The 55,845-nt window shown below is 66.1% G+C and carries 50 protein-coding genes, 2 tRNA genes and 1 pseudogene (1 of these 53 cut by a window edge); 21 read left to right on the top strand and 32 right to left on the bottom strand.

What is annotated here, in order from left to right; genetic code table 11:
* Positions 1–989 precede the first annotated feature (989 nt).
* Genes LDO54_RS00545 through LDO54_RS00530 form a run of 4 tightly spaced genes read left to right on the top strand, consistent with a single transcriptional unit; the run spans position 990 to position 4,643 of the window.
* Positions 990–1,940, top strand: a complete 951-nt coding sequence (locus LDO54_RS00545) for a branched-chain amino acid ABC transporter permease (RefSeq protein WP_224004487.1) — start codon at positions 990–992, stop codon at positions 1,938–1,940.
* Positions 1,941–1,956: 16 nt separating this feature from the next.
* Complete coding sequence (locus LDO54_RS00540; protein WP_224004484.1) at positions 1,957–3,126, top strand: ABC transporter permease subunit; 1,170 nt, start codon at positions 1,957–1,959, stop codon at positions 3,124–3,126.
* A gap of 24 nt (positions 3,127–3,150) precedes the next feature.
* Entirely contained in the window at positions 3,151–3,927 is a 777-nt protein-coding gene (locus tag LDO54_RS00535; RefSeq protein ID WP_224004482.1) for an ABC transporter ATP-binding protein, read from the top strand.
* Entirely contained in the window at positions 3,927–4,643 is a 717-nt protein-coding gene (locus LDO54_RS00530; protein ID WP_224004481.1) for an ABC transporter ATP-binding protein, read from the top strand. The genes LDO54_RS00535 and LDO54_RS00530 overlap by 1 nt, the downstream gene beginning before the upstream one ends.
* Before the next feature lie 110 nt (positions 4,644–4,753).
* Here the strand turns inward: LDO54_RS00530 and LDO54_RS00525 are convergent, their stop codons facing one another.
* The 3 genes from LDO54_RS00525 to LDO54_RS00515 all read right to left on the bottom strand — a co-directional run bounded on the left by LDO54_RS00525 (position 4,754) and on the right by LDO54_RS00515 (position 7,858).
* Positions 4,754–5,224 carry a GNAT family acetyltransferase gene (locus LDO54_RS00525; protein WP_224004479.1) on the bottom strand — a complete coding sequence of 157 codons (471 nt, stop codon included), beginning with the start codon at positions 5,222–5,224 and terminating at the stop codon, positions 4,754–4,756.
* 28 nt (positions 5,225–5,252) lie between these two features.
* On the bottom strand, positions 5,253–6,437 hold the full coding sequence (locus tag LDO54_RS00520) for an acetylornithine transaminase (protein WP_224004475.1): 1,185 nt from the start codon (positions 6,435–6,437) through the stop codon (positions 5,253–5,255).
* A gap of 389 nt (positions 6,438–6,826) precedes the next feature.
* On the bottom strand, positions 6,827–7,858 hold the full coding sequence (locus LDO54_RS00515; protein ID WP_224004471.1) for a CDP-6-deoxy-delta-3,4-glucoseen reductase: 1,032 nt from the start codon (positions 7,856–7,858) through the stop codon (positions 6,827–6,829).
* A gap of 91 nt (positions 7,859–7,949) precedes the next feature.
* Between LDO54_RS00515 and LDO54_RS00510 the strand changes: the two genes are divergently transcribed.
* Positions 7,950–8,939, top strand: a complete 990-nt coding sequence (locus LDO54_RS00510; protein ID WP_224004468.1) for an NAD-dependent epimerase/dehydratase family protein — start codon at positions 7,950–7,952, stop codon at positions 8,937–8,939.
* A gap of 31 nt (positions 8,940–8,970) precedes the next feature.
* Here LDO54_RS00510 and LDO54_RS00505 read toward each other — a convergent pair whose 3' ends face one another.
* Positions 8,971–9,159: a hypothetical protein gene (locus LDO54_RS00505; RefSeq protein WP_224004465.1), complete on the bottom strand. Its 189-nt coding sequence runs from the start codon at positions 9,157–9,159 to the stop codon at positions 8,971–8,973.
* A 155-nt stretch (positions 9,160–9,314) separates the two neighbouring features.
* Positions 9,315–10,022, bottom strand: coding sequence for a pseudouridine synthase (locus tag LDO54_RS00500; protein WP_224004463.1), 708 nt, complete (start codon positions 10,020–10,022; stop codon positions 9,315–9,317).
* Positions 10,023–10,318: 296 nt separating this feature from the next.
* On the opposite strand from LDO54_RS00500, the gene poxB reads away from it, so the two are divergent.
* Positions 10,319–12,037, top strand: coding sequence for a ubiquinone-dependent pyruvate dehydrogenase (gene poxB, locus LDO54_RS00495; protein WP_224004460.1), 1,719 nt, complete (start codon positions 10,319–10,321; stop codon positions 12,035–12,037).
* Positions 12,038–12,111: 74 nt separating this feature from the next.
* Here the strand turns inward: poxB and LDO54_RS00490 are convergent.
* Together LDO54_RS00490 and hemN are read right to left on the bottom strand one after the other, a co-directional pair.
* A tRNA-Leu gene (locus tag LDO54_RS00490) sits at positions 12,112–12,196 on the bottom strand.
* A 134-nt stretch (positions 12,197–12,330) separates the two neighbouring features.
* Positions 12,331–13,716 carry an oxygen-independent coproporphyrinogen III oxidase gene (hemN, locus tag LDO54_RS00485; protein ID WP_224004457.1) on the bottom strand — a complete coding sequence of 462 codons (1,386 nt, stop codon included), beginning with the start codon at positions 13,714–13,716 and terminating at the stop codon, positions 12,331–12,333.
* A 202-nt stretch (positions 13,717–13,918) separates the two neighbouring features.
* On the opposite strand from hemN, the gene LDO54_RS00480 reads away from it, so the two are divergent.
* The 3 genes from LDO54_RS00480 to LDO54_RS00470 all read left to right on the top strand — a co-directional run bounded on the left by LDO54_RS00480 (position 13,919) and on the right by LDO54_RS00470 (position 15,899).
* The gene (locus LDO54_RS00480) at positions 13,919–14,215 is read left to right on the top strand and encodes a YkgJ family cysteine cluster protein (protein WP_224004454.1); all 297 of its coding nucleotides are present in this window, start codon (positions 13,919–13,921) and stop codon (positions 14,213–14,215) included.
* Positions 14,216–14,282: 67 nt separating this feature from the next.
* Complete coding sequence (locus tag LDO54_RS00475) at positions 14,283–14,891, top strand: DUF1439 domain-containing protein (RefSeq protein ID WP_436975456.1); 609 nt, start codon at positions 14,283–14,285, stop codon at positions 14,889–14,891.
* Between the two features lie 93 nt (positions 14,892–14,984).
* The gene (locus tag LDO54_RS00470) at positions 14,985–15,899 is read left to right on the top strand and encodes an undecaprenyl-diphosphate phosphatase (RefSeq protein WP_224004452.1); all 915 of its coding nucleotides are present in this window, start codon (positions 14,985–14,987) and stop codon (positions 15,897–15,899) included.
* A gap of 110 nt (positions 15,900–16,009) precedes the next feature.
* Here the strand turns inward: LDO54_RS00470 and trmB are convergent, their stop codons facing one another.
* The 5 genes from trmB to LDO54_RS00445 all read right to left on the bottom strand — a co-directional run bounded on the left by trmB (position 16,010) and on the right by LDO54_RS00445 (position 18,943).
* On the bottom strand, positions 16,010–16,876 hold the full coding sequence (gene trmB / locus LDO54_RS00465) for a tRNA (guanosine(46)-N7)-methyltransferase TrmB (protein WP_436975457.1): 867 nt from the start codon (positions 16,874–16,876) through the stop codon (positions 16,010–16,012).
* A gap of 344 nt (positions 16,877–17,220) precedes the next feature.
* Complete coding sequence (locus LDO54_RS00460) at positions 17,221–17,427, bottom strand: hypothetical protein (protein ID WP_224004446.1); 207 nt, start codon at positions 17,425–17,427, stop codon at positions 17,221–17,223.
* Between the two features lie 384 nt (positions 17,428–17,811).
* A tRNA-Gly gene (locus LDO54_RS00455) sits at positions 17,812–17,886 on the bottom strand.
* A 78-nt stretch (positions 17,887–17,964) separates the two neighbouring features.
* Positions 17,965–18,528, bottom strand: coding sequence for a YggT family protein (locus LDO54_RS00450; RefSeq protein WP_224004443.1), 564 nt, complete (start codon positions 18,526–18,528; stop codon positions 17,965–17,967).
* A 94-nt stretch (positions 18,529–18,622) separates the two neighbouring features.
* Complete coding sequence (locus tag LDO54_RS00445; RefSeq protein WP_224004440.1) at positions 18,623–18,943, bottom strand: EthD family reductase; 321 nt, start codon at positions 18,941–18,943, stop codon at positions 18,623–18,625.
* Between the two features lie 599 nt (positions 18,944–19,542).
* Here LDO54_RS00445 and LDO54_RS00440 point away from each other — a divergent pair.
* Both LDO54_RS00440 and LDO54_RS00435 read left to right on the top strand, forming a co-directional pair.
* Entirely contained in the window at positions 19,543–19,704 is a 162-nt protein-coding gene (locus LDO54_RS00440; protein WP_224004437.1) for a hypothetical protein, read from the top strand.
* 397 nt (positions 19,705–20,101) lie between these two features.
* Entirely contained in the window at positions 20,102–20,416 is a 315-nt protein-coding gene (locus tag LDO54_RS00435; RefSeq protein ID WP_224004434.1) for a hypothetical protein, read from the top strand.
* A gap of 144 nt (positions 20,417–20,560) precedes the next feature.
* Here LDO54_RS00435 and LDO54_RS00430 read toward each other — a convergent pair whose 3' ends face one another.
* The 3 genes from LDO54_RS00430 to LDO54_RS00420 all read right to left on the bottom strand — a co-directional run bounded on the left by LDO54_RS00430 (position 20,561) and on the right by LDO54_RS00420 (position 24,679).
* Complete coding sequence (locus LDO54_RS00430; protein ID WP_224004432.1) at positions 20,561–21,229, bottom strand: LysE family translocator; 669 nt, start codon at positions 21,227–21,229, stop codon at positions 20,561–20,563.
* 138 nt (positions 21,230–21,367) lie between these two features.
* Positions 21,368–22,840 carry an NAD-dependent succinate-semialdehyde dehydrogenase gene (locus LDO54_RS00425; RefSeq protein WP_224004430.1) on the bottom strand — a complete coding sequence of 491 codons (1,473 nt, stop codon included), beginning with the start codon at positions 22,838–22,840 and terminating at the stop codon, positions 21,368–21,370.
* Between the two features lie 261 nt (positions 22,841–23,101).
* The gene (locus tag LDO54_RS00420; RefSeq protein WP_224004429.1) at positions 23,102–24,679 is read right to left on the bottom strand and encodes a UbiD family decarboxylase; all 1,578 of its coding nucleotides are present in this window, start codon (positions 24,677–24,679) and stop codon (positions 23,102–23,104) included.
* A gap of 557 nt (positions 24,680–25,236) precedes the next feature.
* Between LDO54_RS00420 and LDO54_RS00415 the strand changes: the two genes are divergently transcribed.
* Positions 25,237–26,487: a transglycosylase SLT domain-containing protein gene (locus LDO54_RS00415; protein WP_224004427.1), complete on the top strand. Its 1,251-nt coding sequence runs from the start codon at positions 25,237–25,239 to the stop codon at positions 26,485–26,487.
* A 125-nt stretch (positions 26,488–26,612) separates the two neighbouring features.
* Here LDO54_RS00415 and LDO54_RS00410 read toward each other — a convergent pair whose 3' ends face one another.
* The 4 genes from LDO54_RS00410 to ribBA all read right to left on the bottom strand — a co-directional run bounded on the left by LDO54_RS00410 (position 26,613) and on the right by ribBA (position 30,064).
* Entirely contained in the window at positions 26,613–27,806 is a 1,194-nt protein-coding gene (locus LDO54_RS00410) for a pyridoxal phosphate-dependent aminotransferase (RefSeq protein WP_224004425.1), read from the bottom strand.
* A gap of 97 nt (positions 27,807–27,903) precedes the next feature.
* The gene (gene nusB, locus LDO54_RS00405; RefSeq protein WP_224004423.1) at positions 27,904–28,338 is read right to left on the bottom strand and encodes a transcription antitermination factor NusB; all 435 of its coding nucleotides are present in this window, start codon (positions 28,336–28,338) and stop codon (positions 27,904–27,906) included.
* Complete coding sequence (gene ribH, locus LDO54_RS00400) at positions 28,335–28,847, bottom strand: 6,7-dimethyl-8-ribityllumazine synthase (protein ID WP_224004421.1); 513 nt, start codon at positions 28,845–28,847, stop codon at positions 28,335–28,337. The genes nusB and ribH overlap by 4 nt, the downstream gene beginning before the upstream one ends.
* 56 nt (positions 28,848–28,903) lie before the next feature.
* Positions 28,904–30,064: a bifunctional 3,4-dihydroxy-2-butanone-4-phosphate synthase/GTP cyclohydrolase II gene (ribBA, locus tag LDO54_RS00395; RefSeq protein WP_224004419.1), complete on the bottom strand. Its 1,161-nt coding sequence runs from the start codon at positions 30,062–30,064 to the stop codon at positions 28,904–28,906.
* 215 nt (positions 30,065–30,279) lie between these two features.
* On the opposite strand from ribBA, the gene LDO54_RS00390 reads away from it, so the two are divergent.
* Together LDO54_RS00390 and LDO54_RS00385 are read left to right on the top strand one after the other, a co-directional pair.
* Positions 30,280–30,585 carry a type II toxin-antitoxin system RelE/ParE family toxin gene (locus LDO54_RS00390; protein WP_436975455.1) on the top strand — a complete coding sequence of 102 codons (306 nt, stop codon included), beginning with the start codon at positions 30,280–30,282 and terminating at the stop codon, positions 30,583–30,585.
* Positions 30,586–30,595: 10 nt separating this feature from the next.
* On the top strand, positions 30,596–30,922 hold the full coding sequence (locus LDO54_RS00385; RefSeq protein ID WP_224004417.1) for a HigA family addiction module antitoxin: 327 nt from the start codon (positions 30,596–30,598) through the stop codon (positions 30,920–30,922).
* 24 nt (positions 30,923–30,946) lie between these two features.
* On the opposite strand, the gene LDO54_RS00380 is transcribed toward LDO54_RS00385, so the two are convergent.
* The 5 genes and pseudogenes from LDO54_RS00380 to LDO54_RS38980 all read right to left on the bottom strand — a co-directional run.
* On the bottom strand, positions 30,947–32,776 hold the full coding sequence (locus tag LDO54_RS00380) for an ABC transporter ATP-binding protein (protein WP_224004415.1): 1,830 nt from the start codon (positions 32,774–32,776) through the stop codon (positions 30,947–30,949).
* A gap of 476 nt (positions 32,777–33,252) precedes the next feature.
* Positions 33,253–33,885, bottom strand: coding sequence for a riboflavin synthase (locus LDO54_RS00375; RefSeq protein WP_224004653.1), 633 nt, complete (start codon positions 33,883–33,885; stop codon positions 33,253–33,255).
* Positions 33,886–33,926: 41 nt separating this feature from the next.
* The gene (gene ribD, locus LDO54_RS00370; RefSeq protein ID WP_224004405.1) at positions 33,927–35,087 is read right to left on the bottom strand and encodes a bifunctional diaminohydroxyphosphoribosylaminopyrimidine deaminase/5-amino-6-(5-phosphoribosylamino)uracil reductase RibD; all 1,161 of its coding nucleotides are present in this window, start codon (positions 35,085–35,087) and stop codon (positions 33,927–33,929) included.
* Between the two features lie 91 nt (positions 35,088–35,178).
* Positions 35,179–36,474: a glutamate-1-semialdehyde 2,1-aminomutase gene (hemL, locus tag LDO54_RS00365; RefSeq protein ID WP_224004402.1), complete on the bottom strand. Its 1,296-nt coding sequence runs from the start codon at positions 36,472–36,474 to the stop codon at positions 35,179–35,181.
* Between the two features lie 496 nt (positions 36,475–36,970).
* A pseudogene (locus LDO54_RS38980) lies at positions 36,971–37,417 on the bottom strand (hypothetical protein); the annotation flags it as partial.
* A 398-nt stretch (positions 37,418–37,815) separates the two neighbouring features.
* Between LDO54_RS38980 and LDO54_RS00355 the strand changes: the two are divergent.
* The gene (locus tag LDO54_RS00355) at positions 37,816–39,027 is read left to right on the top strand and encodes a Bcr/CflA family multidrug efflux MFS transporter (RefSeq protein WP_224004396.1); all 1,212 of its coding nucleotides are present in this window, start codon (positions 37,816–37,818) and stop codon (positions 39,025–39,027) included.
* Between the two features lie 268 nt (positions 39,028–39,295).
* Here the strand turns inward: LDO54_RS00355 and LDO54_RS00350 are convergent, their stop codons facing one another.
* From LDO54_RS00350 to zwf, 3 genes are all read right to left on the bottom strand, one after another.
* Positions 39,296–41,212 carry a bifunctional transcriptional regulator/glucokinase gene (locus tag LDO54_RS00350; protein ID WP_224004393.1) on the bottom strand — a complete coding sequence of 639 codons (1,917 nt, stop codon included), beginning with the start codon at positions 41,210–41,212 and terminating at the stop codon, positions 39,296–39,298.
* A complete protein-coding gene (gene pgl, locus LDO54_RS00345) occupies positions 41,193–41,894 on the bottom strand; it encodes a 6-phosphogluconolactonase (RefSeq protein WP_224004390.1) in 702 nt (233 codons plus the stop codon). The genes LDO54_RS00350 and pgl overlap by 20 nt, the downstream gene beginning before the upstream one ends.
* 120 nt (positions 41,895–42,014) lie before the next feature.
* Positions 42,015–43,481, bottom strand: coding sequence for a glucose-6-phosphate dehydrogenase (gene zwf / locus LDO54_RS00340; RefSeq protein WP_224004387.1), 1,467 nt, complete (start codon positions 43,479–43,481; stop codon positions 42,015–42,017).
* Between the two features lie 623 nt (positions 43,482–44,104).
* Between zwf and LDO54_RS00335 the strand changes: the two genes are divergently transcribed.
* The 4 genes from LDO54_RS00335 (at position 44,105) to LDO54_RS00320 (ending at position 48,480) form a co-directional block, all read left to right on the top strand.
* The gene (locus LDO54_RS00335; protein ID WP_224004384.1) at positions 44,105–45,352 is read left to right on the top strand and encodes an ABC transporter substrate-binding protein; all 1,248 of its coding nucleotides are present in this window, start codon (positions 44,105–44,107) and stop codon (positions 45,350–45,352) included.
* 141 nt (positions 45,353–45,493) lie between these two features.
* Positions 45,494–46,435, top strand: coding sequence for a carbohydrate ABC transporter permease (locus LDO54_RS00330; protein WP_224004381.1), 942 nt, complete (start codon positions 45,494–45,496; stop codon positions 46,433–46,435).
* Positions 46,425–47,282, top strand: coding sequence for a carbohydrate ABC transporter permease (locus tag LDO54_RS00325; RefSeq protein WP_224004378.1), 858 nt, complete (start codon positions 46,425–46,427; stop codon positions 47,280–47,282). The genes LDO54_RS00330 and LDO54_RS00325 overlap by 11 nt, the downstream gene beginning before the upstream one ends.
* A gap of 79 nt (positions 47,283–47,361) precedes the next feature.
* Positions 47,362–48,480: an ABC transporter ATP-binding protein gene (locus LDO54_RS00320; RefSeq protein ID WP_224004375.1), complete on the top strand. Its 1,119-nt coding sequence runs from the start codon at positions 47,362–47,364 to the stop codon at positions 48,478–48,480.
* A gap of 135 nt (positions 48,481–48,615) precedes the next feature.
* Here LDO54_RS00320 and LDO54_RS00315 read toward each other — a convergent pair whose 3' ends face one another.
* From LDO54_RS00315 to trxB, 4 genes are all read right to left on the bottom strand, one after another.
* Complete coding sequence (locus tag LDO54_RS00315; RefSeq protein ID WP_224004373.1) at positions 48,616–48,972, bottom strand: hypothetical protein; 357 nt, start codon at positions 48,970–48,972, stop codon at positions 48,616–48,618.
* Positions 48,969–49,415: a hypothetical protein gene (locus tag LDO54_RS00310; protein ID WP_224004368.1), complete on the bottom strand. Its 447-nt coding sequence runs from the start codon at positions 49,413–49,415 to the stop codon at positions 48,969–48,971. The genes LDO54_RS00315 and LDO54_RS00310 overlap by 4 nt, the downstream gene beginning before the upstream one ends.
* A gap of 132 nt (positions 49,416–49,547) precedes the next feature.
* A complete protein-coding gene (locus tag LDO54_RS00305) occupies positions 49,548–50,330 on the bottom strand; it encodes a Smr/MutS family protein (RefSeq protein WP_224004365.1) in 783 nt (260 codons plus the stop codon).
* A gap of 231 nt (positions 50,331–50,561) precedes the next feature.
* Positions 50,562–51,557: a thioredoxin-disulfide reductase gene (trxB, locus tag LDO54_RS00300; RefSeq protein ID WP_224004362.1), complete on the bottom strand. Its 996-nt coding sequence runs from the start codon at positions 51,555–51,557 to the stop codon at positions 50,562–50,564.
* Between the two features lie 355 nt (positions 51,558–51,912).
* On the opposite strand from trxB, the gene LDO54_RS00295 reads away from it, so the two are divergent.
* Positions 51,913–54,228: a DNA translocase FtsK gene (locus LDO54_RS00295; RefSeq protein WP_224004359.1), complete on the top strand. Its 2,316-nt coding sequence runs from the start codon at positions 51,913–51,915 to the stop codon at positions 54,226–54,228.
* Positions 54,229–54,334: 106 nt separating this feature from the next.
* Positions 54,335–55,015, top strand: a complete 681-nt coding sequence (gene lolA / locus LDO54_RS00290; protein ID WP_224004650.1) for an outer membrane lipoprotein chaperone LolA — start codon at positions 54,335–54,337, stop codon at positions 55,013–55,015.
* Between the two features lie 112 nt (positions 55,016–55,127).
* On the opposite strand, the gene LDO54_RS00285 is transcribed toward lolA, so the two are convergent.
* A protein-coding gene (locus LDO54_RS00285) for an MBL fold metallo-hydrolase (protein ID WP_224004356.1) crosses the window boundary here: on the bottom strand, positions 55,128–55,845 show its 3' portion. Its footprint extends 353 nt past the window's final position; 718 of the gene's 1,071 nt are visible here — the last part of the coding sequence; its start codon lies beyond the right edge, outside the window — the gene reads right to left on this strand; the stop codon is at positions 55,128–55,130.

Genomic DNA, 55,845 nt, shown 5'->3' with positions numbered 1-55,845 from the left:
GCGACGGTTATCTGACCCCGTTAAATCGATGTCTCGATAAGTGTTTTTCAGCGTCCGCACCAAATCCGGGCGCAAATTCCATCACCATTTAATTGTTCAACGTGGTGCAGCCGATGCCCGCCCGATAAGGCCCCGCGGCCGGCCTTCACAACACTTGATGTTAGGTCTGCCGATTTTTGGTGCAACTGATGCACGAAAATACGGCGCAACCTACGGTGCAACCGTGCTTGGGGTGCTTTCTCGAAAAAGGTTGCAATGCAGGAAAACCCTGCCGATTCAACAATATTGCCGCCTGCATAATAGGAGTTACAATGCGCGCGTTCTGAGGGCCGGACGTCAGCGCGAGGCCCATCAGGCAAGCATTTCGGAAGGCGCAGGAGACCTGTTTAATGCAAATCGAGTTTGCTGTTGCCGCAACTGCAACTGCTGCGGCTGCGGTTGCGCCGCGCCAAGCGCGGCACATTCGCGGTGCACGGCAGGGCAGGAGCGCGACATCGATGACCGTTGCACTCCCGGAGAAAGCTTGTCCGCGCGTTGCTGAGCCGTGCGGATCGACGGGCGCTCGCGTGGCCGTTCGAACTGGCACACATGTTGCATGTGCTAGCCGCGGCGCGAGAGCGGTTTTTGTCGCGGTCCGAAAGATCCTGGCCGATGCTGCCGTAAACGGTAGCGAGGCGGGGATTCCCGGCCCGATCCAGGGAGTCATGGCGTTGGGCGTTTGCGCAGTTGGCCGCGAGGCCGGCCGCGCACGCGTCGCAGCGAATGTGACAGGTAGTTGAACCCGACGGCACCGAACCATCCGACGGTGCCGTTTTTGCATCCGCTTCCGGCGAGCCTGCCGCTGCAACACAGCGTCAACGCGAACCGGGGGTGGCCAACCGTTACCGGTCTTTTACTTCAGTACCCGAAAGTGTCGTTGCGGTTCCGTAAAACATCGCCCACCGGCCGATGACAGCGCGAATCCGGTCGCACGGGCTAAGGAGCATTAAATGGATATTTTCGTCCAGCAGATCCTGAATGGGCTGGTGCTTGGCAGCATCTACGCCATCATTGCACTGGGCTACACGATGGTGTACGGGATTTTGGGCATCATCAACTTCGCGCACGGCGACGTGCTGATGGTCGGCGCGATGGTGGCGCTCTCCGCGATCACGGTGCTGCAGAATCACTTCCCCGGCCTCGGGAACATCCCCACGCTGTGTATCGCGCTCGTGATCGCCGCCGTGGTTTGCGCGTTCGTCGGGTACACCATCGAACGGATCGCCTACCGGCCGCTGCGCCGCGCGCCGCGTCTCGCGCCGCTGATCACCGCGATCGGCGTCTCGATCCTGCTGCAGACGCTCGCGATGATCATCTGGGGCCGCAATCCGCTGGCCTTCCCGCAGCTCATCTCGACCGACCCGATCAACGTGATCAAGCCGACTGAAACCGGCGTGGGCGCGGTGATCTCGCCGACCGAAATCGTGATCATCGTGGTCGCGTTCCTCGTGATGGCGGGTCTGCTGATCCTCGTTCACCGCACCAAGCTCGGCCGCGCCATGCGCGCGATCGCCGAAAATCCGGCCAACGCGAGCCTGATGGGCGTGAACCCGAACTTCGTGATTTCCGCGACCTTCATGATCGGCTCGGCGCTCGCCGCGCTGGCCGGCGTGATGATCGCCTCGGAATACGGCAACGCGCACTTCTACATGGGCTTCATCCCCGGTATGAAGGCCTTCACGGCGGCGGTGCTGGGCGGTATCGGCAATCTCGGCGGCGCGATGGTCGGCGGCGTGGTGCTCGGTCTGATCGAGCAGCTCGGCGCGGGTTACATCGGCAATCTGACCGGCGGGGTGTTCGGCAGTAACTATCAGGACGTGTTCGCATTCGTCGTGCTGATCGTGGTGCTCGTGTTCCGTCCGTCGGGGCTGTTGGGCGAACGTGTCGCGGATCGCGCATAAGAGGGAGTAGATCAACATGACTTCAATTCAACCGATCGAGCCGTCGACGACGCTCATCCCCGAGAAGAACACGACGCGCACGTTCGCGATCGGCATCGTGACCGCGATCGTCGTGGCCTCGCTGCCGTTCGTGGTGGGCGCAGCGGGCGGCAACTACTGGGTGCGCGTGCTCGACTTCGCGATGCTCTACGTGATGCTCGCGCTGGGCCTGAACGTGGTGGTGGGCTTCGCCGGCCTGCTGGATCTGGGCTATATCGCGTTCTACGCGGTGGGCGCCTACACGGCCGCGCTGCTGACGTCGCCGCATCTGAGCACGCAGTTCGCGTGGATCGCGAGCATGTTCCCGGGCGGCCTGCATACGCCGTACTGGATCGTGATTCCGTGCGCGATGGCGTTCGCGGCGATCGCGGGCATTCTGCTCGGCGCGCCGACGCTGCGTCTGCGCGGCGACTACCTCGCCATCGTGACGCTGGGCTTCGGGGAAATCGTTCGTATCTTCATGAACAACCTCGACCGTCCGGTGAACATCACCAACGGGCCGCAAGGCATTACGGGCGTGGCGCCGCTGCACGTGTTCGGTTTCAACCTGGCGCAGCCGCACGAGATCCTCGGCTTCACGTTCACGTCGGTCTACATGTATTACTACGCGTTCGTGATCTGCGCGCTGCTCGTGATCTGGGTGTGTACGCGCCTCCAGCACTCGCGTATCGGCCGCGCATGGGCCGCGATCCGCGAAGACGAAATCGCCGCGAAGGCCATGGGCATCAACACGCGTAACGTGAAGCTGCTGGCGTTCGCGATGGGCGCGTCGTTCGGCGGCCTGTCGGGCGCGATGTTCGGTGCATTCCAGGGCTTCGTGTCGCCGGAATCGTTCACGTTCTGGGAATCGGTCGTGGTGCTCGCCTGTGTGGTGCTCGGCGGCATGGGCCACATCCCCGGCGTGATTCTGGGCGCTGTGCTGCTCGCCATCTTTCCCGAGTTCCTGCGCTCGACGATGGGCCCGCTCCAGCACATGCTGTTCGGCCATGAAATCGTCGATACGGAAGTGATTCGCCAGCTGCTCTACGGCCTCGCCATGGTCGTGATCATGCTGTATCGCTCGGAAGGCCTGTGGCCCTCGCCGAAGCACGAAGACAAGATCGCGAAGATCGCCAAGCGCGGCAGCAAGAAGCCGGTGCGCGCCTGATCGCGAACAGGAGAGGAACAGAACATGAGCAATAAATCCATCCGCCTGTCCGTGAAGGGCGTGAACAAGCGCTTCGGCGGTCTGCAAGCGCTCTCCGACGTGGGCCTGCAAATCGAGGAAGGCACGATCTACGGCCTGATCGGCCCGAACGGCGCCGGCAAGACCACGTTCTTCAATGTGATCACCGGCCTCTACACGCCCGATTCGGGCGAGTTCAAGCTCGACGGCGAAGCCTATACGCCGACGGCGGTCTATCAGGTGGCGAAGGCGGGCATCGCGCGCACCTTCCAGAACATCCGTCTGTTCGGCGGCATGACGGCGCTCGAAAACGTGATGGTCGGCCGTCACGTGCGCACGAAGCACGGCCTGCTGGGCGCGGTGTTCCAGACGCCCTCGGAGCGCAAGGAAGAACGCGAGATCAAGGAACGCGCGCTCGAACTGCTCGAATACGTGGGTATCGCGCAGTACGCCGACTACACGTCGCGCAATCTCTCGTACGGCCACCAGCGCCGTCTGGAAATCGCGCGCGCGCTCGCGACCGATCCGAAGCTGCTCGCGCTCGACGAGCCGGCGGCCGGCATGAACGCGACCGAGAAGGTCGAACTCACGCGCCTGCTCGACAAGATCCGCGCCGATGGCAAGACCATCCTGCTGATCGAGCACGACGTGAAACTGGTGATGGGCCTGTGCAACCGGATGACAGTGCTCGACTATGGCAAGGTGATCGCCGAGGGTCTGCCGCACGACGTGCAGAAGGACCCGAAGGTGATCGAGGCGTATCTGGGTGCGGGGGTTCACTGATGTCTACACCGGTTCTGAAAATCAAGGGCCTGCAGGTCAATTACGGCGGCATTCAGGCGGTCAAGGGCGTCGACATGGAAGTTCGCGCGGGCGAACTGGTCACGCTGATCGGCGCGAACGGCGCGGGCAAGACCACGACGATGAAGGCCATCACCGGTCTGAAGCCGTACGCGGCGGGCGACATCGAGTACATGGGCCAGTCGATCAAGGGCGTGCCTGCGTATGAACTGCTCAAGCGCGGCCTCGCGATGGTGCCGGAAGGCCGTGGCATCTTCGCGCGCATGTCGATCCTCGAAAACATGCAGATGGGCGCGTACCTGCGCAACGACAAGGACGGCATCCAGAAGGACGTCGAGCGCATGTTCGGCTTCTTCCCGCGCCTGAAGGAACGCGCCACGCAGCTCGCGGGCACGCTCTCGGGCGGCGAGCAGCAGATGCTGGCGATGGCGCGCGCGATCATCAGCCGTCCGAAGCTGCTGTTGCTCGACGAGCCGTCGATGGGTCTGTCGCCGATCATGGTCGAGAAGATCTTCGAAGTGGTGCGCACGATTTCGGGCGAAGGCATCACGGTGCTGCTGGTCGAGCAGAACGCGCGTCTCGCGCTGCAGGCGGCGAATCGCGGCTACGTGATGGACTCGGGTCTCGTGACGATGGAAGGCGAGGCCAAGCAGATGCTCGACGATCCGAAGGTGCGCGCGGCGTATCTGGGCGAGTGAGCGGGCGCGCTCCACGCGGGCGCCGATAAGACAAAAGCCGCATGGGTTGCGAAACCCATGCGGCTTTTTCTTTGCATCTTTAAGTCGCTGCGTCTTTGCGCTGGCTGCGCTCAGGCGAGTGCTTCGGACTCCTGTGCGGAAAGACGCTTGCCGAGACTGATCACGGCGTCGGTGCAATAGCCGAGGCGGCCGTAGAACGCGAGCACCTCGGGCTTGTCGGTGAGCACCTGAAGGTTGAGCTTCAGGCAGCCCATCGCGGCCAGCGCGTTTTCGGCGTGGCGCACGAGCCGCGTGCCGAGACCGAGCCGACGCGCCTCGGGCGCGACGGCGACCGAATACAGCCAGCCGCGATGCCCGTCGTAACCCGCCATCGCCGTGCCGACGAGCGTGCCGGTTTCATCTCCGTCATGGCGAATCGCCACGAAGAACAGTTCCGGCTGCGTGCCGAGCTTGTTCGCGATCGACAGGCGCGGATCGCGATGCGGACGGCTCGCGTCGTTGTACTCGGGAAACGCCTGACGCCAGAGCGCGAGCACCGCTTCGGTGTCGGCTTCGGCGAAGGCGCGGATCGTGACGGTCATCGCTTTGCTCCGTGCTGTGCCCGTGCGATTACAGCGAGTCGAGGATGGTGCGCAGCATCGCCATCATCTGGTCGATTTCCTCGGTCGTCACGTTCAGCGCGGGCATGAAGCGCAGCAGGTTCGGGCGCGCCGCGTTCAGCAGCAGGCCGTCGGGCTGCATGTCGCGCGCCTTGTCGACGATCGCCGGGCCGATGTCCTTGCCGAGCATCAGCGCGCGCAGCAGACCTTCGCCGCGCTCGCCCTCGAAGCCGCGTTCCGCCGACAGTTCGAGCAGCTTTTCGCGCAGGTATTCGCCGCGCGCACGCACGCCTTCGAGGAAGCCCGGCGCGAGCAGTTGCGAGATCACCGAGTAACCGGCGGCGGTCATCACCGGGTTGCCGTTGTAGGTGCCCCCCTGATCGCCGGCTTCGAACACGCTCACTTCCTTCTTCGCGAGCAGGGCCGCGAGCGGCACGCCGCCGCCGATGCCCTTGCCGAGCGTCATGATGTCCGGCTCGATACCCGACAGTTCATAGGCGAACAGCGTGCCTGCGCGGCCGCAGCCGGTCTGCACTTCGTCGGCGATCAGCAGGATGCCGTGCTTCTGCGTGAGCGCACGCAGCTGCTGCATGAATTCGCGCGTGGCGGGAATCACGCCGCCTTCGCCCTGGATCGGTTCGAGCATCACGGCGACGGTCTTCGCGCTGATGAGCTTCTCGACCGAGGCGATGTCGTTGAGGTCGGCCTTCGGGAAGCCCGGCACTTGCGGCGCGTAGATCGTGTCCCAGCCCGGCTTGCCGCTCGCCGACATCGTCGCGATCGTGCGGCCGTGGAAGCTGTGGTCGAACGTGATGATTTCGAACGCGCCGTCGCGATACTTCTTGCCCCATTTGCGCGCGAGCTTGATCGCGCCTTCGTTGGCTTCGGCGCCGCTGTTGGCGAAGAACACCTTGTCGAAGCAGCTATTGGCCGTGAGCAGGCCCGCGAGCTTCGCCATCGGCTCGTTGTAGAAGGCCGGCGACGGGTTGATGAGCAGGCGCGACTGCTTGTCCATCGCCTCGATCATGCCGTCGTTGCAGTGGCCGAGGCTGTTGACCGCCCAGCCCTGGATGAAGTCGAGATAGCGCTTGCCTTCGTTGTCGTAGAGCCACGACCCCTTGCCATGCGTGAAAACGATTTCGGGCCGGTTGGTGATGTACATCAGCGACTCGATCGGGTACTCGGAAAAATTCATGGCAACAGGCTCCGCGCTGGGGCAGCAAAAAAGGTTGAGAACAGGGTGAACGGATACGGCGGAAAAACAAAAAGCCACGGACTGGCCGTGGCTTTCGTGATTCGAACTTTCCTGTGCGTTGAACGATGCAACGCGCGTCCGCGACTAAGCCAGGCCCTGATGGTGGGGCGAGCGGCGACGTCGGAGAGCGGACAGGAGGCGGTTCATGGGCGCAAGAATACGACAAGCCGAACGGCCATGTAAACCATCAATGTGCCGAATTTCTCCAATCGGCCGAAGAATTTTTCGTGACGGCGGGCACGGCGGCGCGCCGCGGAACGCCGTCGACGGCGCGCGATTGTGCCGGATTGCGCGCGCGACGAGCCGCTGCGCGCGCAATCCAGGCGGCTTCAGACCGGATTGGCGAGGTCGGCGGCGCTCGTGAACGAGTCCGCGTAGAACTCGTCTTCGGGCAGGCCGTGATGCTGCGAGAAGTCGCGCTGGGCCGACTCGACCATCACCGGCGCGCCGCACGCGTAGACCTGGTGGCCGGACAGATCGGGCAGGTCCTCGACCACGGCGCGGTGCACGAAGCCCGTGCGGCCGGTCCAGGCGTCGCCGGCGGCGGGCTCGGAGAGCACCGGCACGAAGCGGAAGTTCGGGATGTCCTTCGCCCATTGCTCGGCGAGTTCGAGCAGATAGAGGTCCTTCTTCTGGCGCGCGCCCCAGTAAAGCGTCATCGGGCGGTTCAGGTTCTTGTGAACCGCGTGCTCGACGATCGCCTTGAGCGGCGCGAAGCCGGTGCCCGAAGCGAGCAGCACGATGGGCTTGTCCGAATCCTCGCGCAGGAAGAAGGTGCCGAGCGGCGCCTCGAAGCGCAGGATGTCGCGCTCCTTCATCTGCGTGAAGACGTGGTCGGTGAACTTGCCGCCGGGCATATGGCGGATGTGCAGCTCGATCGGGCCTTCCTCGTGCGGGGCGCTCGCCATCGAGTAGCAGCGGCGCGTGCCGTCCTTGAGGATGAATTCGAGGTACTGGCCGGCCAGATACTGCAGGCGCTCGTTGGCGGGCAGTTGCAGCTTGAGGACGATGACGTCGTCGGCCTTGCGCTCGATCGCGGCGATGCGCGTGGGCAGCTTGCGCACCTGCACGTCGCCGACGCCCGCCACTTCGCGGATGTCGATTTCGAGGTCGGTCTGCGCCGTCGCGCAGCAGAACAGCGCCATGCCGCGCGTGCGCTCGTCGTTCGAGAGCGCCGATGCCGCGTGCGCGCGCTGCTCGACTTCGCCGCTGCAGACCGTGCCCTTGCACGAGCCGCAGGCGCCGTTCTTGCAGCCATAGGGCAAGCCGACGCCTTGACGCAGCGCCGCGTTGAGGATGGGTTCGTCGGGTTCGACCTGGAAAGTCCGGCCGCTTTGCTTGAGCGTTACGTTGAATGCCATGTTCGAGAAAGCCAGTCTGTGATCGGTAATCCGTGGCGCGGAGCGGGGCGGACCCTCGCATCCGGGCCTCGGCGGCTAAAATGGTTCCACCATGATTGCCACACGAAATCTGCGCCGTACGCGCATTCTCATCGTCGGCAGCGGCGACGTCGGTCTGCGCTGCGTCGACCAGTTGCGCGCGCGGCCTGCACGTCCGCGCGTGTTCGCGCTCGCGCGCCGCGCCGAACGCGCCGACATCGTGCGCGCCGCGGGCGCCACGCCGGTCGCGGGCGACCTGGACATGCACGCGAGTCTGACGCGCCTTGCCGGGCTGGCGGACGTCGTACTGCATCTCGCGCCGCCCCAGAAAGACGGCGACGACGACCTGCGCACGCGCCGCCTGATCGCGGCGCTCAAGGCGCGGCGGCGTTCCGCGGCGCGGCCCGCAACGGCCGGACAAGCGACCTCCATTGTACCCGAGCCCACCTGGCGGCCCGCTCGCGCCTACCCGGCGCGGCCCCGGCTCGTCTACGCGAGCACGACCGGCGTCTACGGCGACTGCGGCGGCGCGCGCATCGACGAAACCCGCACGCCGCGCCCCGCGAACGGCCGCGCCAAGCGCCGCGTGGCCGCCGAGCGGCAACTGCGGCGTGCGACGGCGCGCGGCGCGCTGAACGCCACCATCGCGCGCATTCCGGGCATCTACGCGGTCACGCGGCTACCGCTCGCGCGGCTGGAGAAGCGCACGCCGGCGCTGCTCGAAGCCGACGACGTCTACACGAGCCACATCCACGCCGACGACCTGGCCGCCATCATGCTGCGGCTTGCCACGCACGGGCGCCCGGCGCGCGTGATCCACGCGTCGGACGACAGCGAAATGAAGATGGGGACGTATTTCGACCGGGTCGCCGATGCGTTCGGACTCGCGCGCGCGCCGCGCGTGAGCCGCGCACAGGCCGAGCGCGAACTCGATCCGGTCTTGCTTTCGTTCATGCGGGAGTCGCGGCGGCTCGACAACGCGCGCCTGAAGCGCGAAATGCGCGTGCGCCTGCGTTATCCCGACGTGGATGCCTTCCTGCGCACGCTGCCGCCGCGTCCGTAATCGGGCGGGCGGCATGGCGCAAGCGTGCCGTTCACGTGATTGCCGGCAGCGCCTCGAGCAGGAGGAAGCAGAAAAGGGCGCCAATCAGGGCGCCGATCAAGTTCGGATGATAACGATGCCGTACATGCATCCACGTTATCAGGCCGCCGATCAGAATCGCCCCCAAAGCCACGAATGCCATCAACACGATCGAAATGTCGTATGTGCCGTTGATGATCATGATGCCCCCTCCTTGCAACTTGTAATCGTTGTTTTATCGAGTATAGGGCGCTTCATTGGGAAGGGCATGCTGCGGCGCGGCAAAAATAGGGCCGTTTCGCTCGCCCAGGCGGGGCAACGCGCCGACTGGCGGGGCCAAGCGGCCGCGCCTGTGGTTTACCCCTTGTTGCGCAGTGCGTCGAGCGCGGCGGCGTCGAGCCAGCGCCAGGCGCCCGGCGCCAGATCGTCGGGCAGCGCGTAGCCGCCGATGCGCTCGCGATGCAGCGCCTCCACGCGGTTGCCGGCAGCCGCCACCATGCGCTTGACCTGGTGATATTTGCCTTCGAGCACGCTCAGTTCGAGCGCATGCTCGCCGCGCGCCTGCGCCGAGACCGCCGCGCTGGGTTCGCGCTCGCCATGCAGCAGCACGCCTTCGCGCAGCGCGCTCAACTGCGTCTCGTCGAGCGGATGCTTCGTGGTCGCGAGATAGATCTTCGGCACCTTGCGCTTGGGCGAGGTGAACGCGTGCACGAACTGGCCGTCGTCGGAGAGCAGCAGGAGGCCGGTCGTGTCCTGATCGAGCCGGCCCACGCACTGCACGTTGCGCGCGGCGAATTGCGGCGGAAGCAGATGAAATACGCTCAGATGATGCTGCGGATCGCGCGAGCATTCGTAGCCCGCGGGCTTGTTCAGCACCACGTAGGCGCGCTCGTGGAACGGCCAGTCGGTGCCGTCGACGCTGAACACGAGGCCTTCGGTGTCGAAGTCGGCGCCCGGGTCGTCGCAAGGCGCGCCCGCGACGGCGACGCGTCCTTCCGCGACGAGCGAGCGGCACTGGCGGCGCGAGCCGAAGCCCTGGGTAAAGAGAATGCTTTCGAGATTCATGACGTGACGCTGGCGGCTGCAAACCGCAGCATTTTAGCGACTGCGGCCCGGCGCGCCGCTTTCTCGCGCGGCCACGAAGATAACGTCCACCTTGCGGCGACTGTCGAATTCGCTTGCGATGCTGTCCGCTTAGCGACGCGTTTTACGCCGATGGCGTAACGTACCGCGATGAACCGGCACGCGCCGCGTCTCGCGCGGCGGCCTCCGAGGCCCGTTCCATTCCCCCTTTTTTCGAGCGTAGCGCGCCCGGCACCGCGCGCTGGCCGCTGCGCGCGGCAACCGTTACGGAGGACAGCATGGCGAAGACGATCGCGGATCATCTGGCGAAAACACTCGAAGCTGTGGGCGTCGAGCGCATCTGGGGCGTCACCGGCGACAGCCTGAACGGGCTGTCGGCCAGCTTGCGCAAGCTCGGCACGATCCGCTGGATGCACACGCGTCACGAGGAAGTGGCCGCCTTCGCGGCCGGCGCCGAAGCCGCCGCGACCGGACGGCTCGCGGTCTGCGCGGGCAGTTGCGGCCCCGGCAACCTGCATCTGATCAACGGACTCTACGACGCGCATCGCAACCGCGCGCCCGTGCTCGCGATCGCCGCGCACATTCCGTCGACGGAAATCGGCCTCGGCTATTTCCAGGAAACGCATCCGACCGAACTGTTCCGCGAATGCGCGCACTACGTCGAACTCGTGACGAACGCCTCGCAGTTTCCGCGCGTGCTCGACACCGCGCTGCGCACCGCCATCGACCAGAAGGGCGTTGCGGTGATCGTGCTGCCTGGCGACGTGGCGCTGCTCGAAGCGCCCGAGGAAGATCCGACCTGGTCGCAGGCGGCGCGGCCGGCGACGCTGCCCTCGTCGGCGGATCTCGACCGGCTCGCCGATCTGCTGAACCGCTCGGAAGCCGTCACGCTGCTGTGCGGCAGCGGCTGCAAGGGCGCGCACGACGAAGTGGTGGCATTCGCCGACGCGCTCGGCTCGCCCACCGTGCACGCGCTGCGCGGCAAGCAGTACGTCGAATGGGATAACCCGTTCGACGTGGGCATGACCGGGCTGATCGGCTTCAGTTCGGGCTATCACGCGATGATGTCGTGCGACACGCTGGTGATGCTGGGCACCGACTTTCCGTATCGCAACTTCTATCCCACCGACGCGAGCATCGTGCAGATCGACCGCGACGCGGCGGCGCTCGGCAAGCGTGCGCCGCTCACGCTCGGCCTCGTCGGCGACGTGCGCGAAACCCTGCGCGCGCTGACGCCCAAGCTCACGCGCAAGACCGATCGTCGCTTTCTCGAACGCGCGCGCGAGCATTACGCCGACGCGCGCAAGAGTCTCGACGACCTCGCGCGTCCGGCGCCCGCGGGCAAGCCGCTGCATCCGCAATACGTGGCCGCGCGGGTCGACGCGCTCGCGGAGCCCGATGCGATCTTCGCCGTCGATGTCGGCACGCCCACGCTCTGGGCCGCGCGCTATCTGACGATGAACGGACGCCGCCGCCTGCATGGCTCGTTCAATCACGGCTCGATGGCGAACGCGATGCCGCAGGCGCTCGGCGCGCAGGCCGCGCACGCGGGACGCCAGGTGATTTCGCTGTCGGGCGACGGCGGGCTTTCGATGCTGATGGGCGACATTCTTTCGGCGCGCCAGCTCGATCTGCCGATCAAGATCGTTGTCCTGAATAACAGCTCGCTGGGTTTCGTGGCGATGGAGATGAAGGCGGGCGGCTATCTGGAGACGGGCACCGATCTCATCGCGACGAATTTCGCCGATATCGCGAAGGGCGCGGGGATTTTCAGTGTGCGCGTGGAGACCTCGGAGGCGCTCGACGACGCGCTGCGCGCGGCGTTCTCGCACAACGGTCCGGCGCTCGTCGACGTGGTGACGACCAAGCACGAACTCGCGATGCCGCCGAAGCTGCAATGGGCGCAGGCGAAGGGTTTCAGTCTGTATATGCTGCGCGCGGTGCTGAGCGGGCGTGGCGATGAAGTCGTGGAACTGGCGCAGACGAATTTGCGCTGAGAAAGTCGCCGGACGCTGAAACCGGACGCAGAAACGACAACGCCCCGCGTGAGCGGGGCGTTGTGCGTGGATTCTGGTGCCTCGGGCCGGAATCGAACCGGCACTCCTTGCGGAACCGGATTTTGAGTCCGGCGCGTCTACCAATTTCACCACCGAGGCAGTTTTCGCGGTCTGCTTGCTTGATCAGCCATACAGACACGCGAAGTAGCCGTAAATTATGACGCAAATCGGCGCGGCAGGCAACTTGTCGCCGCTTCGCGCCCGTGAACGCTCGCAAGCACCGCGTGGCGGCATCAGACCGTGCGCGAAAACCGCTCCATCGGCTGCGTGCCCAGATAGCGGTCGAACACCATCGCGATATTGCGCACGAACATGCGCCCGGCGGGCAGCACTTCGAGCCGGTTCGAACTGCGCGCCACCAGCCCGTTGGCCTCGAAGCCGCGCAGGCGCTCCAGCTCGGGCGCGAAGGCGCTCAGGAAGCGCACGCCATAGGCCGCCTCGAATTCGTCGAAACGCAATTCCAGGTTGCACATCAGCTCGGTGATGATGTCGCGGCGCAGGCGGTCGTCGGCGCTGAGGCGCACGCCGCGCGAGATCGCCAGCCGCCCGGCGTCGATGGCCGCGCCGTAGGCCGGCAGTTCCTTGGCGTTCTGCGCGTAGACGTCGCCGACCTTGCCGATCGACGAAGCGCCGAAGCCGATCAGATCGCAGTCCGCGCGCGTGCTGTAGCCCTGGAAATTGCGATGCAGCGTGCGCTTCGCCTGGGCGCGCGCGAGTTCGTCGGTGGGCAGCGCGAAGTGATCCATGCCGATATAGACGTAGCCCGCGTCGGTGAGCTGCTCGACCACGAGTTGCAGCAGCGCGAGCCGCGTGGCGGGCGTGGGCAGCGCGGCGGCGTCGATTTGCCGCTGCATTTTGAAAAGCTGCGGCATGTGCGCGTAGCCGAACACCGAAAGGCGGTCGGGCGCGAGCATCAGGATGGTGTCGAGCGTGCGCCGGAAGCTTTGCACGGTTTGATGCGGCAGCCCGTAGATCAGGTCGACGCTGATCGATTCGAAGCCGTGCTCGCGCGCGGCGTTCATCACGTTGACGGTCATGTCGAGCGGCTGCACGCGGTTGACGGCTTCCTGCACGACCGGATCGAAGTCCTGCACGCCGAGGCTCAGGCGATTGAAGCCGAGCCCGCGCAGATGCGCGACCGTGCGCGCCGAGGCTTCGCGCGGATCGATTTCGATCGAATATTCGCCTTCGTTATCCGGGCGCAGCGCGAAGTGCTCGCGCGTGGCGGCCATCAGCGCGCTCATTTCGTCGAGCGAGAGAAAGGTGGGCGTGCCGCCGCCCCAGTGCAGCTGCGAAACCGGGCGCTTCGTGTCGAACAGCGCGGCCTGCATTTCGATTTCGCGCACCAGTTGCTTCAGATAGGGCTTGGCGCGGGCGCGGTTTTTCGTCGCAACCTTGTTGCAGCCGCAATAGAAGCAGACGGTGTCGCAGAACGGGATGTGGAAATAGAGCGAGAGGTCGGTGTCGGTCGCGCCGGGATCGTCGGCGGCGTGGCGGTAGTCGTCGAGATTGAAATCGTCGCGGAACTGAAGCGCGGTTGGATAGGACGTATACCGTGGGCCGTTTGCGCCGTATTTGGCGAGCAGGTCGGGGCGAAAGAGCAGGTCGGCGTCGCTCATGCGAGGTTCTCGAGGGGATGATGCGCCGGATGGCGTCCCCGGAGGGGCGTCTTACAGCGCCGGATGAACCCAGTGTAAGAGGCGGTCGCCGCAGGCGTTTGTGTAAAAACGCCGCAGCTTGCGATGGCACAATGCGAACACGCTTTTCCGGCCAGCTTTCCTTGCTTTGGCCCCTTACAGTTATGAGATTCAGGAATTCGAGTTGAGCGCAGGTCTTGTCGTTGCCCCGTCCGAACACGCGTGCCGCCCCGGTTGCGGCGCGTGCTGTATCGCGCCGTCCATTTCGAGCCCGATTCCGGGCATGCCGCAAGGCAAGCCCGCGGGCGTGCCCTGCATCCAGCTCGACGACGATCTGCAGTGCCGGATCTTCGGCTCGCCGCTGCGCCCCGCCTGCTGTTCGGGGCTGCAGCCGCAGGCGGAGATGTGCGGCGACACGCGCGAGGACGCGCTCGTCTGGATTGCGCGGCTCGAAGCGGCCACGCAGCCGGGCGCTCACTGAATCCCGTCATTCCGGTCATCGCCCGGTTATCAGGGTGTCACCCAGTCATCTCTCAAGGAGGTTTCGCATGATCCGACGCGCGCCGCGCGCCCCGTCCACTCCGCCCAGCGCCACGCGTCGGGCCTTTCTGCTCGCGGCCTGCGCCGCCGCCGGTACGGCCATGTCGCTCGGCGCCTGCGCGACCGGCATCTTTCCGTTCATCCCCGATCACTACACGTTCTCGCGCGATCAGGTGCAGGAAGCGGTGCAGCGCAAGTTCCCGTATCACCGTTCGGTGCAGCAGCTTTTCGAGGTCGCGCTCACGAATCCGGTCGTCACCTTGCTGCCGGATCGCAACCGCGTGGCCGTGCACGTCGATGCGCATCTGGCCAGCCCGCTGATGCAGCAGCCGGTCGACGGCGCGTTCACGCTGTCGAGCGAACTCGCCTACGACGCCGCGAGCCGCTCGGTGGTCCTGCGCTCGCCGTCGGTGGACAGCGTCGACATGCAGGGCAGCGCCGCGGGCTACGCCCAGCAGGTCAACGCGGTGGCGGCGCTCGCGGCCACGCAGCTGCTCGCCAACTATCCGGTCTACACCTTCAAGCCGGATCAGCTTCAGTTTGCCGGGGTGAACTACGAACCCGGTACAATCACCATCCTTACAAACGGCATACGCGTGCAGATCGTCGAGAAATAAGCGACGAAACGCCTGCCGCACAACCGTCGGCGGGCGCGCATTCGACAATTCGACTGGCGGCCCGTCCGGCGCACTCAATGGCGAGGAGAACGGATGGACTGGCTGCTAACCTGCAAGGCCCTGATTCTGGGCATCGTCGAAGGACTCACGGAATTTCTGCCGGTGTCGAGCACCGGCCACCTGATCGTGGCGGGCAGCGTGCTCGGCTTCGACGGCGAGTTCGAAAAAACCTTCGACGTGGTGATCCAGTTCGGCGCCATCCTGGCCGTGTGCTGGGAATTCCGCCGCAAGATCGGCAGCGTCGTCGCCGGTTTGCCTTCGCGGCCGGACGCGCGCCGTTTCGCGCTCAACGTGATCGTCGCGACGATTCCGGCTGTCGTGCTCGGCCTGATGTTCGAGAAGGCGATCAAGTCGATGCTGTTCTCGCCCGTGCCGGTGGCGTTCGCGCTCGTCGTGGGCGGCGTGATCATCCTCTGGGTGGAAGGGCGGCGGCGTGCGGCGGCGGCTTCCAGTACGCGTTTGAGCGTCGCGACGGCTGACGGGGCGGCTGCGGCGAGCGGCGCCGGGACCACCACGGTGAGCGCCGCGCCGGCCGCGCGCGTGAACTCGCTCGACGAGATCACCGTGCTCGACGCGTTCAAGGTCGGCTGCGCGCAATGCTTCGCGCTGATCCCCGGCATGTCGCGCTCGGGCTCGACCATCATCGGCGCGATGCTGTTCGGTCTGGAACGGCGCGTCGCGACCGAATTCTCGTTCTTTCTCGCGATTCCGGTGATTTTCGGCGCGACCGTCTACGAGTTGCACAAGACCTGGCAGACGCTCTCGGTCGATTGGCTCGGCCTTTTCGGCGTGGGTTTCCTTGCCGCGTTCGTGAGCGCGTTCGCGTGCGTGCGCTGGCTGCTGCGCTATGTGGCTTCGCACGATTTCACGGCGTTCGCGTGGTATCGCATCGCGTTCGGGCTCGTGATCCTGCTGTTCGGCTATGGCGGCGGGCTCGACTGGAATTGAGCGTCGGCGCGTGAACGGCGCGCTCGCCATGCAAAACGGGCACCCGAGGGTGCCCGTTTTTTTATGCGCGCGCGAGTGTAGATGCGCGTGTTGTGCGGATCAGATCGGGATCAGACCGCGCGGCGCTTGAACACCAGGTCCCAGACGCCGTGGCCGAGGCGCAGGCCGCGGCGCTCGAACTTCGTCACCGGACGGTAGTCGGGGCGCGGCGCGTAATCGGCGGCCGTGTTTTCGAGCGCGGGTTCGGCGCCGAGCACTTCGAGCATCTGTTCGGCGTAGTTCTGCCAGTCGGTCGCGCAATGCAGATACGCGCCGGGCTTCATGCGCGAGATGAGCAGTTGCACGAACTTCGGCTGGATCAGGCGGCGCTTGTGATGGCGTGCCTTGTGCCACGGATCGGGGAAGAAGATGTGCACGCCGTCGAGGCTGGCGGGCGCGATCATCTGTTCGAGCACCTCGACGGCGTCGTGCTGGATGATGCGGATGTTCGTCAGGTTCTGCTCGCCGATCAGCTTGAGCAGCGCGCCGACGCCCGGCTCGTGGACTTCGACGCCGAGGAAGTCGTCGCCGGGACGCAGCGCGGCGATTTCCGCCGTGCTCGCGCCCATGCCGAAGCCGATCTCCAGTACGCGCGGCGCTTCGCGGCCGAAGGTGGCGTTCCAGTCGGCGGGCGCGGGCGTGTACGGCACCACGAAACGCGGACCGAATTCGTCGAGTGCGCGGCGCTGGCCGGTCGAGACCCGGCCGGCGCGCGTCACGAAGCTGCGGATGCGGCGGCGGCGCAGGCCATCGGCGCTGTCTTCGGTGCCTTCGTCGACGCCTTCTTCGCTGGTTTCGTCGCCAGATTCATCGATGGGGGCGTCGTCGTGGGCGCTGGCGGGCGCGGCAGCCTGCTCAGGCAGTTGCGCGGCGGAGTCGTCCGCTTCGGCGGGCGGCGTGCAGCCGGGGCGGGCTGCGTCGTTGGGTTCGTGGTTCATCTTCGAGGACGGGCAGGTGAGGGCAGCGGGCTTCGCGGCGCTCGGTGCCGCGATGGGTGTCATGGGCGCGGCGAACGTCGCGGCGCACCGGTCGACCGGCGGCGGGTAATCAGCACAATCAGGCGCAATCCAGACGCAGCGCGGCACGGTCCGAACGTCGCGGCCTGATCGGCGCGCGGTTCGAGCACGCGCATCGTGCATTCTGCGCCGGACGGCGGCGTGTGGGTGCTCGCGAGGCCGGACGTCGGGGCGTCTTCTCGCGTGCGGCGCCCTGTGCGAAGCCGCCGCGCATTATAGCAGCGCCGCTTTGGGCATCCGGCGCGCCGGGTGGCGGCGCGGCGCGCTCAGTCGGCGGCGACCGTGATGTGCATGTTCGATGGCTTGAGTTCGAACACGTTGACGCGGCCAGCGCGCACGTCGAACAGCAGACGCGTGAGATCGCCGGCCAGCGCCTGCTGGCGCTCGGTTTCGGCGGGCGAGTGGTCTTCCGGGCTGGCGAGCGCCGTGGTGCGCGCCTGGACGATCAGCGCGATGGCGCTGCGGCGGGACATGAAAAATCGTTGCATTGTTACCGACCCGCGCGTGTCGCGCAGGGTGAATCGGGGATCCGTCGTGAAGGGGAACAGGCGTGATGCTAGCGCATCGCGTGGTGGGGCCGCAGTTAAGTCCGCAAGTTGCGTCCGCAACCGGATCCGTCCGGAAAGCCTGAAATCCACGCCGCGCAACCGTTTGCGCGGACGAAACCGAGACGGGAAAGCGGCATTCGGCGATGGCGGGATGTGCCGCGCCGGGTCTGTGCCGGATGCGTCCTGGGTCAGTCTTGGGATGGGAAGCTGGCTGGCCGGGCAACTTGCCGGCGGGCTGTGCACTGCGCGGCGCCGCGCGTCTGGACAGCGGATCAGACCGTGCTCAAACGATGCGCGAACGCGAAAACGTGGAGCGGGCGATGGGAATCGAACCCACGTCTCCAGCTTGGGAAGCTGGGGTAATAACCATTATACGACACCCGCAGAGCGCGCCATTTTACGCGCAATCCGCCGCGGAGCGCAATTGCGCCCCGCTGGCATTCGCCGCGAGGGCGGCGCGGATCAAATGCCGAACAGCGTCAGCGAGACCGCCGCGCGCGTGACCACCATCAGCAGCACCTGCACGATCACGAACAGCAGGATCGGCGAAAGGTCGAGCCCGCCGAAGTTCGGCAGGATCCGGCGCAGCGGGTTCAGGAACGGCGCCGTGACCTGGAACAGCACGGGCATCGCGGGCGAGCGCGGATTGAGCCACGACAGCAGCGCCATCAGGATCGTCACCCAGATCACCAGGTTGAGCGCCCATTTCACGAGCGTGAGCACCGCGACGATCAGCAGCGTGGGCAGCAGGCCGAGCGGATCGACGCCCGCGAGCCAGACCATCAGCAGCACGAAGACCACGGCGGCGATCAGCGCCGCGACGATGCTGGCCCAGTCGATGCCGCGCACGCCCGGAATCACGCGGCGCAGCGGCATCACGAGCCAGTTGGTCGCTTGCTGGATCGCGTGCGTCACGGGGTTGTAGGGCGGCACGCGGACGAATTGCAGCCACGCGCGCATCAGCAGCGCGGCGCCGAACAGCGTAAAGATCGTATTGAGCAGAAAGCGGGCGATATCGCCGAACATCGGTGTTGTTTCCTTCTTGTGAGGATTGACGGAGGGCAGCGCAAGCGGGTGGAACCTGAGCGTGTGCAGCCTGAGCGTGTGGCCGCCGCGCGGATTAGACTGAAACCTTGATTTCGCTGATCAGAATCGTGCCATTACCGCCGTCGGTGTAGTTGGGAATATCGTCGACGAGCGTCTTGTTGTGCTGCTTGAACACTTCGTAAAAGGCGTCCAGCGTTTCGAACAGGAAGTGACCGACCGCGACATACGGCGGCGGCGTGCCCGGCGGCCCCGCATTGATGCCGATATCGATCGACCAGCCCTTGCACGCGTCCCCGAAGAGGCGGGCCGCGAGCGGCATGTGATGGGTGGCGTAGTACTCGCTGTCGAAGCGCCCGCCCTCGCGGTACGGGTAGAGGATGCTGACCTTGATCATTGTGCGTTCTCGTCGATGAATCCCGGCGCGCGCCGGCGGCGCCTGAGACGGCCCTGCGCGCCGTTGCCACATTACCACGCCTGACGGTTCGTCAGTATGCAGGCGCGGCGGCGGCGCGCACGGGCCGCTGACGTTCTGCGAGCACGATTCCGACGACGTTCGGCGTAAACGGCTACAGTGGGCTAACGGCAACGCGCCACGGAATGTTCGCTTTCGTTCGCTTTCGTACGAAGCGATCCGCCATCGGCGGTTAACACTGGCGCAAAGACACTGGCGCAAAGACGACGCCTGGCGCACCCAATCACGCGCCGCGCGCCCAGGCGCGTAGGCGAAAGCGCCGCCGCCGGACAAGAATGACGCGAATATGACTCGAACGTGGCACGTAACCTGCTGTTAGCGCAGGCGTGCACGGCGCGATGCAGCACGGGGTGAACGCGACGAACAGATCCCCGGCGATATGTGGCACGACTGCGGCTATCTCGCAACACTGCGGTCACGGTTCGCAAACCTGTGCACACTATCTTCAATGACTCCGGTTTAGCTGTAGCTGTCGTGCAATTGGGCTGTGTCCTGTCGGTTGTCCGATTCGGGAGTTCACCATGAGCATCTTCGCGTACCGAAAGCATCTGCGTTTTCTCACGCCCCATCAACGCCGCCGCTGGTGGGATCAGAAGAAGCGTCTCACGCCCCGCGTCCAGATCAGCGGCGCCTATGTCCCGCCGAACGTCACACGCGAATTCACTTACGTAAAAGTCGGATAGGGCGGCTGCGGCGCGTTCCACCCTCGATGCTGACGATGCCCGGTCTTCGGACCGGGCATCGTCGTTTTGGGCGGCCTGGGCGACGGGACTTCCGTCGCGAATTAAGTCAATTTGTAATCAAACATTACCGGGCCTCGCGACGCGCCGCCGACGCTTCAGGTAAGTCTGACCGGACAACGGCGTCGGACGGCGTCTACGCCCCGATGCGGCGCGCTGGCGGGTTTTCTTAGGACGAAATACGCGTAAAGACTTTGATCGCGCACCAGGACCGCGGCATCTGCAATTGCAATTTGCAACAAATGGCTACCTTTGGCGGCATGCGTTTTCGATAGAGTTCTCTTGTGGGCAGTGCCCGTCATGCGGGGCGACGCAGTGGTCGTCCGCCAGGAGAAGAGAAGTGAAAAAGACCGTATCGTTTATCGTTGCCGCTGCGCTGGGTGTGGGGTTCGTCAGCGCGGCCCAGGCGCACGTTTCGGTGGGCATCGGGATCGGGATTCCTGTTGCGCCGGCTTATCCGGTGTACGCCGCGCCGGTCTACGCACCGCCGCCCCCGCCTGTCGTCTACGCGCCGCCGCCGGTGGTCTATGCACCGCCGCCCGCAGTGGTGGTCGGCGGCTATCCGGGCTATGGCTACTATGGCCGTCCGTACTACGGACATCACGGCTACTACCGCGGCTATCACGGCTACCACGGCGGCTGGTATCGCCACTGATCGAGCTTTCCGGTCGTAGCAGACGACGCCTGTCGTCCGCCGACCGATCCCGCAACGGCGCAACGCCGGCTCACGCCGCGTTGCGCCGTTTGCATTGCGGGCGCGGTTTTGCGACGGCGTGTCGTTGTGTCGTCGTGTCGTGTCTTACGACGCGTGCGGCCCGATCAGATCGCGATAGCCGTGCACGATGACGCTGTACGAAAAATACGCGAACAGCAGCGCCGAGAGCACGTGACACGCGCGCAGCAAGCCGGTGCCGGCGCGCTTGCGTCCGTGGCTCGCGAGACCGCAGAGGAACAGCGTCCAGCCAAGCCCGCCAAGAAAGAAGCCCGACAGAAACACGCCCGCCGACGCCGCGCTCGTCGCGCCCGACTTGGCGATAAGCGCGCCACCGACGGCCGCGAACCAGAGAATCGCGCTCGGCGACGACAGCGCGAGCAGCACGCCGCGCGCGAAGCTGCGCCACGGATCGGGGCGGGGCGCGGCGTTGTCGGCTTCGCCCTCGACGGGCGGCGCGGCGGCCGGGTTCAGCGCCTCGCGCGCCATCTTCCACGTGAGCATCAGCAGGATGGCCGCGCCGCCGATCCACACGATCCAGCGCACCGATTCGAATTGCAGCAGCGCCGCCATGCCTGCGAGCGCGAGTGCGGCGTAGGTCAGATCGCCGAAACACGAGCCGAGCCCGAGCCAGAAGCCGGGCCGGAAGCCGTGTGTGAGCGTGAGCGAGATGATCGCGACGTTGACGAGACCGATGTCGAGGCAGAGAGACAGCGAGAGGAAGAAACCGTCGGAAAGCAGGGAAAAGTGAGGCATAAAACCGTTGTTGTTGTCGTTTAACTGCGTGCGGCGTAGTGCGAGTGATCAGTTGGGAGTGACGTGCTGCGTACTGCGCGCCCGGCGCGCGCGGTGACGCCGGGCGGATTTTCGCGGGATTTCAGGCGCGAACCGGCCTCAAACCCCCATGCACAGATACTTCAGCTCGACGTATTCGTCGATGCCGTACTTCGAGCCTTCGCGCCCGAGGCCCGATTGCTTCACGCCGCCGAACGGCGCGACCTCGTTCGAGATGAGCCCCGTGTTGATGCCGACCATGCCGTATTCGAGCGCTTCGGCGACGCGCCACACGCGACCGAGATCGCGGCTGTAGAAGTACGAAGCGAGGCCGAATTCGGTGTCGTTGGCGAGCGCGATCACTTCGGCTTCGTCGCTGAAGCGGAACACGGCCGCGACCGGGCCGAAGGTTTCCTCGCGCGCGATCAGCATGTCGCGCGTGACGTCGGCGAGCACGGTCGGCTCGACGTAGCGGCCCTGCGTAACCTTGCCGCCGGCGACGATTTTTGCGCCTTTCGAGGTGGCGTCGTCGATATGCTGGGCGACCTTGGCCACGGCGTCATCGTCGATCAGCGGGCCCTGGCTCACGTCCGCGTCGAAGCCGTTGCCCACCTTGATCTTGCGCGAGGCGGCCGCGAGCTTGTCGACGAACGCGTCGTACACCTTGTCGTGCACGTAGAAGCGGTTGGTGCAGACGCAGGTCTGGCCCGCGTTGCGGTATTTCGAGATCACGGCGCCCTGGACGGCGGCGTCCAGATCGGCGTCGTCGAACACGATGAAGGGCGCGTGGCCGCCCAGTTCGAGCGCGACTTTCTTCACCGTGGGCGCGCATTGCTGCATGAGGATGCGGCCCACCGGCGTCGATCCCGTGAACGAGAGATGACGCACGATATCGCTTTCGCAGAGCGCCTTGCCGACTTCGATCGAGTTCGCCGAGTCGGCCGTGACGACATTGAAAACGCCCTTGGGCACGCCCGCGCGCTGCGCGAGTTCGGCGAGCGCGAGCGCGCACAGCGGCGTCTGTTCGGCCGGTTTCACGACGATCGTGCAGCCGGCCGCGATTGCGGGCGCGACCTTGCGCGTGATCATCGCGATCGGGAAATTCCAGGGCGTGATCGAAGCGCAGACGCCGATCGGCTGCTTGAGCACCACGAGCTTGCGATCGCTCGCGGGGCTCGCGAGCACGTCGCCGTTCACGCGCTTCGCTTCCTCGGCGAACCATTCGAGAAACGAGGCGCCGTACAGCACTTCGCCGCGCGCCTCGGCGAGCGGCTTGCCTTGCTCGGCGGTCATGATCGCGGCGAGGTCGTCGGCGTGTTCGATGACGAGGTCGTACCAGCGGCGCAGCACGGCCGCGCGCTCCTTGCCGGTCTTCGCGCGCCACGCGGGCAGCGCGGCGTTCGCGGCGTTGATCGCGCGACGCGCCTCGTCGGCGCCGAAGTCGGGCACGCGCGCGATTTCGCCGTTGTCGGCGGGATCGAGCACGGCGAAGGTCGCGCCGCCGCCGCTCCATTCGCCGTCGATCCAGGCGCGCGTCTTGAAGAGTGCGGGATCGTTCAGCTGGGTCAGGCGTTCGGATGCGGACTGGCTCATCTTCGTGTCTCCTCGGGTCGAAAGCGCTGCGGCCCGGTGCGGGCGGCGGCGCATCACGCGCGGCGTCGGATGGCGTCGCGTTTCAAGGGCAGGGCGCAGGCGATACGTTGCGGGCGCACTCTCTCTATATATGTAGGCGCATGCCGCGTGCGCGGCGCGCAAAGCGCGAGACACCGATGCGGCTCGCGGGTGATCGAGCGTGGAGCCGGCTTGATTCACGCGTTGAAACGCGCGTCAATCAAGCGCGATTCGCGCGGCGTTTCAGGCGCCGCCGAGCCCCAGCTCCTCATAAAGACGATCGACGCGCGTCTTCACGTCCTGCGTCATTTCGATCGCGCGACCCCACTCGCGGTTCGTTTCGCCGGGCCATTTATTGGTGGCGTCGAGACCCATTTTCGAGCCGAGCCCCGCAATCGGCGACGCGAAATCGAGATAGTCGATCGGCGTGTTTTCGACGAGCACCGTATCGCGCGCCGGATCGATGCGCGTGGTGATCGCCCAGATCACTTCCTTCCAGTCGCGGATATCGACATCGTCATCGACGACGACGATGAACTTCGTGTACATGAACTGCCGCAGGAAGCTCCACACGCCGAACATCACGCGCTTGGCGTGCCCCGGATAGCTCTTTTTCATCTGCACGATCGCCATGCGATAGCTGCACCCTTCGGGCGGCAGATAGAAGTCGGTGATCTCGGGAAACTGCTTCTGCAGCAGCGGCACGAACACTTCGTTGAGCGCGACGCCGAGCACGGCGGGTTCGTCGGGCGGTTTGCCTGTATACGTGGAGTGATAGATCGCGTCGCGGCGCATGGTGATGCGCTCGACCGTGAATACGGGGAACCACTCCTGTTCGTTGTAGTAACCCGTGTGGTCGCCGTACGGACCTTCGAGCGCGTGCTCGTAAGCGGCGCTCGCCCCCTTCGACGGACGCGGCGGCGCGCCTGCGGGCGCGGGCGACGGGGCGCCGTCCTGCGGATAGATGAAGCCTTCGAGCACGATTTCCGCGCGTGCCGGCACCTGCAGCGTGTCGACGCCCGGCGTCAGGCACTTCGCGAGTTCGGTGCGGCCGCCGCGCAGCAGGCCGGCGAACTGGTATTCGGAGAGCGTGTCGGGCACCGGCGTGACCGCGCCGAGGATCGTCGCCGGATCGGCGCCGAGCACCACGGCCACGGGATAAGGCTTGCCGGGATTGCGCAGCGCGAATTCGCGGAAGTCGAGCGCGCCGCCGCGATGCGCGAGCCAGCGCATGATCAGCTTGTTGCGGCCGATGAGCTGCTGGCGGTAGATGCCCAGGTTCTGGCGCGTCTTGTTCGGGCCGCGCGTGACCGTCAGGCCCCACGTGATCAGCGGGCCGGCGTCGCCGGGCCAGCAGGTCTGAATCGGCAGCTTCGCGAGATCGACGTCGTTGCCTTCCCAGACGATTTCCTGGCAGGGCGGCGCGCTCACGGTTTTCGGCGCCATGTCCCAGACGGCCTTGGCGAGCGTGAGGAGCTTGCCCGCGTCTTTCAGGCCGCGCGGCGGCTCGGGTTCCTTGAGCGCGGAGAGCAGGCGGCCCACGTCGCGCAGCGACTCCAGCGCGGCGCCGTCGCCGGTGCTCTCGGGCGCGTCGATGCCCATGCCGAGCGCGACGCGCCGCGGCGTGCCGAAAAGATTGCCCAAAACGGGGAACGCATGGGTCGCGCGGTTCTCGAATAGCAGGGCGGGGCCGCCGGCGCGCAGCACGCGGTCGCACAGCTCGGTCATCTCCAGCACCGGAGAGACGGCCTGCGGGATACGGCGCAGTTCGCCGATCGTCTCCAGGCGACCGACGAAGTCGCGCAAGTCTTTGTATTTCATCAGGATAGGGTCGGAGCCGCAGCGCGCGGCGGGTGCAGGGGCAAAACGATTGTCGATTTTACCTGTGTTAGCTGGCGCACGCTGTCAGCCGATCGGCCAACGGGCCGCAGACGCGCTTGGCGCGCGGTTCTCGACCGATTGAACGGTGTTCATTATTACAATTAGTTATAACTTTGACATTCTATAGTGTTGACGGTCTATAAATCCCTGCTAGAATCCGTCCACACTGGTTGCAGGGCTTGCAATTTTTAACCACCGTCCCGGTCCTTCAGACGCAACGCGTCGCCGTTTAGCCGACTCCCTGCACGGCTTCCCACGGTCTAGATTGGCTGTCCTCGCTGGCGCGCCTATGCGCCGGCTGTTCGCGTGAGAACTCCCATGCGCGCCCAAGGCGTGCTCGCTGTACCGGAGGAGTTCCACCAACGGCGTACTTTGTTGCCGTTTTCCCGACGTCGCTGCTGCACCAGCCAGGGCGCGCGCCGTCTTGATCCTGCGATTGGCCATCGGCCTCGCGCCGACTTCGGTCGCCGGATCATGCAACATGGGGAGATCTGTAGATGAATACCTGGTTATCGTGGTGGCGCGCCGACGAGCGTCTCGCTCTTGGCCTGCGTGCGCTGCTGCGGCGTGGCACGCGTCTTAGCCATCACCTGTTTAGCATCGTGGGCGGTTGCGCCGTCCTGCTCGCGCTCGCCATCTGGCTGCTGCCCACGTGGCGCGGCACGCTGGCCGCGCGCATGATGCCCTTCGTCACCGCTGCCGTGCAGGCCGGTCCCGCGCGTCTGCTGCAAGGCAATCCGTTGCCGTCGTTCACGCCTTCCGGCGTGCCCGCCAACGAAGACGGCGAAGCTTCTGACGGCGCGACGCTCCCGACCGCACTGCTGCCCGAAACGGGCGCGAATGGCGTGAACGCCGCGAATGTCGCGAATGGTGCAAACGGCGCGGCGCTCGCGAGCGTCTCGCCCGCCGGTTCGAACGGCACGGTCGCGCACGTGGCCAACAGCGTCTCGAACGGCGGCATGGCCACGCTCGACGCGGTCACGCTCAACGGCCTCGATCCGCGTTCGCTGCCGAGCGTCGGCTCGCTGGCGCGCATGATCCCGTCGCAGCGCATCACGCCCGACGCGCGCGACGACCGCGTGCTGGTCTCGGCGCGCGAACAGGCGCTCGTCGCTACCTATATCTCGCGTCGCTATCGTGTGGCGCAGGAGCCGGTCGGCGAACTCGTCAAGGCGGCCTTCGACACGGGCCGTGAAGTGGGTCTCGATCCGCTGTTGCTGCTCGCGGTCATGGCCATCGAGTCGGGCTTCAATCCGTACGCCGAAAGCGGCGTGGGCGCGCAGGGCCTCATGCAGGTCATGTCGAAGGTGCACTCGGACAAGTTCCAGTACTTCGGCGGCCAGAGCGCGGCGCTCGATCCGCTCGCGAACATCAAGGTCGGCGCGCTGGTCCTGAAGGACTGCATCGCGCGCGGCGGTTCGCTGCCGGGCGGTCTGCGCCTCTACGTGGGCTCGACCTCGCAGGACGACGGCGGCTACGGCGCCAAGGTCATGGCCGAGCGTACGCGTCTGCGCGACGTGGCTCGCGGCCGCAACGTGCCGATCAATGCGCCGCAGGCGCCCGTCACCACCACGGCCAGCTCGCCTGCGCCGCAAAAGGTGGCGAGCATCAACGGCGACAAGCGTCTGCACGTGACGCTCGACAGCGCGCACGCGATGGTCGAAAAGACCTCGGTGAAGGGCGGGTCCGACCAGGACGACGCCAGCACGGCGGCCCAGAAGCACACTCAGCCCGAACTCGGCGCCTGAGCCGGGTCACTGGGCGGCTTCGCCCAAGCTCCGGCCGGCAAGAGAAAGATCGGACGAAACAAAAAAGGCACCTTCGGGTGCCTTTTTTCTTTTCTGCTTACGATTCCACGGATCAGCGTTGCCGATCAGCGCCCGAAGAACGTGCGCAGGCGTTCGACCGCTTCTTCGAGCCGCTCGTACGCCGTGGCATACGAGAGCCGCACGTACTGACGCGGCGCAGCCACGCCGAAGTCCATGCCCGGCACCAGCACCGTGCCCGCGTCGTGCAGCATCGCGCGCGTGAGCGCGTCGCTGTCGCCCGCGGCGGCGTGGTTGACGTTCGTGCAGTCGGCGTAGACGTAGAACGCGCCGTCCGGCATCACGGGCACCGTGAAGCCGAGCGATTCCAGCGCGGGCGCGATGAAGTCGCGGCGGCGCTTGAACTCGAGCCGGCGCGCTTCGTAGATTTTCAGCGTGTCGGGCTCGAAGCACGCGAGCGCCGCGTGCTGTGCGAGCGCCGAGGCGCAGATGAACAGGTTCTGCGCGAGCTTTTCGAAGGCGCCGACCAGCGTGGGCGGCACCACGAGCCAGCCCAGACGCCAGCCGGTCATGTTGAAGTACTTCGAGAAACTGTTGACCGTGACCACGTCGTCGCCGAAGGAGAGGGCGGAGACGGGCGGCGCGTCGTAGCTCAGGCCCTGATAGATCTCGTCGACGATCGTGAAGCCGCCGCGCGCGCGCACCGTTTTCACGATGCGTTCGAGTTCGGCGGGTTCGATCGAGGTGCCGGTGGGGTTCGACGGCGAAGCGAGCAGCACGCCGCGCGTACGCGAGGTCCACAGGCGTCCGACGTCGGCGGCCGTCAGCTGGAAGCGCGCTTCCGGGCCGCTCGGCACGAGCACCGGCTTGCCTTCGGCGGCCGCCACGAAATGGCGGTTGCACGGATAGCTCGGGTCGGGCATCAGCACTTCGTCGTCGCGGTCGACGAGCGCCGTGCAGGCGAGCAACAAGGCCGCCGATGCGCCCGCCGTCACGACGATGCGCGCCGGATCGACGCTCAGGCCATAGGCGTGCTGATAATGTTCGGCGATCGCCTCGCGCAGCGCATGCACGCCGAGCGCGCTGGTGTACTGCGTGACGCCGCGGCGCAGCGCAGCCGCAGCCGCTTCGACAACCGGTTCCGGCGCCGTGAAATCCGGCTCGCCGATCCCCATGTGGATGATGTCGCGCCCGGCGCGTTCGAGCTGCGCGGCTTCCTTCGCCAGTTCCATGACGTAGAAAGGCTGGATCTCGTCGACGCGCGCGGCAAGCCGCAACAGCGGTTCGGCAACGGTGTTCATGCGGGTGATTCCAGTACTTGCAGACAGCACGGCGTGCGGCGGGCGGCGTAACCGGAAGCCCCGGTTGCGCGCGCCGCGCCTCGCCGCGTGACGGCTTTTACGACTTGCGGGCTGCCTGGATTTCAGTGGCGCGCAGTTGCGCGGCCACCTTGTCCAGCACGCCGTTCACATACTTGTAGCCGTCCGAGCCGCCAAAGGTCTTGGTGAGCTCGACCGCTTCGTTGATGACGACGCGATAGGGGATGTCGACGTGATGCTTGAACTCGTAGGTCGCCACGAGCAGCACCGCGCGTTCGACCGGCGAAAGCTGCTCGATCGGACGGTCCAGACACGGCGCCACGAAGGCGGAGAGTTCCTCCGACTCGCGGATCACGCCGTGCAGGATGGCGTCCAGATGTTCGTGATCGGCCTTGTCGTAGCCCTGCGAACCGCGCAATTGCGCGTCGATCTCGCCGGAGGGCACCCCCGACAGCAGCCACTGATACAACCCCTGCGTGGCCAGTTCGCGGGAGCGGCGGCGCGCGCTCTTCATTGCTGTTCCTCTTCGTCTTCCTCGTCCTCGTCGTCGTCGCCGCCGTCGAGTTGTTCCAGCGCCACCGTCAGGTTCGCCATTTCCACTGCGACGCGCGCGGCGTCACGACCCTTTTCGGTCATGCGCGCGACGGCCTGTTCGTCGTTTTCCGTCGTGAGCACGGCGTTCGCGACCGGCACGCCGAAGTCCAGCGCGATGCGCGAGATGCCCGCGCCGCTTTCGTTCGACACGAGTTCGAAGTGGTACGTTTCGCCGCGCACGACCGCGCCGAGCGCGATCAGGGCGTCGAACTGGCCGCTTTCCGCGAGCTTTTGCAGCGCGAGCGGGATTTCCAGTGCGCCCGGCACCGTGACGAGCAGCACGTCTTCGCCCGTAACGCCGAGGCGTTCGAGTTCTTCGATGCAGGCGTCGGCGAGGCCGTTGCAGACCGGTTCATTGAAGCGCGACTGAACGATGCCGATGCGCAGTCCGTCGCCGTCCAGGTTCGGTTGGTATTGTCCGATTTCCATGTGGTATCCGTAGGTTCGATTGAGCGTGGTGACGCGTGAAGGGATGCGAGCCGCGCTTATGGCGCGGCGCGGTCGGCCGTTTCCGGCGGGCAGGGCGCTTCCGTGCTGCTGCCCGGCATAGGCACGAAGCCGGTGACTTCGAGACCGTAGCCCGACATGCTGCCGAGGCGGCGCGGCTTCGAAAGCACCTGCATGCGTCCCACGCCGAGTTCGCGCAGGATCTGCGCGCCGATGCCGTAGGTCTTGAAGTCCACCGGCCGGCGTGCGAGCGCCTCCGCGCGCTCTTTCTGGTCGAACGCCTTGAAGACGTCGACCAGATGTTCCTTGCTCTCGCCGCAGTTGAGCATGACGATCACGCCGAGATCGCGCTCGGCGATCTCGCGCATGGCGGCGTCGAGCGTCCACGAATGCGTGGACGAGCCCGTTTCCAGCAGATCGAGCATCGACAGCGGCTCGTGCACGCGCACCGGCGTGTCCGTGTCCGCCGTTGGCGTGCCGCGCACCAGCGCGATGTGCGGCGTGCCCGTGGGCTGATCGACATACATGACCGCGCGGAACGCGCCGTGGGCGGTCTGCATGGTGCGCTCGGCCACGCGCTCGACGATCGATTCGGTGCGGCTGCGATAGTGGATCAGGTCGGCGATGGTGCCGATCTTGATGCCGTGCTCCTGCGCGAACTCCATGAGGTCGGGCAGGCGCGCCATCGTGCCGTCGTCGTTGATCACTTCGCAGATGACCGAGGCGGGCGTGAGGCCCGCGAGCGCCGTGAAGTCGCAGCCCGCTTCCGTGTGGCCGGCGCGCACCAGCACGCCGCCCGGCTGGGCCATGATCGGGAACACGTGGCCCGGCTGCACGATGTGCTCGGCCCGCGCGTCGTGCGCGACGGCCGTGAGGATCGTGCGGGCGCGGTCGGCGGCCGAAATGCCCGTGGTGACGCCTTCCGCCGCCTCGATGCTGACCGTGAACGCCGTGCCGTACTGCGTGCCGTTGCGCTGGGTCATGAGCGGCAGGTTGAGCAGCTTGCAGCGCTCTTGCGTGAGCGTGAGGCAGATCAAACCGCGGCCGTACTTCGCCATGAAGTTGATGGCTTCGGGCGTGACGAATTCCGCTGCGATGACGAGGTCGCCCTCGTTCTCCCGGTCTTCTTCGTCGACGAGGATCACCATCTTGCCGGCTTTAAGCTCGGCAATGATCTCAAGGGTGGAGGAGAGCGTCATGGTGGGAATCTGGCTGGAAAGCGCACATTTTACGCCACGCGGGCGGGCGCGTCGCCCTGAACGGGGGCGATGCGGCGGGTTTTGGGGACCTGGAGCACCGCGCTGAGGCAGCGCTGGATGCGTTCAGGCGCGGACCGACGCCGATCAAGGCCTGGCGGAGCCTGGCCGAACGGCTAGCTGCCCCTCGCGTGGCGTCGTCGCCACAATAGTAACGTTTGACGTTATTAACGCGAGGCGTTACTATGACAATTGTTTCGTTTGCCTGCCGCGACACCGCGGCGCTCTTTGCGGGGCGCCGGATTCCGCGCTTTGTTGCGATCGAGGCGGCGGCCATGCGCAAGCTCCAGCAGGTGCACGCCGCGGTCACGCTGTCGTTTCTGCGCGTTCAGGGTCGTCGGCTGGAGCCTTCGAATGGCGATCTCGCGGGTTCATACAGTATCCGTATTAACGGGCAATGGCGTATCTGCTTCGATTTCGCGAACGGTGAGGCTTCGCAGGTCCGCATCATCGACTATCACTGAGGTGATTCTTATGACACGTGACGTCCCGCTCGCCACGCCCGGCGAGATCCTCGACGAAGACTGGCTCAAGCCGCTCGGCGTGAGCCAGTACGCGCTCGCCAAGGCGATCGGCGTGCCGCCGCGCCGCATCAATGAGATCGTGCTCGGCAAGCGCGCGATCACGGCCGACACGGCGGTGCGCCTCGCGGTCTACTTTGGCACCGACGCGCGCAGCTGGATGGAGCTTCAGGCGCATTACGACACCGAGCGCGCGCGCGAGGATCTGGCCGAGATCCTCGCGAACATCCAGCCGCACGCGCGCGCTGCTGCTGCCGCCGCCGCTGCTGCCGATACGTGAACCGCGTGAGCGGCGCGCCGCCGCTTAACGCAGCAGCACGTCGTCGGCGAGACCCTTCGTGAGTTCCAGCGCCTGACGCTCGAACAGCCGGCGGTACAGGCCGTTTTCGCGTCGCACCAGCGCGTCGTGCGTGCCTTCTTCCACGATGCGCCCGCGCTCCAGCACCAACAGCCGGTCGAGCGCGCGCACGGTCGACAGGCGGTGCGCCACGACCACGGTCGTGCGGCCCACCATCAGCCGTTCCATTGCCTGCTGGATCAGCACTTCGCTTTCGCTGTCGAGGCTCGAGGTCGCTTCGTCGAAGATCAGGATCGGCGCATTCGCGAGGAACGCGCGCGCGATCGCCACACGCTGACGCTCGCCGCCCGACAGCTTCACGCCGCGCTCGCCCACCAGCGTGTCGTAGCCCTGCCGCAGCGCCATGATGAAATCGTGCGCGCTTGCCTGCTGGGCCGCGTGGACGATCTCGGCGTGCGTCGCGCCGGGCCGCGCGTAGGCGATGTTCTCCGCGAGCGAGCGGTGGAACAGCACCGGCTCCTGCTGCACGATGGCGATCTGCGAGCGCAGCGAAGCCTGCTGCACGCGCGCGATGTCCTGTTCGTCGATCGTGATGCGGCCTTCGGAGACGTCGTAGAGCCGCTGGATCAGCTTGATCAGCGTGGTCTTGCCGGAGCCCGAATGACCGACGAGGCCCACGCGCTCGCCCGGCGCGATGCGCAGCGTCAGGTTCGAGTAGAGCGCGGCGTTCTGCGCGCCGTAGCGGAACGTCATGTTCTCGAAGCGGATGTCGCCACGGTCGATCACGATCGGCGGCGCGGCGGGCGCGTCCTCGATGCCGAGCGGTTCCGTGTCGAGCATCACGAGTTCTTCCATGTCGTTGACCGAGCGCTGCAGATTGCGCACATGCATGCCCACGTCGCGCAGATAGCCCTTGAGCAGGAAGAACAGCGTGAGCGCGAACGTGATGTCGCCGACGCTCGCGAGGCCGCGCGCCCAGAGCAGCAGCGCCGCGCCGAGAATGGCCGCCTGCATCGCCACCAGCAGCGCGCCTTGCACGCCGCCGTTGAAGGTGCCGCGCCGCCACGTGCGGCGCGTGCGGCTGTCCCACTTGGCGATCACGCGCGCGAGCCGCGACTCCTCGCGCGTTTCCGCGCCGAAGGCCTTGACGACGGCGTTGCAGGAAATCGCGTCGGCGAGCGCGCCGCCCATCTTCGTGTCCCACTGGTTCGCGAGCCGCGCGGACGGCGCGACGTAAAACAGCGAGAGCGACACGGTGATCGCCAGATAGATCGCCGAGCCGAGCCCCACGACGAGGCCCATCACGTGCCACTGGATCGCGAGCAGGGCGGTCGAGCCGACCAGCATCACGAGCGACGGAAACAGCGCGACGAGCAGCGTGTCGTTGAGCAGGTCGAGCGCCCACATGCCGCGCGTGATCTTGCGCACGGTCGAGCCCGCGAAGCTGTTCGCGTGCCAGTCGGTCGAGAAGCGCTGCACGCGGTGAAACGCGTGCGTGGCGACGCCGCTCATCATCTTCAGCGTGAGCACGATGATGTTCTGGAACGCGGCCTGGCGCATCAGCGTGCCGCCGAGTCCGAGCGCCGTGAGCGCGCAGAACGCGATCACGGCTGCGTGCCATGCGGCGCCGTTGCTGCCCGCGGCGTCGTGCGCGAGCGCGTCGACGAGCTGGCCGGCGTAGTGCGGCGTGAACACGTCGGCGAGCGCGCCGAGCAGCGCGGTCAGCGCGACGGCGCTCACGCGCAGCGGCTGGCGCGTCCAGTGCCGGTAGGTAAAGCCGAGCACGTGGCGGAACGTTTGTCCGCCGGTCACTTTTTGTTTGTCTTGGTCAGCCATGGGATGGCGCTTCGGGCCTTAGGGCGCGAAGACTTCTTCGTGAATGCGAAAAAAGGCGGCGCAAAGCAGCAAAATCGCGAAACGCAGCGAAGATCCGCGGATTACGCGGCGAAAAACAGATCGCGCGCCGGCTCGAAAGCCGAACGCAAGCAGGCTGGATCGCGGAAAAAACGGCGCGGCAAAATCGGGCCGCGCGGATTGCGCCGGACTACGGCAGTGCGGGAAGCAGGAGGTGCGCGCGAGGCGCCATCACCCGAACTCGCAGCATCTCGGCAGTGGTTTCAATCGTTGCCATCTTTGCCTCCTTGTTCGAAGTCGGGTGAGAAAACCGCAACGCGCCGGACGGCGCGTGTGCGAGTAAGGTATGAAGTTTATCAGCGCTACTGAATTTCTGCTGGCCCATTCGCGCCAACATTCGCGCGCCAGAGTGGTGCGCGAATGGGCCGAAGACGATGCCGCTGACTACGTCGATACGCTCAAACCGAAGGCTTGGCCGACACGCCCGCCGACAGCATGCGCTCCACATAACGCGCGATCAGATCGATTTCCAGATTCACCTTCGTGCCCGCCGCGAGATGCTTGAGCGTGGTGACTTCCACGGTGTGGGGAATCAGGTTGATCGAGAACTCGCAGCCGTCCGCGCGATCGTCGACCGAATTCACGGTCAGGCTCACGCCGTTCACGGTGACCGAGCCCTTGTACGCCAAATAGCGGCCGATCTCGACGGGCGCGAGAATGCGCAGCTCGTGCGACTCGCCCACGGGCGCGAAGCGCGTGACCGTGCCGAGGCCGTCCACGTGGCCCGAGACGATATGGCCGCCGAGCCGGTCGTGCGCGCGCAGCGCCTTTTCCAGATTCACTTCGCCCGTGTCGGCGAGACCGACGGTGCGGTTCAGGCTCTCGCGCGACACGTCGACGTCGAACGTGGTCGCCGATTTATCGATGACGGTCATGCACGCGCCCTGGATGGCGATGCTGTCGCCGAGCTGCACGTCGTCGAGGCCGAGGCCGCCCGCGTTGACGCTCAGGCGCACGCCCGCGTCGGCGTCGCCGCCGAGCGGCTTGATCGATTCGATGCGGCCCACGGCCGCGACGATTCCGGTAAACATCTGGCTGTCCTCTAGCTGTTCGTTCAGGGTGTTCGGGAGAATCATGATGCGTCGTCCTCTTGCGCGTCGTGCCCATCGTGTTCTTCGTGGGCTTCGCGCTGCACGACGCGCGCGAGCACGCGCAGGTCGTCGCCGACGCGATCGACGCTATGGAACGCGAGACGCGTGCGCGCGTCGAGCGAATCGGGCGCGGCCAGATCGGCCATGCCGAGCGACTGCGTGCCGAGCAGCGAGGGCGCGAGATAGACGAGCAGTTCGTCGACGCAGCCTTCGCGCAGCAGCGAGCCGTTGAGCTTGTAGCCCGCTTCCACGTGCAATTCGTTGACGCCGCGCGCCGCGAGTTCGGTGAGCATCGCGGGCAGGTCGACCTTGCCGTGCTCGTTGCCGAGCGCGACGATTTCCGCGCCGCGCGCGCGCAGCGCTTCGGCGCGTTCTTCGGTGCTCGCGTCGAGCTTCGAGCAGAACACGAGCGTGGGCGCGCCCACGAAGATCTGCGAGAGCGGCGAGGCGTCGAGGCGGCTGTCGATCAGCACGCGTTTGGGCTGGCGCGGCGTGTCGATCGCGCGCACGGTCATGCGCGGATCGTCTTCCTTCACGGTGCCGATGCCCGTGAGGATGGCCGAGGCGCGCGCGCGCCAGGCGTGGCCGTCGGCGCGCGCGGCTTCGCCCGTGATCCACTGGCTTTCGCCCGAGGGCAGGCCGGTGCGGCCGTCGAGCGTGGCCGCCACTTTCATGCGCACCCACGGACGCTTGCGCGTCATGCGCGAGACGAAACCGATGTTCAGTTCGCGTGCCTCTTTGGCGAGCAGGCCGCAGCGCACGTCGATGCCCGCGTCGCGCAGGATCGAGAGACCGCGCCCGGACACGAGCGGATTCGGATCTTCCATCGCCGCGATCACGCGTGCGACTTTCGCTTCGATCAGCGCGTTCGCGCACGGCGGCGTGCGGCCGAAATGGCTGCACGGTTCGAGCGTGACGTAAGCGGTCGCGCCGCGCAGGTCGTGGCCGCGCGTGCGCGCGTCTTTCATCGCCTGGATTTCGGCGTGATCGAAACCGGCGGGCTGGGTGAATCCTTCGCCGATCACCGCGCCGTCCTTGACCAGCACGCAGCCGACGCGCGGATTCGGATCGGTGGTGTAAAGGCCGCGCGTCGCGAGGGCGAGCGCGCGTTCCATGTGGACGAAATCGGCTTGCGAGAACATCGTCGTGCTTTCTCCGCGGCGGCGGTCGGGTAGGGTGGACGGGGCGTGCGCCCCGTCGTCGGCTGAGGGTTCGGCGGCTTTCGCGCGGACCTTACTTCGCTGCGTTTTCGGCGGCGAAGGCGCGGCGCGCGGCGGCGATCGTCTCGTCGAGGATCGCGTCGTCGTGCACGCTCGACACGAAGCCCGCTTCGTACGCCGAGGGCGCGAAGTACACGCCCGCGTCCAGCATCTGATGGAAGAAGCGGTTGAAGCGCGCGACGTCGCTTTTCGTGACTTCGGCGAAGCTGCCCGGCACCTTGTCGGCGAAATAGAGGCCGAACATGGCGCCCACCGAATCGGCGACGAACGGCACGTTCGCTTCGCGCGCGGCCTGCGAGAGACCTTGCGCGAGACGCGCGGTCTTCGCGCTCAGGTCTTCGTAGAAGCCGGGCGCCTGGATCAGTTGCAGCGTCTTGAGGCCCGCCGCGACGGCGATCGGGTTGCCCGAGAGCGTGCCCGCCTGATAGACGGTGCCGTTGGGCGCGAGGTGGTCCATGATTTCGCGACGGCCGCCGAACGCCGCCGCCGGCATGCCGCCGCCGATCACCTTGCCCAGACACACGAGGTCGGCTTCCACGCCGTAGAGCGCTTGAGCACCGCGCAGGCCGACGCGGAAACCGCACATCACTTCGTCGAAAATCAGCACGCTGCCGTGCTTGGCCGTCAGGGCGCGCAGCGTGTGGATGAACTCGGGCGTGGCCTTCACGAGGTTCATGTTGCCCGCGACCGGCTCGATGATCACGGCGGCGATCTCGTCGCCGAACGCCTTGAACGCTTCTTCGAGCGCTGCGACGTTGTTGTATTCGAGCACGGTGGTGTGCTTCGCGGTATCGACCGGCACGCCCGCGGACGTGGGGTTGCCGAACGTCAGCAGGCCCGAGCCGGCCTTCACGAGCAGGCTGTCGGCGTGGCCGTGGTAGCAGCCTTCGAACTTGACGATGCGGTCGCGCTTCGTGAAGCCGCGCGCGAGACGCAGCGCGCTCATGGTCGCTTCCGTGCCGCTCGACACCATGCGCACCTGTTCCATCGACGGCACGATCTTGCAGATTTCCTCGGCGATCTCGATCTCGGCTTCGGTCGGCGCGCCGAACGAGAAGCCGTTGGCGAGCACGCGCTGCACGGCCTCGAGCACTTCGGGATGCACGTGGCCGACGATCATCGGGCCCCACGAGCCGATGTAGTCGATGTAGCGCTTGCCTTCGGCGTCCCAGAAGTACGCGCCTTGTGCGCGCTCGACGAAGCGCGGCGTGCCGCCGACCGAGCGGAACGCGCGCACGGGCGAGTTCACGCCGCCCGGAATGGTGCGCTGGGCGCGTTCGAAGAGAGCCTGGTTCGTGGTGTTGGACATGGGTGCTGGACCTGCGAGAGTGGTGGAGCGCGCAAACGCGCGGCCGGGTGGTCTCGCGCGTCGTCGACGGGCCCATGCGGCGTCGCGGGCGTGGCATGCGTCACGCGCGGCGCGGGCGATGGGGCGGTTCTCCCGAAATTGTACCGGAGTCGCGCCGATCGGGCCGGGGGCCGGAACCGGTGCCGAAGCGGTGCAGAAGCGGTGCAGAAGCGGCGCGGGCGGGCGCGGCGGCGTGTCAGCGCGGCGGCGGGCGGCGCGGTGCGGTGCGCGTTTTGGCGCCTTGCGTCGCGCTTTTGCGCGCGGGGGCGGGGGCTTCGGTTTGCGCCGGTGGAGTCAGACGCGGGCGGACCTGGGGCGAGCGGGTTTGCGTCAATTCGGCGCGGTCTGTGTGGGTTTTCGCGCGGGTTTTCGTCTTGTCGTTTGCGCTGTCCTTCGTTGCCACGGCCGCCGCCGCGCGTGCCGTTTCGTAGGCGTGCATCGCCGCGATGGCGGCTGTCGGCATCGGCCGCTTGCCCGTCAGTTCGGCCCAGCGCTTTTCGAGCGGACCCTCGGCGACCGGCTTGATGACCGTGCCCGAGCTTTGCGCGTCCCACGTCTGCACGGAGAACGGATGCACGCGCAGCGCGTCGCGCGCGATCGCCACCTGCTCGTGCGCATCGACGAGCCAGTCGTAGACGAAATCGATGCACAGCCGGTAGCCGCGCTTGTAGGCCGGATCGGGCACCTCGTAGGGCGCGCGGGTCACGTAGCCCGAGCCGAACAGGCCGCGCGGCTCGCTCGCGACGCGGTGCAGGAACACGCGGTCGCCGGGCAGGATGCCGCGAGCGAAGCCGCAGCCCCACGTGTCGGCGACGGCCTCGCCCGCCTGCACGCGGCGCGCGAAGTCGGGCAGTTCGGGCCAGGGCCACTTCTTGGGGCTCCAGATCAGCAGAAAGGCGGTCATAGACGGCGGAAAGAAAGGGACGCAATGTGGCTGAGCGGGCGGACGGCGGGGCGACGGTCGATGCTGCCGCAACGACAGGCGCACTCTCCAGCAGCGCTGCCAAGCGCGCAGCTTAGCGCAAGCGCGTGCGCCGCGCGGCCCAGGCGCAGCGAAGCGGATTGAACTGGATCGAACCGGACCGGGCGCGAAATGAACACGAAAGGCGCGGAAAGGGCCGCGAATGGCTGCTCGGTTACAATGCTTCGGCTCCGTCGCCGTTTTATTCGTCCGTTTTTTGCGTCGATTTCGCGTCGTTTCGCGCCGCTTCATGCAGCACGAATGCCGCGCCGATGCAGGACCTTGGCGGCCCATGACACCGAGACCGCGCCCACGCGCGCGGTCCGTTCCAGCCGGATCCCATGTCCCATTCCACGCGAAGCCGGCCCGATGGCCGGTTGATCCTGTTGCTCGGCGCGCTCGCCGCCTGCGGCCCGCTCGCCACCGATATGTACCTGCCGAGCCTGCCCGCCATCGCGCAGTCGTTCGGCGTCACGGCGTCCGCCGCCGCCGCCACGCTCACGAGCTTCATGGCCGGTTTCTCGATCGGCATGCTGCTGTACGGCCCGGTCTCCGACGCCTATGGCCGTCGTCCGGTGCTGCTCGGCGGCATCGCGCTTTTCACGCTCGCGAGCGTCGCGTGCTGGCTCTCGTTCTCGATCGGCTCGCTGACCATCGTGCGTTTCCTGCAGGCGCTCGGCGCGGGCGCGGCCTCGGTGCTCGCGCGGGCGATCGCGCGCGACGCCCACGCGCCCTCGGACGCCGCCAAGGTGTTGTCGATGGTCGCCATCGTCACCTCGGTCGGGCCGCTGCTCGCGCCGCTCATCGGCGGACAGTTGCTGTTGATCGGCGGCTGGCGCGTGGTGTTCGTCGCGCTGACGCTGTTCGGCGTGGTCTGCGCGGTGGCCGCGTGGCTGCGCGTGCCCGAAACCTGGCCGGCCGAGAAGCGCGAGAGCGCCGCCGTGCTGCGCTCGTTCGCGGCGTACGGACGCCTGCTGCGCGATCCGCTCGTCTGGGGCCATATGTTGTGCGGCGGCATGGCGTTCGCGTCGATGTTCACCTATATCTCGGCGACGCCGTTCGTCTATATCGAGTACTTCCACGTTTCGCCGCAGCACTACGGCCTGTTCTTCGGCATGAACGTGTTCGGCATCATGCTCGGCAACTTCCTCAACACGCGGTTCATCGGCCGTCTGGGCACGCTGCGCATGGTGTCGATCGCGTCGATGGTGAGCGTCGTCGCGTCGTTCTTCGTCGCGCTGATGTGCGTGACGGGGTGGGGCGGTTTGTGGTCGATCGTGACCGGCCTGTTCTTCGTGGTCAGCGTGGTCGGGCTGCTCGGCGCGAATTGCGCGACCGATCTGATGTACCGCTATCCGCAGAACGCGGGCGCGGCGGCCGCCGTGTTCGGCGCGGCGCAGCTCGGGCTCGGCGCGCTCGCGAGCGCGGTGGTCGGCTGGTTCCCGGGCGTGTCGCCGTTCGGCATGGGCTGCACGATCGGCGTCTGCGGCGCGCTGACCTGGGTCGGGCGGCACCTCGTCGTGAAGTGGCACGCGCATCCGGCGCCGGGTTGATCGCGTCGCGGGGCTGTGCGGTGCGGTTCAATCGCAACTAACAGCCCCGGCGTGTGCGCAGCGGCCACGCGCGAGAGAGAGCAGGGTGGCCGTGAGGGCGAAAAGCCGGAACGTGTGAATGTGTGAAAGCGTGAAAGCCGGAAAACGAAAAAGGCCGGAAAGCAAAACGGGACGTCCATAGACGTCCCGTTTTGCTTTTGCGCGACCGCCACGCGGGCATCACCGCGCGGAGTGATTCGCGCGGCTCGCGCCACGCGAACCGCGCAACTTACTCCCGCGGCGTCGGCGACGCGCCGTGGCTCAGCCAGTCGAGCACCGCCGACGCATCGTCGTCCGCGTGTTCGCGCGCCTGCGCCACCGCGTTGCTGACGTCGTTATCGGGCGAGGCACGGCGAATCGCCACGCCCACCGCGAGCACGTCGATCATCAGCAGATGCAGGATGCGCGAGATCATCGAAAGCTGCGACTCGCGCATCTCGATGTGATCGGTTTCGAGCGCCACGGTCGCGCGCTTGGCGAGCGGCGTGTTGCTCGAGGTGATCGCGATCACTTTCGCGCCGGCCTGCATCGCCACGTCGAGCACGCGCAGCAGCTCGGGCGCGCGGCCCGACTTCGACACGGCCACGATCACGTCGCCCTTGCCGAGCAGCGCCGCCGACGCCGCCTGCATGTACAGGTCGCCATAGGCGATGGTCGGAATGCCGAAGCGGAAGAACTTGTAGTGCGCGTCCTGCGCGACGATGTGCGAGTTGCCGAGCCCGTAGAACTCGATGCGGCGCGCGCTGTTGAGCAGCGAAATCGCCTGCTCGACGTGCTCGAAGTTCAGATGCTCGCGCAGTTGCAGGATGGCCGACACGGTGTTGTCGAGCACCTTCGCGCCGAAGTCCGTCGCCGTATCGCCGAGATGCACCTGGCTGTGGCTGACCGGAATCGTGCCGGTCAGACCGGTCGCGAGCTTGAGCTTGAAATCGGACAGACCCTGGCAGCCCAGCGAGCGGCAGAAGCGGATCACGGTCGGCTGGCTCACGTCGGCCTTGCGCGCGATATCGACGATCGGATCGTTGATGATCGAGCGCGGATGGTTCAACGCGAGATCGGCCACGCGGCGCTCGGCCGGCGTGAGCGCGTCGCGCATCTGGCGGATGCGCTCGAACACGGCCGACGAGCCGCCGCCCGCGCGGTTCGACAACTGCTCGGCGAGGATCGCGGAGACGCCCAGAAACGCCGGATATTCCGCCGTGATGACGTAAGTCGGCACGTTGGAGAGATAGACGTCGAAGCGGCCCTTGGCCTCGAAACGCTGGCGGAACGAGGAGTTCATGAACAGATCGCCCAGACGTCCCACCACGCCGCCGCCGATGTAAATGCCGCCCAGCGCGCCGAGCGTCACGGCGATATTGCCCGCGAAGCTGCCGAGAATGCCGCAGAAGCATTCGACGGTTTCGAGCGCGAGGGCTTCGCCGTCATGGGCGCGTTTCACGACTTCGGCCGGGTTGACGTCCGCGGCCACTTTCTTCTTGTCGCGGGCGGCGAGCGCGCGATAGATCAGCTCGACGCCCGGACCCGCGCACACGCGTTCGAACGACACATGCGGCCACTTGGTGCGCGCGTACTGGAGCACGATGTCCTCGCGCTCGTCCTGCGGCGAAAAGCTCGCGTGGCCGCCTTCGCTGCCGAGCGCGATCCAGCGGTCGTCGGCGGGAATCAGGCCCGAGACGCCGAGGCCCGTGCCCGGACCGAGCAGGCCGATCACGCTGTTCTGACGGCGCTGGCCGCCGCCGACCTGGACGCGCTGCGCGTCGGTCAGGCCCGGCAGCGCCATCGCGAGCGCGGTGAAGTCGTTGACGACCAGCAGCGTGTCGAAGCCGAGCGCGCGGCGCGTGGCTTCGATCGAGAAGGTCCAGTCGTGATTGGTCATGCGGACCTGGTCGCCGTCGACCGGATTTGCGATGGCGATCGCCGCATGATTGACGCGGCCGATCTTCGTGTCCTTCAGATACTGCTGGATCACCTCGGCGACGCCCGGATACTGCGCGCACGGATAGACGCGCACCTGGCCGATATCGCCCGGTGCGGTTTCCAGCGCGAAGCGCGCGTTGGTTCCGCCGATATCGGCGAGCAGCCGCGCTCCATCGGCGTGCTGGCCCGCGCCAGGGGCGGATTTGTTAGGCGCACCAGTAGACATCGAGTCTCACTCCCTTGTCGTTCGCCAGTTTCGAAATGGCGTTTTTCTGTTCTGTCGCGGCTGCTTGCTGCAGCACGTCGAGTTTGCGCTGTCCCGCGATCAGCAGGAACAGGCGGTCCACCTGGCGCAGCGCCTGCATCGACCACGAGACGCGCGCGTGCGGCGCGGCCTGCGGATGCACGGCGACGAACGGGCGCGGCGTGGTGATGGCTTCGTGCCACTCGGGCGCGTCGGCGAAGATCGAGGCCGTGTGGCCGTCCTCGCCCATGCCGAGCACGGCGACGTTGGGCAGCAGGCGTTGCGGATCGGCGTTGAGCGCGGCCACGTGCGCGTCGAGATCCTGCGCGACGTCGACGAGCGGCAGGAAGCGCGCGCTGGCCGCTTCGTTCTTCAGCAGCGTTTCGTGCGCGAGGCGCGCGTTGCTGGCCGAATCGCTTTCCGGCACCCAGCGGTCGTCGACGAGCGTGACGTCGATGTGCGACCAGTCGAAGCGATGCGTCGACAGGGTTTCAAGAAACGGACGCGGGCTCGTGCCGCCCGAGACAGCCAGCGTTGCACGCCGCGCACCGGTGCCGGGCGCGGCTTGCAGAGCGGTGAGCGACGCATGTAGCGCATCGCCCACGGCTCGCGCCAGCGCGTCGGATTGGACGCGCGGGTCGTCGAATACGTGAAGCTCGATCACTTCTCCTCCAGGCTGCTTTTTTGTAGGTCTGCGGGGTGTTTCATCTGTGCGTTCCTGCCTGCGCGCGGCCCGGCAAGGCCGCGCCGCGCGCGTCGATTCTCTTGCCTCAATTCACTCGCCTCAATTCTCTTCCTCGAGCCAGCAGGTGCCGTGCTGCGCCAGCATCGCGCTCGCCGCCGCCGGGCCCCACGTGCCCGCTGCGTACGGCTTGGGCGCGCGCGTGGCCGCGGTCCACTCGTTGAGGATCGGCTCGACCCACTTCCATGCGGCTTCCTGCTCGTCGCGGCGCACGAACAGCGCAAGGCGTCCGTTGATGACGTCGAGCAGCAGACGCTGATACGCCTCCATCTGGCCTTCGCGGAAGAACTGGTCGAACGCGAGATCCAGATGCACGCTCGCGAGATTCATGCCTTCGCCGGGCTGCTTGGCGAGGCAATACAGACGAATCGTTTCGTTCGGCTGCAGGCGGATCACGAGGCGGTTCGAACCGGGGCGCAGCGCCGTGGGACCGAGCGCCGAATGCGGCACCGGGCGGAAATTCACGACGATCTCCGCGACGCGGTCGGCCAGACGCTTGCCGGTGCGCAGGAAGAAGGGCACGCCGGCCCAGCGCCAGTTTTCGATCTCGACCTTGAGCGCCACGAAGGTTTCGGTGTGGCTGTCGGGCTTCACGCCTTTTTCGGTCGCATAGGCCGGCACCGGCGTGCCGCGGATCACACCCGCGTGATATTGGCCGCGCACGGCCATCTTCTGAATCTCGTTCGGATCGATGGGCTTGAGCGCGCGCAAGACGCGCAGCTTTTCATCGCGCACCGAATCGGAATCCATCGAGTGCGGCGGCTCCATCGCGACGATCGAGAGCAGCTGCAGCAAATGGTTCTGCACCATATCGCGCAGCGCGCCGGTGTTGTCGTAGAAGTCGCCGCGCGCTTCCACGCCCAGCTCCTCGGCGATGGTGATCTGGATGCTCTCGACCCATTCGCGGCGCCACAGCGGCTCAAACAGCGCGTTGCCGAAACGCAGCGCGAGCAGGTTCTGCACGGGCTCTTTGCCGAGGTAGTGGTCGATACGGTAGATCTGTTCTTCCGCGAAGATTTCGCCGACTGCGTCGTTGATCGCATTCGACGACTTGAGGTCGTAGCCGAGCGGCTTTTCCAGCACGATGCGCGAGTTTTCGTTCAGGCCGACGGCGGCGAGCGCGCGGCAGATCGGCACGAACAGCGACGGACCCGTGGCCAGATAGAACACGCGGATGCCGGGCAGCGCGGCGATGCCGTCGCGCAGATGCGTGAAGTCTTCGGCGCGCGAAAGGTCGAGCTTCACATAGGCGATGCGTTCGAGAAAGCTCGCCCACGCGGCTTCGTCCAGACCGTTCTTCGAGACGTGCGGCTTGACGTGTTCCTCGACCCACTGAAGGTAGTGGGCGCGGTCGTCCTCATGACGCGCGACGCCCACGATCTTGCCCGACTCCGCGAGCATGCCCGAGCGGTGCGCCTCGAACAGCGCAGGCAGGATCTTGCGCATCGCCAGGTCGCCGGTGGCGCCAAAGAGCACGAACGTAAAACCCGAATCGGTAGGGAATTGCATAGTCTCCGTCACAGTCCTGAGGGGGCCGCGGAACAAGGGTGAAGCGTGCGCCGGCGCAATGCCGGGCGGGCTCCGTCGGGCGGCCGTAGTCCGATAAAATTTTTTTTGACACTGAATTGTAGTTTAACTACAATCCAAATCAAGAGGTAACGTTCATTCGATGAAAAAAGTGCTGGGAAGCGCGGCGCAGTGCGGGTTTGCGGCGTGTGTGCGGAGGTTTTGCACAGCAGTTTTTCGCGGGCGGACGGAACGTCCCTCATGTTAACGGACAATGGATTCGTCCATGTACGAGCCGGGCGCGGCAACAGACGCCTGGCGGTGGGATGTTCGGCCGCGTGACGCGTGCGGCGCCTCGACTGGCTGCGCACGTCGACCATGCGAACGCGGCCGGTGAAAATCAAAAGAGGAGACAGTCTTTGCATTCCGAACCACTCATCTCTTGAGCGTCCAGCGGCCGGACACCGGCCCGCGGCCCGCGCGCATCTAAAGACAATACGCGCGCGCGGTACTCCGGCGCCCGTCCGTCCCGTGTTTTGCCTGTTTTAAGCCTGTTTGAACCACACGCACCCTGGCGACATCAGGGGCCAACCGTTTTTTGTTCAGGTGTCTGGAGGAGATAAGCAATGAAATTCCGAGCGATCATGGGCGCCCTGTGCGCAGCAGGTCTGATGGGCGGCGTCGCCACGGCGCAAGCTGCCGAGTCGATCGAAGTGCTGCACTGGTGGACGTCGGGCGGCGAGTCGAAGGCCGTCGGCGTGCTCAAGGACGACATGCAGAAGCAGGGCTATACCTGGAAGGACTTCGCCGTTGCAGGCGGCGCGGGTGCTGCAGCCATGACGGCACTCAAGACCCAGGTGATTTCGGGCAATGCGCCGAGCGCGGCCCAGATCAAGGGCCCGCTGATCCAGGAATGGGCGGAGCAGGGCGTGCTCGCCCCGATCGACTCGGTCGCGGGTGACTGGAAGGCCAACCTGCCGCCGCAGATCGACAAGATCATGCACGCGGACGGCCACTACGTCGCCGCGCCGTTCTCGGTGCACCGCGTGAACTGGGTGTGGATCAACAAGGCTGCGCTCGACAAGGTCGGCGCCAAGGTCCCGACGACCTGGCCGGAATTCTTCGCCGTCGCCGACAAGCTGAAGGCAGCGGGCATCCAGCCGGTCGCAGCCGGCGGCCAGCCGTGGCAAGACCTGACGCTGTGGGAAGACGTGGTCCTCTCGCAGGGCGCGGACTTCTACAAGAAGGCGATCGTCGATCTGGACCAGAAGACGCTGACGTCGGCGCAGATGGTCGGCGTGTTCGACACGGTCCGCAAGATCGAGTCGTACATGGATAACGGCCGCACGGGCCGCGACTGGAACCTGGCCACGGCCATGGTCATCAACGGCAAGGCCGGCATGCAGTTCATGGGCGACTGGGCCAAGGGCGAGTTCGCGAACGCGAACAAGAAGCCGGGCACGGATTACGTCTGCGCGCCGGTGCCGGGCACGTCGAAGGCCTACACTTTTAACGTCGACTCGTTCGTGTTCTTCCAGCAGAAGGGCCAGAAGGCGGCAACGCCGGGCCAGCTCGCGCTCGCGAAGACCATCATGAGCCCGGCGTTCCAGGAGCAGTTCAGCCTGTACAAGGGTTCGATTCCGGTCCGTCTGGGTGTGGACATGAGCAAGTTCGACGAGTGCGGCAAGCAGTCGTACGCGGATGAGCAGACGGCCATCAAGGCCGGCGGCTACGTGCCGTCGCTCGCACACGGCATGGCGCAAGCCGACGCAACGGCCGGCGCGATCACCGACGTCGTCACGAAGTTCATGAACTCGAACCAGGATTCGAAGAGCGCGGTGGAAGCGCTCGCGAAGGCTGCGAAGACGAAGTAAAGCCGCACGACAGCAGTCGTTTGCTGTCTTGAAGCAAGCAGGGTGTGCCCGCGCGGCACACCCTGGACATGACGGTTCAGCCCGAACCCCATCATTCGTGTGAAAGCCCGCGCGCTTTTGCACCGTACCAGGAGTTGCGCAGTGACTGCTTCTCTTAGCGGCAACGGCAAGGCGGCCACGCCTGCCACCCGCCGCGCGTCGCCGATGGCGGCGCTCGCCGACCGCTGGATCCCGAAGCTGGTGCTTTCGCCCAGCGTCCTGATCAGCATTGTTTTCGTCTACGGTTTCATTCTGATTACCGGCTATCTGTCGCTGTCGAATTCGCGACTGATGCCGCGCTACGACTTCGTGGGTCTGGACCGTTACCGCGAGCTGTTTGCCAATGACGTCTGGTGGACGTCGGCGCAGAATCTCGGCTGGTTCGGCATCCCGTTCATCGCCGTCTGCGTCGCGCTTGGCCTGTTCCTCGCCATCCTGCTCGACCAGCAGATCCGCCAGGAAGGCGCGCTGCGCGCAGTGTTCCTCTATCCGATGGCGCTTTCGTACATCGTGACGGGCACGGCATGGCAGTGGATCTTCAACCCCGACATGGGTCTGCAGCAGGTGCTGCACCAGTGGGGCTGGACGAGCTTCCAGCTCGACTGGCTCAACGACCCGGACAAGGCCATCTTCTGTATCGTCGTGGCCGCGGTCTGGCAATCGACGGGCTTTTGCATGGCGCTGTTCCTCGCGGGCCTGCGCGGTGTCGACAGCGAGATCTTCAAGGCTGCCCAGGTGGATGGCGCGACGCTGCCCACGATCTACCGCAAGATCGTGATTCCGAGCATGCGTCCGGTGTTCTTCTCGGTGCTGCTGATCCTGTGCCACATCACGATCAAGACGTTCGACCTCGTCGTCGCGCTGACCGCGGGTGGTCCGGGCACGTCGTCGTCGCTGCCGGCCATCTTCATGTACACGTTTTCGTTCAACCGCGGGCAACTCGGCGTGGGCGCAGCCTCGTCGATGATGATGCTCGCCACCGTCGTGGCCGTGCTCGTGCCGCTGATGTATCTGGAATCGAGGAGCACGCGCAATGCAGCCTAAGATGAAGCTGAGCCGTGTGTTCGTGTACGCGGCGCTGATCCTGTTCGCGTTGTACTTCCTGTTCCCGCTGTACGTGATGCTGTCGACGTCGTTCAAGTCGCTCGACCAGATCCACTCGGGCAACATGCTGACGCTGCCGACGAGCCCGACCTTCGCGCCGTGGATCAAGGCGTGGAGCGAGGCCTGCACGGGCGTGCGCTGCGACGGCATGCAGCCGTTCTTCATGAACTCCGTGAAGATGGTGATTCCGGCCGTGCTGATCTCGTCGATCATCGGTGCGTTCAACGGCTACGTGCTCACGCACTGGCGCTTCCGCGGCGCCGACGCGCTGTTCACCATGCTGCTGGTCGGCTGCTTCATTCCGTTCCAGGCGATCCTGCTGCCGATGGCGCGTCTCGAAGGCTTCTTCGGCCTCTCGAACACGATCGGCGGGCTGGTGCTGGTGCACGTCGTGTACGGCATCGCGTTCACCACGATGTTCTTCCGCAACTTCTACGTGAGCGTGCCGGCCGAACTCGTGAAGGCCGCGCGCATCGACGGCGCCGGGTTCTTCATGATCTTCTCGCGCATCATGATGCCGCTGTCGCTGCCGATCTTCATGGTGTGCCTGATCTGGCAATTCACGCAGATCTGGAACGACTTCCTGTTCGGTATCGTGTTCTCGGGCGTCGATTCGATGCCGATCACGGTGGCGCTGAACAATCTCGTGAACACCTCCACGGGCGTGAAGGAATACAACGTCGACATGGCCGGCGCGATCATCGCCGCGCTGCCCACGCTGCTCGTCTACGTGATCGCCGGCCGCTACTTCGTGCGCGGTCTCACGGCGGGCGCGGTGAAGGGTTAAACCTGTCGGTCGGGGCGGGCGAGAGCGCCGGCCCCGGTCTCATGCGCGATAGCGCGCAGTGATCAAAAGGATTCATAGCATGGCAAGCCTTTCCATTCGCGACGTCTACAAGACCTACCCGAACGGGGTGCCCGTCCTCAAGGGCGTCAATATCGATATCGAAGACGGCCAGTTCCTGATTCTGGTCGGCGGCTCGGGCTGCGGGAAATCGACGCTGCTCAACATGATCGCGGGTCTCGAAACCGTGACCAAGGGCGAGATCTGCATGGACGGCAAGGTCGTCAACGATCTTTCGCCGAAGGATCGCGACATTGCGATGGTGTTCCAGTCGTACGCGCTCTATCCGTCGATGACGGTGCGCGAGAACATCTCGTTCGGCCTGAACATCCGCAAGGTGCCGAAGGCCGAGCAGACGCAGATCGTCGACCGCGTGTCGAACATGCTGCAGATTCAGCATCTGCTCGACCGCAAGCCGGGCCAGCTCTCGGGCGGCCAGCGTCAGCGCGTGGCAATGGGCCGTGCACTGGCGCGCGATCCGATCATGTTCCTGTTCGACGAGCCGCTGTCGAACCTCGACGCGAAGCTGCGTATCGAGATGCGTTCGGAAATCAAGCTGCTGCATCAGCGCGTGGGCAAGACGATCGTCTACGTGACGCACGACCAGATCGAAGCGATGACGCTCGGCGACCGCATCGCCGTGATGAAGGACGGCATCGTTCAGCAGTTCGGCGCGCCGCAGGATATCTACGACTCGCCCTCGAACCTGTTCGTGGCAGGCTTCATTGGCGCGCCGCCGATGAACTTCATCAACGGCAAGCTGGTGGAGCAGGGCTCGGGCGTGGGCCTCGAACTCGACACGGGCGTGGCGCGCAATGTGCTGAACCTGCCGTTCGAAGCGAACAAGCTGCGCAGCTACATTGGTCAGGAAGTGGTGCTGGGTCTGCGCCCGGAGCGCATTACCGACGCGCGCAGCTCGCACGACGGCCACGGCCACGAACTGCAACGCCACACCGTGAAGGTGGACGTGATCGAGCCGACCGGCCCGGATACGCTGGTGTTCGCGCAAGTGAACGGCAAGCGCGTGGTGAGCCGCGTGCACCCGGGCGCGAATCCGCAGCCGCTCAACAACATGGACCTGCTGTTCGACGTGTCGAAGGCGGTGCTGTTCGATCCGAAGACGGAGGAGCGCATCGCTTAAGCGGTGCTGCTGCGAAGGCGCTGCTGCCAGCTGATGCAGTTGCGCCGATGCAAAGCCTCACGCGTGGCATGCGCGTGGGGCTTTTTTATTTGTATTCCCCGCTTTCCGTGATTGCCGGATTGAAGACCGCGCGGACTAGCTGGTCACGACAAACGGCCGCTCGACGATTTCGTGGAACGTGCTTGGCAGCGCAGCACTCAGGCGTGCCGTGTAGGCGCGATGGCTCTGCGCGATTTGCCGAAGCTTGACGCCCGTGGCCTTCGAAAGCGTGTAGGCGCCTTCGAGTTCGTCGAGCTGCGCGAGCAGGATCTTGAGTTCGGCGCTGGCTGGCGAATCGGCGCTGGACAGCGTGCGCTTGAGACGCGCGCGCAGCGCGATGGCCTTGTCGAAGTCGGCGATGCGCCCCATGACGCGCGCGAACAGCCAGATGGCGGCCATCAACGTGTCGAAGGCGCCAAACTCTCTCAGGTATCCCAGGAAAATGTCGGTCATGCGGCTCTCGCTTTCCATTCGTTCAGCACTACGCCTGCGCCATAGTAGGCGATGGCCCACCAGAATGGATGGTAGGGAATGACATCTTTTACCGATTCGCTCAAGGAAGCTAAAACAAGATAAAGCCACCCGGCCGTGCCCACGACAGCGGCCCAGACGCCGGCTTGCGCGAGGCGTTGATCGAGCCAGCTGCGGCGGCTGGACACGACCCCGGACTCCGGCGCCGAAAGCGAAGTCAGATCCGTCAACGCGATGAACAGGGCGATGCCGCCCGCGGCGAGCGAGCTGGGAAAGAAGGCGTCGCTGTCGCTCTGGCCGAGCGCGACGCGCAACAGGTACTCGACGCCGCCCATCAGAATGGGCAGCGCGTAGACGAGCTGGCGCGAGGTGGTGTGAAGGCCGTTGGCGGTCATGGCGGCGTGGCGCGGCGTTACGTTGAGCATCGATCACGGATACCGATGACCATAACGAAACGCGGCCGCGCGCAACAGCTAGCCGGATGGCGTAGGAGTAACGGGAGACGAGACGCGAACGCGCTGCGCCATCGTCACGCCACAACAGTCACGCCATCGTTGTTACGGATGCGCAGCGTGGTGAGGATGATGCCCATGCCCGCCGCCATGCGGCTGGAGCAGCACGAGCACCGCGCCCGCGCCGCCGTCGTGCGGCCGCGCCTGGCAGAACGCGATCACTTCTTCCTTCTGCACCAGCCATGCGCGCACCTTGCCCTTGAGCACCGGCTCCTTGCCGACCGAGCCCAGTCCCTTGCCGTGAATCACACGTACGCAGCGCAGACCACGCTTGCCGGCCTCGCGGATAAACGCCTGCAGCGCCTCGCGCGCTTCCTCGCGGCGCATGCCGTGCAGGTCGAGCTGAGCCTGGACGATCCACGTGCCGCGGCGCAGCTTCTTCACCACTTCCTCGCTGATGCCGGGGCGGTGGTAGTACAGCGTGTCGTCGGTGTCGAGGAAGGCTTCGGGGTCGAAGTCGTCGGAGATGGCTTCGTGCAGCACGGCCTGCTCGTCGCGCTGGGTCTGGAGCGGCAGCGGCACGGGCGACGCGCGGCGCGGCTGCGCGCGCGTCGGCTGCTTGAGCGGCGCGATCTGGCCGATCTCGCGACGGAACAGGTCGCTGTCCGCCGCGGCTTCCACGCGCGCGGCCTGGGCGGCGACACGTTGCTGCTGGCGCTGGCGCGTCTGCACCTTGAGCGCATCGCGCAGGCTGCCGAGACCGGCGAAGCCCGTCTGCGCCTTGCCGGCGTCCGGCGAGGCGTCGGGCGCCGCCGGCGCGGGTGCGGCGGCGGGGCGGGGTGTGGCGGGGCGCTTGGGCTCGCCCGGATGGGGCACGTTCTTGGGCATGGCGAAAGGCGCTCGATGGACGCGCGTTCGACGTAGAACGCGCGCGATGGAAAACGGCAACTCAACGGCTGCGCGACCGGACGGGCGCGCGCCAGGCGCTCACGCGGAACGCCTGAAAAACCAAAAAACAAGGGCCGCCGGCTGGCTGGCCGCGGCCCTCGTGGCGTGCGCCGTCGGACCGACGGGCACTATTTTAGCGGCTGAGCGCCGCTGGACGGCTGGCTGGACAGCTTAGCGGTCGGCTTCGGCGCTCATCACGTGCGGCTGCGAGATCTCGTTGATGGTCTCGAGATAGCGCTGCGCGTCGAGCGCGGCCATGCAGCCCGTGCCGGCGCTGGTGATGGCCTGGCGATAGACGTGATCCTGCACGTCGCCGGCCGCGAACACGCCGGCCACGCTCGTGCCGGTGGCGTTGCCGTTCAGGCCGCCGTTCGTGATGATGTAGCCGTTCTTCATCTCCAGCTGGCCTGCGAAGATGTCGGTGTTCGGCTTGTGGCCGATCGCCACGAACACGCCTTGCAGGTCGAGGTCGGTGGTTTCGCCGGTCTTCGCGTTCTTGATGCGCAGACCGTTCACGCCGCCTTCGTTGCCCTTGACTTCGTCGAGCACGTGGTCCCACTTGATGTCGACGACGCCTTCCTTTTCCTTCTCCAGCAGGCGGTCGATCAGGATCGGCTCGGCGCGGAACTTGTCGCGGCGGTGGATCACGGTGACCTTCTTCGCGATGCCCGAGAGGTACAGCGCTTCTTCGACTGCCGTGTTGCCGCCGCCGATCACGGCGACGTGCTGGTTACGGTAGAAGAAGCCGTCGCAGGTCGCGCAGGCGGAGACGCCGCGGCCCATGAACAACTCTTCGCTCGGCAGGCCGAGGTATTGCGCCGACGCGCCGGTCGCGATGATCAGCGAATCGCAGGTGTACTCGCCCGAGTCGCCGATCAGGCGGATGGGCTTTTCGTCGAGCTTGGCCGTGTGGATGTGATCGAACACGATTTCCGTGTTGAAGCGCTCCGCGTGCTCCAGAAAGCGCTGCATCAGCTCGGGGCCTTGCACGCCGTTCGGGTCCGCGGGCCAGTTTTCCACGTCGGTCGTGGTCATGAGCTGGCCGCCTTGGGCGAGGCCGGTGACGAGCAGCGGCGAGAGGTTCGCGCGCGCGGCGTAGACGGCTGCCGTGTAGCCGGCGGGGCCGGAACCGAGAATCAGGACTTTGGCGTGTTTGGTTGCGGACATGATCGAATTCCGTTGATGGCGCTGCGTGGCGCGTCTTGTAGTGCGCCGCGCTGCTGCCGGATTTGCGGTCGGCCGCCCGGTGTTGCGGCGGGGCTTACGCAGGTAAGTTGGGCATCAGCCCGCAATTATAAAGGTCGGGGCCGATCGCCGCTTCATGAAGCTTTCCGATCGCTGCGATAGCCTTGGGGCCGGCTGGGCGAGCCGCCGTTGTCAGTTACCCTCATTTACAGCGTCGCGCCGCCGGGGCTCAAACATCGCGTTTACAATAGGCCGGATCGGACGACGGCGTCCGCGCGCCCGCCGGCCCCGCCAGCGGCGTCCGGCACGCCAAAGCATCGAGAATCACCAGGATTCAATGGCCAAAGCACCCTTTACCGCGCAGGCGCAGGCATTGCCGCATCGCATGTCGCGCCTTTTCACCGAAATCCGCTGGATCTTGCAGGTCGCGCTCGGCGTGTTCCTGCTGATGGCGCTCATCAGCTACAGCCGCCACGATCCGAGCTGGACCCACGCCGCCCAGGTCGACCACATCTCGAACTGGGCGGGGCGCGTCGGCGCGCGCACCTCGGACATCCTGCTGCTGCTGTTCGGCCTGTCCGCCTACTGGTGGCTGGTGCTGCTCGGCCGCCTGATTTCGGCGAACTACCGCCGCATCACGCGCCACGAAACCCTTCGCGACGATGACGACGACAAGCCGCGCGACATCAGCTGGGTCGCCGAAGGCTTCGCGTTCGTGCTCGTCATGCTGTCGAGCTGCGGCATCGAGGCGCTGCGCATGTGGTCGCTCAAGGTGCAATTGCCGCAGACGCCCGGCGGCGTCGTGGGCGGCGCGGTCGCGCGCGCGGTCTCGAACGCGCTCGGCTTCACTGGCGGCACGCTCGCGATGCTGATCGCGCTCGCGATCGGTCTGTCACTGTATTTCCGCTTCTCGTGGCTCTCGGTGGCCGAGAAAGTCGGCGAATCGCTGATCAACGCCGTCACGCTCGCCAAACTGCGCCGCGAGGAACGCAGCGACCGCAAGCTCGGCGAGGCCGCGGCGGTCAAGCGAGAGGGCAAGGTCGAGCGCGGCCGCGTCAAGATCGAGGAGCACGAGCCGGTCACGATCGTGCCGCCCGTGGTTACGCCGCAGCGCTCGGAGCGCGTGGAGAAAGAGCGCCAGGTGCCGCTTTTCACGGATCTGCCCGGCGATTCCACGCTGCCGCCGATCTCGCTGCTCGACGCCGCGCCCGCGAGCCAGGAAACCATCTCCGACGACACGCTCGAATTCACCTCGCGCCTGATCGAGAAGAAGCTCAAGGATTTCGGCGTGGACGTGGCCGTGGTGGCCGCCTATCCGGGCCCGGTCGTCACGCGCTACGAGATCGAGCCCGCCACGGGCGTGAAGGGCAGCCAGATCGTCAATCTGGCCAAGGATCTCGCGCGTTCGCTGTCGCTCGTCTCGATCCGCGTGGTCGAAACGATTCCGGGCAAGAACTGCATGGCGCTCGAACTGCCGAACTCGCGTCGTCAGACCGTGCGCCTGTCGGAGATTCTCGGTTCGGCGGTCTACGCGGACGCGTCTTCGGCGCTCACCATGGGCCTCGGCAAGGACATCGGCGGCAAGCCGGTGTGCGCCGATCTCGGCAAGATGCCGCACTTGCTGGTGGCCGGTACGACCGGTTCGGGCAAGTCGGTCGGTATCAACGCCATGATCCTGTCGCTGCTGTACAAGGCGAGCGCGGAGCAGGTGCGCATGATCCTGATCGACCCGAAGATGCTCGAAATGAGCGTCTACGAAGGCATTCCGCATCTGCTTTGCCCGGTCGTGACCGACATGCGCCAGGCGGGCAACGCGCTGAACTGGACCGTCGCCGAGATGGAGCGCCGCTACAAGCTCATGAGCAAGCTGGGCGTGCGCAATCTCGCGGGCTACAACAACAAGATCGAAGAGGCGAACAAGCGCGAGGAAAAGATTCCGAACCCGTTCAGCCTCACGCCGGACGACCCGGAACCGTGCCAGAAGCTGCCGCACATCGTCGTGGTGATCGACGAACTCGCGGATCTGATGATGGTGGTCGGCAAGAAGGTCGAGGAACTGATCGCGCGGATCGCGCAGAAGGCGCGCGCGGCGGGCATCCACCTGATCCTCGCGACGCAGCGTCCGTCGGTGGACGTCATCACGGGGCTGATCAAGGCGAACGTGCCGACGCGTATCGCGTTCCAGGTGTCGTCGAAGATCGACTCGCGCACGATTCTCGACCAGATGGGCGCGGAATCGCTGCTCGGCATGGGCGACATGCTCTACCTGCCGCCGGGCACGGGCCTGCCGGTGCGCGTGCACGGCGCGTTCGTCGCCGACGACGAGGTGCATCGCGTCGTCGACAAGCTCAAGGAGCAGGGCGAGCCGAACTATATCGAGGGCATTCTCGAAGGCGGCGTGGCGGGCGAGGGCGACGAAGGTTCGGCGTCCGCGTCGGGCACCGGCGACGAGTCCGATCCGCTCTACGACCAGGCCGTCGAAGTGGTCATCAAGAACAAGCGTGCGTCGATTTCGCTCGTGCAGCGTCATCTGCGCATCGGCTATAACCGGGCGGCGCGGCTGCTCGAACAGATGGAGCAGTCGGGACTCGTTTCGGCGATGTCGTCGAGCGGCAACCGCGAGATTCTCGCGCCCACGCGCGACGCCGACTAAAGGCGCTCAAGCCGTGTGCGGGCGACCTGCCCGCGCGGCCTTCCACGCTATCCATTTCGCTACTGGAGAACGATAGATGCAGTTTTTCGCAGGACAACCGACTCGTATGACGCTCGCGCGCGCCGGCCGCGCGCTCGCCGTCGCGCTGGGCGCATCGCTCGCGCTGGCCTCGCACGCCTACGCGGGCGGCACCGACCAGCTCAAGCAATTCGTCGCGCAGGTGCACGCCGCGCGCGGCAGCTTCGTGCAGCGTGAACTCAAGGCGCCGTCGAACGCGAAGAGCACGAGCGACGCCGTCGCCACGGCCACGCTCAACGCCAAGACGTCGAGCGGCACGTTCGTGTTCTCGCGTCCCGGCAAGTTCATCTGGAATTACGAAAAGCCGTATCAGCAGCAACTCCAGTCGGACGGCGACAACCTTTATGTCTACGACAAGGACCTGAACCAGGTCACCGAGCGCAAGCTCGGCGGCGCGCTCGGCGCGAGCCCGGCGGCGATCCTGTTCGGCAGCAACGATCTCGACAAGAACTTCACGCTCTCCGACGCGGGTGTGAAGAACGGCATCGACTGGCTGGAGCTGATTCCGAAGTCGAAGGACACGCAGTTCAAGAGCGTGGGCATCGGCTTTCGCGACGGCAATCTCGAAGCGATGGAACTGCACGACGTGTTCGGCAACGTGACGCTGCTCACGTTCTCCAACATCGAGAAGAACCCGTCGCTGCCGGCGTCGACGTTCAAGTTCGTGCGTCCGAAGGGCGCCGATCTGATCACGGGCGGCGGCAACTGAGGGTAGTCGCGCGCTTCACCGTGCAAGAACGAAAAAGGGCGGCTCGCAATGAGCCGCCCTTTTTTATTCGCGGGCGCGGAGGTTTAAACCGCGCTCAGACCGATCAGACCGGTCAGACAGAAAAGCGGATCACGCCATCCTCGCCCGTCCTGCGCGTGAGCTTGCCCGCGAGCCAGAGCAGATGCAGGTGCGCGAGCGCTTCGCCCATCGCGAACGTCATCTGGTGGACGTCGAGCGCGCGCTTGAACATCAGCGGCACGATATCCGCGGCGCTTTGCGGCGCGCTCGCGCAGGCTTCCATCACTTCGGCCAGGCGCGCGTCGTGGTGCTCGCGCAGTTGGCCGATACGCGTGCGCACGCCGCGGAACGGCTTGCCGTGCGAGGGCAGCACGAGCGTGTCCTCGGCCATCGTCTCGTAACGGCCCAGCGATTCGAGGTAGAGGCCGAGCGGATTACCTTCCGGCTCCATGTCGAACACCGACACATTGGTGGAGATGCGCGGCAGCGCCATATCGCCCGAAATCAGCACGCCGATGTCCTCGCAGAGCAGCGCGCAATGCTCGGGCGAATGGCCGAAACCCGTCACGACGCGCCAGTCGCGTCCGCCGATCGATACAGTGTCGGCTTCGCGCAGGCGGCGATATTGCGGCGGCAGCGACGGCACGAGATTCGCGTAGTAGCTGCGGCGGTTGCGCAGTTGATCGAGCGCCGCTTCGTCCTTCACGCCGTGACGCGCGAAATGGCGCGCCGCACCTTCGCCACCCGCGTTCGAGCCGTTGCCCGAGGCCAGCACGCACGCGCTCATGTATTCGCCGAGGGTGGTCCACAGG

The sequence above is a fragment of the Paraburkholderia tropica genome, assembly GCF_914484835.1.
In the GTDB taxonomy this organism is placed as follows: domain Bacteria; phylum Pseudomonadota; class Gammaproteobacteria; order Burkholderiales; family Burkholderiaceae; genus Paraburkholderia; species Paraburkholderia tropica_A.
The sequence above is the reverse complement of the archived record's forward strand: the minus strand, read 5'-3'. Positions and strand labels throughout refer to the sequence as shown.

Bases quoted from the DNA above. Each gene is read 5' to 3' on its own strand.
- trxB (WP_224004362.1), bottom strand. From the start codon at position 51,557: ATGTCCGCAACCAAACACGCCAAAGTCCTGATTCTCGGTTCCGGCCCC.
- LDO54_RS00520 (WP_224004475.1), bottom strand. From the start codon at position 6,437: ATGAATTTTTCCGAGTACCCGATCGAGTCGCTGATGTACATCACCAAC.
- hemN (WP_224004457.1), bottom strand. From the start codon at position 13,716: ATGAGCGACGCCGACCTGCTCTTTCGCCCCGACCTGCTCGCCAAATAC.
- LDO54_RS00500 (WP_224004463.1), bottom strand. From the start codon at position 10,022: ATGAATCTCGAAAGCATTCTCTTTACCCAGGGCTTCGGCTCGCGCCGC.
- ribH (WP_224004421.1), bottom strand. From the start codon at position 28,847: ATGGAAATCGGACAATACCAACCGAACCTGGACGGCGACGGACTGCGC.
- LDO54_RS00460 (WP_224004446.1), bottom strand. From the start codon at position 17,427: ATGTCCCGCCGCAGCGCCATCGCGCTGATCGTCCAGGCGCGCACCACG.
- LDO54_RS00545 (WP_224004487.1), top strand. From the start codon at position 990: ATGGATATTTTCGTCCAGCAGATCCTGAATGGGCTGGTGCTTGGCAGC.
- LDO54_RS00475 (WP_436975456.1), top strand. From the start codon at position 14,283: ATGATCCGACGCGCGCCGCGCGCCCCGTCCACTCCGCCCAGCGCCACG.
- LDO54_RS00530 (WP_224004481.1), top strand. From the start codon at position 3,927: ATGTCTACACCGGTTCTGAAAATCAAGGGCCTGCAGGTCAATTACGGC.
- LDO54_RS00380 (WP_224004415.1), bottom strand. From the start codon at position 32,776: ATGGCTGACCAAGACAAACAAAAAGTGACCGGCGGACAAACGTTCCGC.
- trmB (WP_436975457.1), bottom strand. From the start codon at position 16,876: ATGAACCACGAACCCAACGACGCAGCCCGCCCCGGCTGCACGCCGCCC.
- LDO54_RS00305 (WP_224004365.1), bottom strand. From the start codon at position 50,330: ATGCCCAAGAACGTGCCCCATCCGGGCGAGCCCAAGCGCCCCGCCACA.
- LDO54_RS00355 (WP_224004396.1), top strand. From the start codon at position 37,816: ATGTCCCATTCCACGCGAAGCCGGCCCGATGGCCGGTTGATCCTGTTG.
- LDO54_RS00450 (WP_224004443.1), bottom strand. From the start codon at position 18,528: ATGTTCGGCGATATCGCCCGCTTTCTGCTCAATACGATCTTTACGCTG.
- LDO54_RS00535 (WP_224004482.1), top strand. From the start codon at position 3,151: ATGAGCAATAAATCCATCCGCCTGTCCGTGAAGGGCGTGAACAAGCGC.
- LDO54_RS00295 (WP_224004359.1), top strand. From the start codon at position 51,913: ATGGCCAAAGCACCCTTTACCGCGCAGGCGCAGGCATTGCCGCATCGC.
- LDO54_RS00445 (WP_224004440.1), bottom strand. From the start codon at position 18,943: ATGATCAAGGTCAGCATCCTCTACCCGTACCGCGAGGGCGGGCGCTTC.
- LDO54_RS00375 (WP_224004653.1), bottom strand. From the start codon at position 33,885: ATGTTTACCGGAATCGTCGCGGCCGTGGGCCGCATCGAATCGATCAAG.
- LDO54_RS00310 (WP_224004368.1), bottom strand. From the start codon at position 49,415: ATGCTCAACGTAACGCCGCGCCACGCCGCCATGACCGCCAACGGCCTT.
- hemL (WP_224004402.1), bottom strand. From the start codon at position 36,474: ATGTCCAACACCACGAACCAGGCTCTCTTCGAACGCGCCCAGCGCACC.
- LDO54_RS00440 (WP_224004437.1), top strand. From the start codon at position 19,543: ATGAGCATCTTCGCGTACCGAAAGCATCTGCGTTTTCTCACGCCCCAT.
- LDO54_RS00350 (WP_224004393.1), bottom strand. From the start codon at position 41,212: ATGTCTACTGGTGCGCCTAACAAATCCGCCCCTGGCGCGGGCCAGCAC.
- LDO54_RS00470 (WP_224004452.1), top strand. From the start codon at position 14,985: ATGGACTGGCTGCTAACCTGCAAGGCCCTGATTCTGGGCATCGTCGAA.
- LDO54_RS00415 (WP_224004427.1), top strand. From the start codon at position 25,237: ATGAATACCTGGTTATCGTGGTGGCGCGCCGACGAGCGTCTCGCTCTT.
- lolA (WP_224004650.1), top strand. From the start codon at position 54,335: ATGACGCTCGCGCGCGCCGGCCGCGCGCTCGCCGTCGCGCTGGGCGCA.
- LDO54_RS00335 (WP_224004384.1), top strand. From the start codon at position 44,105: ATGAAATTCCGAGCGATCATGGGCGCCCTGTGCGCAGCAGGTCTGATG.
- LDO54_RS00410 (WP_224004425.1), bottom strand. From the start codon at position 27,806: ATGAACACCGTTGCCGAACCGCTGTTGCGGCTTGCCGCGCGCGTCGAC.
- LDO54_RS00515 (WP_224004471.1), bottom strand. From the start codon at position 7,858: ATGGCATTCAACGTAACGCTCAAGCAAAGCGGCCGGACTTTCCAGGTC.
- LDO54_RS00420 (WP_224004429.1), bottom strand. From the start codon at position 24,679: ATGAAATACAAAGACTTGCGCGACTTCGTCGGTCGCCTGGAGACGATC.
- LDO54_RS00325 (WP_224004378.1), top strand. From the start codon at position 46,425: ATGCAGCCTAAGATGAAGCTGAGCCGTGTGTTCGTGTACGCGGCGCTG.
- LDO54_RS00510 (WP_224004468.1), top strand. From the start codon at position 7,950: ATGATTGCCACACGAAATCTGCGCCGTACGCGCATTCTCATCGTCGGC.
- LDO54_RS00315 (WP_224004373.1), bottom strand. From the start codon at position 48,972: ATGACCGACATTTTCCTGGGATACCTGAGAGAGTTTGGCGCCTTCGAC.
- poxB (WP_224004460.1), top strand. From the start codon at position 10,319: ATGGCGAAGACGATCGCGGATCATCTGGCGAAAACACTCGAAGCTGTG.
- LDO54_RS00525 (WP_224004479.1), bottom strand. From the start codon at position 5,224: ATGACCGTCACGATCCGCGCCTTCGCCGAAGCCGACACCGAAGCGGTG.
- LDO54_RS00540 (WP_224004484.1), top strand. From the start codon at position 1,957: ATGACTTCAATTCAACCGATCGAGCCGTCGACGACGCTCATCCCCGAG.
- ribD (WP_224004405.1), bottom strand. From the start codon at position 35,087: ATGTTCTCGCAAGCCGATTTCGTCCACATGGAACGCGCGCTCGCCCTC.
- LDO54_RS00425 (WP_224004430.1), bottom strand. From the start codon at position 22,840: ATGAGCCAGTCCGCATCCGAACGCCTGACCCAGCTGAACGATCCCGCA.
- nusB (WP_224004423.1), bottom strand. From the start codon at position 28,338: ATGAAGAGCGCGCGCCGCCGCTCCCGCGAACTGGCCACGCAGGGGTTG.
- LDO54_RS00505 (WP_224004465.1), bottom strand. From the start codon at position 9,159: ATGATCATCAACGGCACATACGACATTTCGATCGTGTTGATGGCATTC.
- LDO54_RS00385 (WP_224004417.1), top strand. From the start codon at position 30,596: ATGACACGTGACGTCCCGCTCGCCACGCCCGGCGAGATCCTCGACGAA.
- zwf (WP_224004387.1), bottom strand. From the start codon at position 43,481: ATGCAATTCCCTACCGATTCGGGTTTTACGTTCGTGCTCTTTGGCGCC.
- ribBA (WP_224004419.1), bottom strand. From the start codon at position 30,064: ATGACGCTCTCCTCCACCCTTGAGATCATTGCCGAGCTTAAAGCCGGC.
- LDO54_RS00430 (WP_224004432.1), bottom strand. From the start codon at position 21,229: ATGCCTCACTTTTCCCTGCTTTCCGACGGTTTCTTCCTCTCGCTGTCT.
- LDO54_RS00320 (WP_224004375.1), top strand. From the start codon at position 47,362: ATGGCAAGCCTTTCCATTCGCGACGTCTACAAGACCTACCCGAACGGG.